Annotated in this window: 57 protein-coding genes and 2 pseudogenes; 29 read left to right on the forward strand and 30 right to left on the reverse strand. The window is 44.0% G+C overall.

Annotation, left to right across the window (positions count from 1 at the left end; translation table 11 throughout):
* Together F6K63_RS05615 and F6K63_RS05620 are read right to left on the reverse strand one after the other, a co-directional pair.
* A partial coding sequence (locus tag F6K63_RS05615; RefSeq protein ID WP_287311189.1) for a hypothetical protein occupies positions 1-729 on the reverse strand: 729 nt, incomplete at its 3' end.
* A 168-nt stretch (positions 730-897) separates the two neighbouring features.
* Positions 898-2349, reverse strand: a complete 1452-nt coding sequence (locus F6K63_RS05620; protein WP_287311191.1) for a sensor histidine kinase — start codon at positions 2347-2349, stop codon at positions 898-900.
* 180 nt (positions 2350-2529) lie between these two features.
* Between F6K63_RS05620 and F6K63_RS05625 the strand changes: the two genes are divergently transcribed.
* Positions 2530-3873, forward strand: a complete 1344-nt coding sequence (locus F6K63_RS05625; protein ID WP_287311193.1) for an iron uptake porin — start codon at positions 2530-2532, stop codon at positions 3871-3873.
* Here F6K63_RS05625 and F6K63_RS05630 read toward each other — a convergent pair.
* Positions 3870-4553, reverse strand: coding sequence for a response regulator transcription factor (locus F6K63_RS05630; RefSeq protein WP_287311195.1), 684 nt, complete (start codon positions 4551-4553; stop codon positions 3870-3872). The genes F6K63_RS05625 and F6K63_RS05630 overlap by 4 nt on opposite strands.
* 672 nt (positions 4554-5225) lie before the next feature.
* Here F6K63_RS05630 and F6K63_RS05635 point away from each other — a divergent pair.
* Together F6K63_RS05635 and F6K63_RS05640 are read left to right on the forward strand one after the other, a co-directional pair.
* Positions 5226-5813, forward strand: coding sequence for a Uma2 family endonuclease (locus tag F6K63_RS05635; RefSeq protein WP_287311197.1), 588 nt, complete (start codon positions 5226-5228; stop codon positions 5811-5813).
* A 115-nt stretch (positions 5814-5928) separates the two neighbouring features.
* The gene (locus tag F6K63_RS05640) at positions 5929-6720 is read left to right on the forward strand and encodes a DUF4058 family protein (RefSeq protein ID WP_287311199.1); all 792 of its coding nucleotides are present in this window, start codon (positions 5929-5931) and stop codon (positions 6718-6720) included.
* 28 nt (positions 6721-6748) lie between these two features.
* Here F6K63_RS05640 and F6K63_RS05645 read toward each other — a convergent pair whose 3' ends face one another.
* From F6K63_RS05645 to F6K63_RS05660, 4 genes are all read right to left on the reverse strand, one after another.
* Positions 6749-6901: a hypothetical protein gene (locus F6K63_RS05645; protein WP_165691842.1), complete on the reverse strand. Its 153-nt coding sequence runs from the start codon at positions 6899-6901 to the stop codon at positions 6749-6751.
* A gap of 68 nt (positions 6902-6969) precedes the next feature.
* On the reverse strand, positions 6970-7506 hold the full coding sequence (locus tag F6K63_RS05650; RefSeq protein ID WP_287253608.1) for a Uma2 family endonuclease: 537 nt from the start codon (positions 7504-7506) through the stop codon (positions 6970-6972).
* Positions 7507-7683: 177 nt separating this feature from the next.
* Positions 7684-7965 (reverse strand): type II toxin-antitoxin system RelE/ParE family toxin, encoded by a 282-nt coding sequence (locus tag F6K63_RS05655; RefSeq protein ID WP_008179751.1) that lies wholly within the window; start codon positions 7963-7965, stop codon positions 7684-7686.
* Positions 7962-8297: a hypothetical protein gene (locus F6K63_RS05660; protein ID WP_008179749.1), complete on the reverse strand. Its 336-nt coding sequence runs from the start codon at positions 8295-8297 to the stop codon at positions 7962-7964. Before F6K63_RS05660 ends, F6K63_RS05655 begins: the two co-directional genes overlap by 4 nt.
* A gap of 5 nt (positions 8298-8302) precedes the next feature.
* On the opposite strand from F6K63_RS05660, the gene F6K63_RS05665 reads away from it, so the two are divergent.
* Genes F6K63_RS05665 through F6K63_RS05675 form a run of 3 tightly spaced genes read left to right on the forward strand, consistent with a single transcriptional unit; the run spans position 8303 to position 9642 of the window.
* Entirely contained in the window at positions 8303-8461 is a 159-nt protein-coding gene (locus F6K63_RS05665) for a hypothetical protein (RefSeq protein ID WP_287311201.1), read from the forward strand.
* Positions 8442-9263 carry an Rpn family recombination-promoting nuclease/putative transposase gene (locus F6K63_RS05670; RefSeq protein WP_287311203.1) on the forward strand — a complete coding sequence of 274 codons (822 nt, stop codon included), beginning with the start codon at positions 8442-8444 and terminating at the stop codon, positions 9261-9263. Before F6K63_RS05665 ends, F6K63_RS05670 begins: the two co-directional genes overlap by 20 nt.
* Positions 9264-9303: 40 nt before the next feature.
* On the forward strand, positions 9304-9642 hold the full coding sequence (locus F6K63_RS05675) for a hypothetical protein (RefSeq protein WP_287311205.1): 339 nt from the start codon (positions 9304-9306) through the stop codon (positions 9640-9642).
* On the opposite strand, the gene F6K63_RS05680 is transcribed toward F6K63_RS05675, so the two are convergent.
* The 5 genes from F6K63_RS05680 to F6K63_RS05700 all read right to left on the reverse strand — a co-directional run bounded on the left by F6K63_RS05680 (position 9561) and on the right by F6K63_RS05700 (position 17236).
* Positions 9561-10628 (reverse strand): hypothetical protein, encoded by a 1068-nt coding sequence (locus tag F6K63_RS05680; RefSeq protein ID WP_008179744.1) that lies wholly within the window; start codon positions 10626-10628, stop codon positions 9561-9563. The genes F6K63_RS05675 and F6K63_RS05680 overlap by 82 nt on opposite strands.
* 1662 nt (positions 10629-12290) lie before the next feature.
* A complete protein-coding gene (locus F6K63_RS05685; RefSeq protein WP_008179742.1) occupies positions 12291-12524 on the reverse strand; it encodes a hypothetical protein in 234 nt (77 codons plus the stop codon).
* A 514-nt stretch (positions 12525-13038) separates the two neighbouring features.
* The gene (locus F6K63_RS05690) at positions 13039-15447 is read right to left on the reverse strand and encodes an ATP-binding cassette domain-containing protein (protein WP_287311286.1); all 2409 of its coding nucleotides are present in this window, start codon (positions 15445-15447) and stop codon (positions 13039-13041) included.
* A 612-nt stretch (positions 15448-16059) separates the two neighbouring features.
* Complete coding sequence (locus tag F6K63_RS05695) at positions 16060-16578, reverse strand: DUF8051 family protein (protein WP_008179736.1); 519 nt, start codon at positions 16576-16578, stop codon at positions 16060-16062.
* A 61-nt stretch (positions 16579-16639) separates the two neighbouring features.
* Complete coding sequence (locus F6K63_RS05700) at positions 16640-17236, reverse strand: hypothetical protein (protein ID WP_287295950.1); 597 nt, start codon at positions 17234-17236, stop codon at positions 16640-16642.
* A 237-nt stretch (positions 17237-17473) separates the two neighbouring features.
* Here F6K63_RS05700 and F6K63_RS05705 point away from each other — a divergent pair, with 237 nt between their 5' ends.
* A complete protein-coding gene (locus F6K63_RS05705) occupies positions 17474-18082 on the forward strand; it encodes a TetR/AcrR family transcriptional regulator (RefSeq protein ID WP_287311207.1) in 609 nt (202 codons plus the stop codon).
* 83 nt (positions 18083-18165) lie between these two features.
* On the forward strand, positions 18166-19185 hold the full coding sequence (locus tag F6K63_RS05710) for an ABC transporter ATP-binding protein (protein ID WP_287311209.1): 1020 nt from the start codon (positions 18166-18168) through the stop codon (positions 19183-19185).
* Positions 19186-19208: 23 nt separating this feature from the next.
* On the opposite strand, the gene F6K63_RS05715 is transcribed toward F6K63_RS05710, so the two are convergent.
* Entirely contained in the window at positions 19209-19715 is a 507-nt protein-coding gene (locus tag F6K63_RS05715; RefSeq protein WP_008179729.1) for a ferric uptake regulation protein, read from the reverse strand.
* Between the two features lie 313 nt (positions 19716-20028).
* Entirely contained in the window at positions 20029-20535 is a 507-nt protein-coding gene (gene lspA, locus F6K63_RS05720) for a signal peptidase II (protein WP_287311210.1), read from the reverse strand.
* Positions 20536-20547: 12 nt separating this feature from the next.
* Here lspA and F6K63_RS05725 point away from each other — a divergent pair, with 12 nt between their 5' ends.
* Positions 20548-20676 (forward strand): hypothetical protein, encoded by a 129-nt coding sequence (locus F6K63_RS05725; protein ID WP_287257428.1) that lies wholly within the window; start codon positions 20548-20550, stop codon positions 20674-20676.
* 31 nt (positions 20677-20707) lie between these two features.
* On the opposite strand, the gene F6K63_RS05730 is transcribed toward F6K63_RS05725, so the two are convergent.
* Both F6K63_RS05730 and bioB read right to left on the reverse strand, forming a co-directional pair.
* Positions 20708-21292: a biotin transporter BioY gene (locus tag F6K63_RS05730; RefSeq protein ID WP_008179727.1), complete on the reverse strand. Its 585-nt coding sequence runs from the start codon at positions 21290-21292 to the stop codon at positions 20708-20710.
* Positions 21293-21329: 37 nt separating this feature from the next.
* Positions 21330-22355 (reverse strand): annotated as a pseudogene (gene bioB / locus F6K63_RS05735) (biotin synthase BioB); the annotation flags it as partial.
* 317 nt (positions 22356-22672) lie between these two features.
* Here bioB and F6K63_RS05740 point away from each other — a divergent pair.
* The 6 genes from F6K63_RS05740 (at position 22673) to F6K63_RS05765 (ending at position 29476) form a co-directional block, all read left to right on the forward strand.
* On the forward strand, positions 22673-23668 hold the full coding sequence (locus tag F6K63_RS05740; protein ID WP_287311211.1) for a PstS family phosphate ABC transporter substrate-binding protein: 996 nt from the start codon (positions 22673-22675) through the stop codon (positions 23666-23668).
* 335 nt (positions 23669-24003) lie between these two features.
* Entirely contained in the window at positions 24004-24903 is a 900-nt protein-coding gene (gene pstC / locus F6K63_RS05745; protein ID WP_502708284.1) for a phosphate ABC transporter permease subunit PstC, read from the forward strand.
* On the forward strand, positions 24903-25811 hold the full coding sequence (gene pstA, locus F6K63_RS05750; RefSeq protein WP_287311215.1) for a phosphate ABC transporter permease PstA: 909 nt from the start codon (positions 24903-24905) through the stop codon (positions 25809-25811). Before pstC ends, pstA begins: the two co-directional genes overlap by 1 nt.
* A gap of 115 nt (positions 25812-25926) precedes the next feature.
* Positions 25927-26739 (forward strand): phosphate ABC transporter ATP-binding protein PstB, encoded by an 813-nt coding sequence (gene pstB, locus F6K63_RS05755; RefSeq protein ID WP_287311290.1) that lies wholly within the window; start codon positions 25927-25929, stop codon positions 26737-26739.
* Between the two features lie 193 nt (positions 26740-26932).
* Positions 26933-27337, forward strand: coding sequence for a photosystem II protein Psb27 (gene psb27 / locus F6K63_RS05760; protein WP_287311291.1), 405 nt, complete (start codon positions 26933-26935; stop codon positions 27335-27337).
* 657 nt (positions 27338-27994) lie between these two features.
* Positions 27995-29476, forward strand: a complete 1482-nt coding sequence (locus tag F6K63_RS05765) for a family 10 glycosylhydrolase (RefSeq protein WP_287311217.1) — start codon at positions 27995-27997, stop codon at positions 29474-29476.
* A 141-nt stretch (positions 29477-29617) separates the two neighbouring features.
* Here the strand turns inward: F6K63_RS05765 and rpe are convergent, their stop codons facing one another.
* Complete coding sequence (gene rpe, locus F6K63_RS05770) at positions 29618-30325, reverse strand: ribulose-phosphate 3-epimerase (RefSeq protein ID WP_287311219.1); 708 nt, start codon at positions 30323-30325, stop codon at positions 29618-29620.
* Positions 30326-30598: 273 nt separating this feature from the next.
* Here rpe and F6K63_RS05775 point away from each other — a divergent pair, with 273 nt between their 5' ends.
* Positions 30599-31063, forward strand: a complete 465-nt coding sequence (locus tag F6K63_RS05775; RefSeq protein WP_008179709.1) for a CAAD domain-containing protein — start codon at positions 30599-30601, stop codon at positions 31061-31063.
* Positions 31064-31090: 27 nt separating this feature from the next.
* Here F6K63_RS05775 and F6K63_RS05780 read toward each other — a convergent pair whose 3' ends face one another.
* Entirely contained in the window at positions 31091-31540 is a 450-nt protein-coding gene (locus tag F6K63_RS05780) for a hypothetical protein (protein ID WP_008179708.1), read from the reverse strand.
* Between the two features lie 253 nt (positions 31541-31793).
* Positions 31794-32984 carry a HetZ-related protein 2 gene (locus F6K63_RS05785; RefSeq protein ID WP_008179707.1) on the reverse strand — a complete coding sequence of 397 codons (1191 nt, stop codon included), beginning with the start codon at positions 32982-32984 and terminating at the stop codon, positions 31794-31796.
* Between the two features lie 832 nt (positions 32985-33816).
* On the opposite strand from F6K63_RS05785, the gene F6K63_RS05790 reads away from it, so the two are divergent.
* Positions 33817-34113: a DUF2470 domain-containing protein gene (locus F6K63_RS05790; protein WP_008179706.1), complete on the forward strand. Its 297-nt coding sequence runs from the start codon at positions 33817-33819 to the stop codon at positions 34111-34113.
* Between the two features lie 94 nt (positions 34114-34207).
* Here F6K63_RS05790 and F6K63_RS05795 read toward each other — a convergent pair whose 3' ends face one another.
* The 4 genes and pseudogenes from F6K63_RS05795 to F6K63_RS05810 form a co-directional block, all read right to left on the reverse strand.
* Positions 34208-34336, reverse strand: a complete 129-nt coding sequence (locus F6K63_RS05795) for a hypothetical protein (protein ID WP_287265105.1) — start codon at positions 34334-34336, stop codon at positions 34208-34210.
* Between the two features lie 133 nt (positions 34337-34469).
* On the reverse strand, positions 34470-34883 hold the full coding sequence (locus F6K63_RS05800) for an Hsp20/alpha crystallin family protein (protein WP_008179705.1): 414 nt from the start codon (positions 34881-34883) through the stop codon (positions 34470-34472).
* A gap of 1342 nt (positions 34884-36225) precedes the next feature.
* Positions 36226-36390 carry a hypothetical protein gene (locus tag F6K63_RS05805; RefSeq protein WP_154659676.1) on the reverse strand — a complete coding sequence of 55 codons (165 nt, stop codon included), beginning with the start codon at positions 36388-36390 and terminating at the stop codon, positions 36226-36228.
* A gap of 1144 nt (positions 36391-37534) precedes the next feature.
* Positions 37535-38023, reverse strand: a pseudogene (locus tag F6K63_RS05810) (ISAs1 family transposase); the annotation flags it as partial.
* A gap of 668 nt (positions 38024-38691) precedes the next feature.
* On the opposite strand from F6K63_RS05810, the gene F6K63_RS05815 reads away from it, so the two are divergent.
* The gene (locus tag F6K63_RS05815; protein WP_131827021.1) at positions 38692-38883 is read left to right on the forward strand and encodes a hypothetical protein; all 192 of its coding nucleotides are present in this window, start codon (positions 38692-38694) and stop codon (positions 38881-38883) included.
* Between the two features lie 12 nt (positions 38884-38895).
* Here F6K63_RS05815 and crtH read toward each other — a convergent pair whose 3' ends face one another.
* On the reverse strand, positions 38896-40446 hold the full coding sequence (gene crtH, locus F6K63_RS05820; RefSeq protein ID WP_287251936.1) for a carotenoid isomerase: 1551 nt from the start codon (positions 40444-40446) through the stop codon (positions 38896-38898).
* Between the two features lie 678 nt (positions 40447-41124).
* On the opposite strand from crtH, the gene upp reads away from it, so the two are divergent.
* From upp to F6K63_RS05835, 3 genes are all read left to right on the forward strand, one after another.
* On the forward strand, positions 41125-41775 hold the full coding sequence (upp, locus tag F6K63_RS05825; RefSeq protein WP_008179696.1) for a uracil phosphoribosyltransferase: 651 nt from the start codon (positions 41125-41127) through the stop codon (positions 41773-41775).
* A gap of 296 nt (positions 41776-42071) precedes the next feature.
* Positions 42072-42407, forward strand: coding sequence for a ssl2009 family thylakoid membrane protein (locus tag F6K63_RS05830; RefSeq protein ID WP_008179694.1), 336 nt, complete (start codon positions 42072-42074; stop codon positions 42405-42407).
* Positions 42408-42535: 128 nt separating this feature from the next.
* Positions 42536-42784, forward strand: coding sequence for a YggT family protein (locus F6K63_RS05835; RefSeq protein ID WP_008179693.1), 249 nt, complete (start codon positions 42536-42538; stop codon positions 42782-42784).
* A gap of 245 nt (positions 42785-43029) precedes the next feature.
* Here F6K63_RS05835 and F6K63_RS05840 read toward each other — a convergent pair whose 3' ends face one another.
* Both F6K63_RS05840 and F6K63_RS05845 read right to left on the reverse strand, forming a co-directional pair.
* Complete coding sequence (locus tag F6K63_RS05840; protein ID WP_287311221.1) at positions 43030-43470, reverse strand: hypothetical protein; 441 nt, start codon at positions 43468-43470, stop codon at positions 43030-43032.
* Between the two features lie 154 nt (positions 43471-43624).
* Positions 43625-44905: an urease accessory protein UreH domain-containing protein gene (locus F6K63_RS05845; protein ID WP_008179691.1), complete on the reverse strand. Its 1281-nt coding sequence runs from the start codon at positions 44903-44905 to the stop codon at positions 43625-43627.
* A gap of 139 nt (positions 44906-45044) precedes the next feature.
* On the opposite strand from F6K63_RS05845, the gene F6K63_RS05850 reads away from it, so the two are divergent.
* Positions 45045-45692, forward strand: a complete 648-nt coding sequence (locus tag F6K63_RS05850) for a hypothetical protein (protein WP_287251941.1) — start codon at positions 45045-45047, stop codon at positions 45690-45692.
* 18 nt (positions 45693-45710) lie between these two features.
* Here F6K63_RS05850 and F6K63_RS05855 read toward each other — a convergent pair whose 3' ends face one another.
* Entirely contained in the window at positions 45711-46163 is a 453-nt protein-coding gene (locus F6K63_RS05855) for a MerR family transcriptional regulator (protein ID WP_287251943.1), read from the reverse strand.
* A 252-nt stretch (positions 46164-46415) separates the two neighbouring features.
* Between F6K63_RS05855 and map the strand changes: the two genes are divergently transcribed.
* The 4 genes from map to gatC all read left to right on the forward strand — a co-directional run bounded on the left by map (position 46416) and on the right by gatC (position 50933).
* A complete protein-coding gene (map, locus tag F6K63_RS05860; RefSeq protein ID WP_287311223.1) occupies positions 46416-47252 on the forward strand; it encodes a type I methionyl aminopeptidase in 837 nt (278 codons plus the stop codon).
* Between the two features lie 576 nt (positions 47253-47828).
* Positions 47829-47978 carry a hypothetical protein gene (locus tag F6K63_RS05865; protein ID WP_158026457.1) on the forward strand — a complete coding sequence of 50 codons (150 nt, stop codon included), beginning with the start codon at positions 47829-47831 and terminating at the stop codon, positions 47976-47978.
* Positions 47979-49733: 1755 nt separating this feature from the next.
* Positions 49734-50255: a photosystem I assembly protein Ycf3 gene (locus tag F6K63_RS05870; RefSeq protein ID WP_287250777.1), complete on the forward strand. Its 522-nt coding sequence runs from the start codon at positions 49734-49736 to the stop codon at positions 50253-50255.
* 387 nt (positions 50256-50642) lie between these two features.
* Positions 50643-50933 carry an Asp-tRNA(Asn)/Glu-tRNA(Gln) amidotransferase subunit GatC gene (gatC, locus tag F6K63_RS05875; RefSeq protein ID WP_008179681.1) on the forward strand — a complete coding sequence of 97 codons (291 nt, stop codon included), beginning with the start codon at positions 50643-50645 and terminating at the stop codon, positions 50931-50933.
* A 127-nt stretch (positions 50934-51060) separates the two neighbouring features.
* Here gatC and F6K63_RS05880 read toward each other — a convergent pair whose 3' ends face one another.
* Positions 51061-51237 carry a hypothetical protein gene (locus F6K63_RS05880; protein WP_287250779.1) on the reverse strand — a complete coding sequence of 59 codons (177 nt, stop codon included), beginning with the start codon at positions 51235-51237 and terminating at the stop codon, positions 51061-51063.
* Positions 51238-51480: 243 nt separating this feature from the next.
* On the opposite strand from F6K63_RS05880, the gene mnmG reads away from it, so the two are divergent.
* From mnmG to F6K63_RS05895, 3 genes are all read left to right on the forward strand, one after another.
* A complete protein-coding gene (mnmG, locus tag F6K63_RS05885; protein ID WP_008179680.1) occupies positions 51481-53391 on the forward strand; it encodes a tRNA uridine-5-carboxymethylaminomethyl(34) synthesis enzyme MnmG in 1911 nt (636 codons plus the stop codon).
* A gap of 149 nt (positions 53392-53540) precedes the next feature.
* Positions 53541-54695, forward strand: coding sequence for a hypothetical protein (locus F6K63_RS05890; RefSeq protein WP_287311225.1), 1155 nt, complete (start codon positions 53541-53543; stop codon positions 54693-54695).
* A 582-nt stretch (positions 54696-55277) separates the two neighbouring features.
* Positions 55278-55865 carry a TIGR04376 family protein gene (locus tag F6K63_RS05895; RefSeq protein WP_008179675.1) on the forward strand — a complete coding sequence of 196 codons (588 nt, stop codon included), beginning with the start codon at positions 55278-55280 and terminating at the stop codon, positions 55863-55865.
* A gap of 188 nt (positions 55866-56053) precedes the next feature.
* On the opposite strand, the gene F6K63_RS05900 is transcribed toward F6K63_RS05895, so the two are convergent.
* The gene (locus F6K63_RS05900) at positions 56054-56410 is read right to left on the reverse strand and encodes a hypothetical protein (RefSeq protein WP_044492275.1); all 357 of its coding nucleotides are present in this window, start codon (positions 56408-56410) and stop codon (positions 56054-56056) included.
* Between the two features lie 95 nt (positions 56411-56505).
* Positions 56506-57516 (reverse strand): phosphoribulokinase, encoded by a 1011-nt coding sequence (locus F6K63_RS05905; RefSeq protein ID WP_008179669.1) that lies wholly within the window; start codon positions 57514-57516, stop codon positions 56506-56508.
* Positions 57517-57671 lie beyond the last annotated feature (155 nt).

The raw sequence follows: 57671 nt of genomic DNA on the forward strand, positions 1-57671 counted from the left end.
TTCGTCATCAAGCTCTTCGATTTCTTCGATCAGGTCTTCGATCTCGGTTTCCTCGGCTTCGTCCTCGATGTCTTCCAAGTCTTCTTCAAGGTCTTCCAGGTCTTCCTCAAGCTCTTCGATTTCTTCCTCAAGCTCTTCGATTTCTTCGATCAGGTCTTCTATCTCCCTGTCCTCTTCTAGGTCTTCTTCAAGGTCTTCGATTTCTTCCTCAAGCTCTTCGAGTTCTTCCTCAAGTTCTTCGAGGTCTTCGATCAAGTCTTCGATCTCGGTTTCCTCTTCTTCTTCGAGGTCTAGGGCATCCTTGAGCTCTTCTAGGTCTTCCTCAAGTTCTTCGAGTTCGTCATCAAGCTCTTCGATTTCTTCGATCAGGTCTTCGATCTCGGTTTCCTCGGCTTCGTCCTCGATGTCTTCCAAGTCTTCTTCAAGGTCTTCCAGGTCTTCCTCAAGCTCTTCGATTTCTTCCTCAAGCTCTTCGATTTCTTCGATCAGGTCTTCTATCTCCCTGTCCTCTTCTAGGTCTTCTTCGAGGTCTTCGATGTCTTCTTCGAGGTCTTCGATTTCTTCTTCAAGGTCTTCGATGTCTTCCTTTAAGTCTTCTATCTCACTATCCTCCTCGGTTTCTTCTGCCTTGTAAGCAAAAATGGTTTCTGGTGTTAGGGTAAAGTACGGATTATCGATCAGAGCATCTGGTTCAAATGTAGCCGAGCTGAAATCTGCAAGAATTTTCATTTTTCTATCCTTATGTTCTTGACGAGTTCAATGCATGCTGAGATCAAGCCGGAGGTAATCGCACCTTTGACAAGATAGGATCACGGTTTTTTTCCCTCCAACCTATTTCTATTGAGGGAATGTCAAGAACTTGGCAAGATTTTTTTAAGAATTGTATCGCACTAATCTTTAGCCTAGTTTGATAGCTTTAGTATATTTAACGGCTTTGGGGGAAATAGGTAAGCTAACGGTGAAACAACTGCCAACTCCTAGCTGACTCTCTACAGTGATTAGACCCCCGTGCCTGTGAGCAATAGCCTGGGCGATCGCTAACCCTAAGCCCGACTTCTGGGCTTTGTAAGAACGAGATTGATCTACCCGCCAAAACCGTTCAAATATCTTTTCGAGATGTTCTGGTGCAATGCCTACACCGGTATCTTGCACCTTAACGATTAGATGAGAGCGAGTACAACTGGTTTGGATTGCCACTACGCCTCCTGATGGCGTATGGTATAGGGCATTTTGAATCAAATTGGTAAATAACTGCCTCAATAGCATTTCATCCCCTAGCAAGCACAAGTCTCTGGTAAGTTGAGCTTTCAAATCGATTTGTTTCTCCCAGGCTTGAGTCTGATACAACCGCACCAAATCAGATAAAATCAAGGCTAGATTAAGATTTTGCCGATCTAAGTGCTTAGCTTTATCAGTACGAGCTAAAAGTAGTAAGCCCTCTGTGAGGCGAGTCATTTGTTTGGTGCCACTAGCGATCGCTTCAAACTTTTCTGTATCCGTAGGTCGCATTCCTTCTGGATACTTAAGTGCCACCGCTGCATTACTTTTAATTGCCATCAAGGGACTACGAAGTTCGTGGGAGGCATCAGCGGTAAACTGCTTGAGTCGTTGGAAACTCTCCTCAATCGGTTCCATCGCCTGACGGGTGAGCCAGATACCCCCTACACCACTGAGGGCCAGCGCAATCACAATACCGCTGCCTAGCCCCCAATCTAGCTTACGTTGTAGGTCATACAGGTCTTCGAGAGATTCACTTACCCGTACATAGCCAAGGAACTGACCAGTTTCAGGATCCTTAACAGGGGAAGTCCGAACCATAGCTGGATAGGAAGTAATCTTAACCTGGGCTTGCTCTGGTAAGAATGGCAAGTCTATAATCGGGTTTGCTTGCTGATCTAATAAGTTTCCTTGCTGATCTATTCGTAAGTTCCCTTGCTGATCGACTTGGTGATGTAAATAATTACACTCTTGATCATACCACTGTATTAATTGCTTCTGTCCTACTAAAACATCGTCTTCATCAACCTCAACTGGAACTTTCTCTAGGTTATCTGGCAATTGGCATTCTTCCTCATAGGACTGTATTGCCTGCTTCTGTTCCACTAAAACATTGTCTTGATCAACCTCAACTTCCCCATCTCCATCCTGATGCCCATCTTTCTCCTCATCCTCATCTTTTACCTCCAGCTCCAGAGCCGCTGCTCTTTCGAGAGTTACTAACCTATCTGTAATTTGCTCGTTTAAGCTGCGGGCAAAGGTAATGCGGACAGCAACTGCCAACACACTCAAATTTAAGGTTAGCACTGTCAGGTAGGATAATAGCAGCCGATGGCGAATCTTTTGAAACACGAGAGTAAAATCCTATACTATTAATTTTAGTTAACCCCTGATCAAATAGTCCCTATATTTTTGGTAATTGGTAATAGGTAATTGGTAACTGACCACTGACAATTCATCTGACAATTCATCTGACAATTCATCCGACCATACTTGAGATCATTCCTTAGTTCAGCAACGCCGGAAAGGGTAATGTTCAATCTCATAGCAACCGCTATTTTGACTCAAGGGCAAATAGCAAATCAACCAGCTCCCCAATTACAGTTAGCCCAACAGAAGGTATGGGATGTTTCCACTCCCCCCATGCCTGAGCTTATGGAACAGGTCACCCCTGTCCATCAGTTGAGAGTCCAGCCCACAGTTGAAGTTACTACTGAAGACAATCAACAACGATGCCCCATTCAACAGAGTGAACTATGCTCTCGCCTGAACCCTCTGGAATATCGTCTTTCTGATCTAGAGACTCAGCAGTTTTCCCCTACAGCGGTCTTGTCTGGTGAAGTACTCCTGGGTATAAGTAGTGCTTTTGGGAAAGATGTTGATGACTCTGTGGTGTTTCAGGGAAGTGTGGAACTAAAGTTCAATATCAGCTTCACTGGGGAAGACAATTTGGAAGTTGCCCTTGAGAAGGGAAACTCGGTTGATTTTTCCTTTACTGATGAGGTTACCTCAGAAGGTCGGCTAGGGTTTTTCGGAGATACCGAAGGCGGTCGCTTGGAGCTGAGCGAGTTGTCCTACGAATTTCCTGTTAGTGACCAGGCTAGCATCTTTATCTCTGTTAGTGGAGATGACCTCAGCGACTTCAATCCCTTTCTCGAAGATAGTAAAGATGGCGCGATTTCGGAGTTTGGAGCCGAAAATCCCATCCATAATTTGGTTGAGGATGCAGGGATTGAGGTAAGATACGACTTCAATGATGCCCTCAGTGTTGGTGTTGGGTATTACAGTGGAGAAGCAGAGAACCCTGACGCTGGAGCAGGTTTATTTAATGGTAACCTCAGTGGGTTTGTACAGCTGGAATTTGAACCGAGCGAACGTTTCCTACTGGGATTCACCTATGTTTACAACTATAACGATTCCGGTCTGGAAACTGATACAGGTAGCGTGAGGTCACAGGTGAATCTAGACCGCCCAGTTGTGGGAAATTCTTTCGGGATTGCAGCATCTTTTGTTCCCGATCCTAGGGTGGCGGTTGGGGGTTGGGTGGGATTAACAAAGGCAACGGTTATTGACTTGGGAGAGGCTAACATTTGGAATTACGCCCTCACCCTGGCCTTCGCTGATTTGGGTCAGGAGGGGAATCTCTTAGGGATTGTTATTGGTCAGGAACCCAGGTTAACGGGGACGAGTGGTTTTCTGATTGATGATCAACAAAGGGATCCAGATACCTCATGGCATATCGAGGTTTTCTATAAAAATCAGGTAAGCGAGCAAATTTCAATCACACCGGGTTTGATCTGGATTACAGCCCCAAACCATGATAATAGCAATCCTGACCTCTTCGTGTTTGCGGTTAGAACAGCATTCGAGTTTTAGGAGGATTTCTCGGCACGAAAGCAGTACCCTACACCATAAACTGTTTCAATTAATTTTTGTTTATTCCCTGCTAGTTTTAATTTGTGACGCAGGTTGGTAATGTGAGTCTTAATGGTACCTTCACCAGCCATACTATCGACCTCCCATAGCTTATCCAGCAACATGGCACGGCTAAAAACTTGACCCGGTTTCTGCAACAAGCATTCTAAGATCAGGTACTCCTTGGGAGTTAAATTGAGAGGGGTGCCAGCATAGGTAGCTGTATGGAGGGGAGGATTGAGTACCAGTTTACCCTGCTCTAGCAAAGGTTGCTGTATCTCTGGGGGACGGCGTGCCAATGCCCGGATTCGAGCTGCTAGTTCCTCTAGCTCAAAAGGCTTGACCAGATAATCATCAGCTCCAGCATCGAGACCAATCACCTTATCAGTGGTAGTGTCCCGTGCTGTTAGCATCAGTATCAAAGCGCTGTAGGAGCAAGCCCGTAATCGCTTGCATAAGCTGATACCATCTAACCGGGGCAGCATCAGATCCAGCAAAATCAGGTCATACTTAATAGCTTGGGTGTACTCCCATCCCTCTACCCCGTCAAAGGCTAAATCTACCAAATAATGCTGGCATCGCAGGTCTTCCGCTAGGGGCTTAGCAATCCGGTCATCGTCTTCTACTATGAGAATTTTCATGATTGTGCGGGTGCAGTCTATTCAAGCAGCTAGACAATAATTTTTCGGTAGTGGTGCACAAGTAGTGATTTTAGCACCCGAAACCTTGACCAGACCTTAGTAAGCATTCAGCGGTCAGCGGTCAGCGGTCAGCGGTCAGCGGTCAGCAGACGTATAGCAGTCGAAGTAAAGGTTAAGACATCTTTCTGTTCCCTGTTCCCTATTTTTGCCACGCTTCTGTAGCAGTTTTACGTCTTTATTAAAGCGGTTTTCAAAAACAGGTGATAGCATTAAATTCCAAGTTCATTGTAGAGAGATTATTTATTGGCACAAACGGTCAATTTTTTTTGTTATTCAATATTTATAATCGCTGGTTGCGTCTCTTCATTGAAGTCGTTAATTGTATAAGTGTCTTCTTCAATTCGTTTCTCTCTTTCAGCTTGCTGCAAAAAGTCAGCGAGGTGTTTGTGTAAATAAATTGCTAGCGCGTTTTGTTGTTATTTCGAAAGCTGTGCGATCTGCTCAAAGGTTTCTTGGATTAATTTAGTCATGGGTTGTTTTTACCAAACAGTATTGCTCGAATTGTAGCACTATGAAGAGTGGGTCAAGAGCGATCGCCCTAACTTCCTGCTTCCGACCGATTTTTTTGCTAAACTAGTATTATCAAAAAAATGGCTTCTTAGGAAAACTCCGATGACTGCCACTACTCCACTGCTTAGCCTCGAAGACTACTTAAGCTACAACGATGGCACTGATCGGCGTTATGAACTGGTGAATGGGGAACTGATTGCCATGTCTCAACCCAAAGGACAACATGGTGCAATTACTGAGTTTCTCAACGATCAATTTCGGGCTGAAATTCAGGTTCAGGGGTTAGCCTGGGTTTCTAAGCAAGGGTTTATTGCGATTGAGTCGCCCCGTGGGGGACGTTGGGATACAGCGCGGATTCCAGATGTGACGGTGGCAACACTGGAGCAATGGCAGGGAATGCTGGATCGAGAGGCGATCATTCGTCTCAACGAATCGCCACCTTTTTTGGTGGTTGAAGTGGTTAGCGAATCGACTCGGACGACGGATTATCGAAGCAAACGAGTGGAGTATAACTTGCTGGGGATTCGCGAATATTGGATTGTCGATCCGCTCAAAGAGCAGGTTGTGGTGTTGCACTTGGTGGATGATCTTTATGAGGAAACGGTTTTTGTCAGGGATGAGTTGATTGAATCAACTATTTTTCCGGGGTTACAGCTTTCGGCACAACAAGTGTTGAATGGTGCGCTTTAGAATAAGTAATAGACTTTTAGCCATCAGCCGTTAGCTTTCAGCTGTCAGCTAAGTTCTAAAACCTGAATGCTGAATGCTCTAAGTTGAACCCTCTAAGCACCGAGGAGGAAATTTTATGCCTTCCCCTTTTCCAGGGATGAACCCTTACCTAGAACATCCAGAAGTTTGGCCAGGAGTACATTTGTTACTTATTGGGGAGCTGGCTAAATTCCTTTCTCCTCAACTGCGTCCAAAATACAGAGTTGGTGTTGAAGTGCGCATGTATGAAACCATTGGGGAAGAATCTCTACTCGTTGGCATTCCAGATTTAACTGTCAAAGGTTCACAGGTTACAACGAAACAACCAATGACCAATGTTTCAGTTGCAGAACTCCCAACTCAACCCCAAACAGTACAAGTTCCTGTACCTGAAACCATTAAGCAAGGTTATTTAGAAGTGCGAGAAGTAGCTACCAAGGAAGTAGTAACAGTTATTGAAATACTCTCTCCCATTAATAAACGTTCTGGGGAAGGACGCAAGCAATATGAGACTAAACGAAATAAGGTTTTAGGCAGTTTCACTCATTTAGTAGAAATTGATTTACTGCGTAAGGGACAACCAATGCCAGTTTACAACAGCAATATTGAAACCCATTATCGAATTTTAGTCAGTCGAGGAGACCGTCGTCCTCAAGCTGATTTGTATGGATTTAATTTACCAGCTCCTATCCCCTCATTTCCATTACCTCTGAAGTCTGGAGATACAGAACCATTAGTAGATTTACAGCTATTGTTGAGTAATATCTACGACCAAGCCAGTTATGATTTACTCATAGATTATAATCAAGAGCCACTACCGCAATTGTCGGAAGAAGACCGAGTTTGGGTTAATACATGGTTAACGGAGCGAGAATTGCGATCGCACTAGGGTGGGGTAAGCATTCAGCGGTCAGCAGTCAGGCGTAGGGTGGGCAAATAATCTTTGAAACACCATTTGATCCGTTATCATGTCCATTTGCCCACCCGACAAGATCAGCGATCGCACTACAAGAGTGGTCAGCAGTCAGGCGTAGGGTGGGCAAATAATCTTTGAAACACCATTTGATCACTTATCATGTCCATTTGCCCACCCGACAAGATCAGCGATCGCACTACAAGAGCGAATAATCCCCCTCAGTTATCGCTGTCGGGTCATGGCAATTACTGCTTCCACTGTAAAGTCTGAGATAGTGTCAAGGGTGGGGAGTATATCAGTTCCGGCAAACACCAGTGGTAGTTCCTGGTTTTCCCAAACCCAGATTTGCTGTCGCTGAATATCGATTAGCCAAGCCAGCTTAGTCCCGTTGCTTAAGCAGTGCAGAATTTTGTTCTGTAGGTCTAATGTGCTTTGGTCAGGGGAGCGAATTTCAATTAACCAGTCTGGTGAACCTTGCAGGGGGCGATCTTGATCCCGGATGCGATCGCGTTTAACAACCACAATATCTGGTACAGGGGATAAGGGAGGAATGATGCACCGGAGTTCTTGAATCGCAACGCAAGCATGGGTTTGATTGTTGATGGCGTTTACAAGGTTACGCTGGAGGCGGGAATGAAACAATGTTGGCATCGGTTTTTGCTTCGGGTGTCCATGGATGAATTCCCAAGCAGGAGAAGCTTCTATGTTGGGTTGTTGGAGAAAAGCGTCTAAGGAGTTAGTAATGCTAGGTGATTGCATAATTAAGTTAGCTGAATAATGCTTAAATGATCCCTATCCAACAAATATTTCATGGCTCGTCTTGCGCTTCGAGGGGTAGGGTGGGCAAATAATCTTTGAAACACCATTTGATCACTTATCATGTCCATTTGCCCACCCGACAAGAGCGTAGGCACTACTCTACAAGCTCGCCGTCAGCTAATATACTTCATCATGAGAACCTAAATTAAGCAACAAAATAGCTTCTTCAGAATCTTCAGGATTTTCGATAAATTCAAATAAAATACGGTAGCTGTAGTCAATTGAACATGACCAGATATTGGATAAATCGCCTTTAAGTTTGTGGGTGTGTAAGCTAGGATGAAATGGATCTTCTGCTAACTGACGCACGGTTTTCTCAATTAGTGGTCTAAAATCTGGTCTTTTACGAAGTATTCGCTTTAAACCTCTTAGTGATTGGGGTGTCCAAGCAATTTTCATGGTTGATCGAGTTCTTCTAAGAATTGATCAACTGAGCCAAATTTTACTTTACCTTCCGCTAATTCTTGGCGAATTTCTTTGATTTCTTGCAATAGTATTTCTCTCCGTTGTAGATGGAATCTTTTGAGAAGAGTATCGAGTAATATCTCTTGCTCTTCTAAGGACAATTTTTCAACGGTTTCAATCGCTTGCTGAAAGGCTGAGGTTTTGAGCATACTTTCAAGATGATTTCCGGTTTTTTCTATTTTATCAAAATCAGCAGGGAGTAGGGTGGGCAAATAATGAATGTGGGGTAGGGTGGGCAAATAATTAAAGAAAGGCCATTTGATCACGAATCATGTCCCTTTGCCCACCCTACTACAAGAGCGATCGCACTACTACAAGAGCGATCGCACTTAAAGCAGCCCATTTCTTTCATGAATCAGATAGGATTGCTATATACTTAGAGTATACCACTTTTAGTGGAGAGCTAAGTAATGACATTTATCAGCCCTAAAACCGACTTTGCCTTCAAAAAAATCTTTGCCTCCCAGGAAAGTAAACCGATTCTGATTAGCTTTCTCAATGCTCTTGTCTACCACAATCAACCTCTGATCCAAGATTTGGAAATTATTGACCCTTATCAGTCTTCTCCTCTTCCAATCCTCAAAGACTCTTTCCTCGATGTGAAGGCCAAACTGAGTAATGGTTCTTTGGTGATTATTGAAATGCAGGTTTTGCAGGTAGAATCCTTTGCTAGACGAGTTTTATACAATGCTACTAAAGCTTACTCTCTACAGTTAGGTAAAGGAGAAGGCTATCGTTATCTCAAGCCAGTGATTGCTCTGACGATTACCGATTTTGTCATGTTTCCTGAGCATAATCAGATAATTTCTAATTTCAAGTTACGAGAAGAAACTACCAACATCAGCTACATCGAAAATCACTTAGAGTTAGTGTTTGTGGAACTACCGAAGTTTGAGAAGCAGTTGGAAGAGTTAGACCAACTCGATGAGTTGTGGATGTATTTTTTAAAAAATGCGCCTTCCTTAGAGACGGTGCCACCGCAAATGGCGCAACTACCAGAGTTTCAACAGGCATTTGGAATTGCTTCTGAGGCAAATTTAAGTAGGAAGGATTTGGAGGAATTAGGAAAAAGAGAGATGTTTATTCATGACCAACAAGGGCTAGTGATTTTTGCTGAGAAACAAGCTAAGCAAGAAATAGCACAGCAGCTTTTGCCTTTGTTAGATAATGAAACAATTAGTCAGACTACTGGCTTACCTGTAGAGGAAATTGAGAAGCTGCGAGAGGATTGAGGGTAAGCATTCAGGGGTAGGGTGGGCAAATAATGAAAGTTTGGCAATTTCATCAGTTATCCTGTCGATTTGCCCACCCCACAAGAGCGATCGCACTTTTACCCAACAAACAACAGAGGCGATCGCATGCCGTAGGGTAGGGTGGGCAAATAATGAAAGTTTGGCAATTTCATCAGTTATCCTGTCGATTTGCCCACCCTACAATATCAGAGCGATCGCACTACATATAGTATATTATGCGATCGCACTACAGAAAACCTGCTCGCACCAAAATTGTCAGAAGTTCGGTAACCGAGTCTACTTGCCAGTCAGGTTATTGTGGGTGATAGAGATGTTGTCCCAACGGGCACCATTGGCCGATGTGGAGAAGGCAACATAACCCCCAGAGCTACGCATATCATTGATACTGAAGGCGTTAACAACATTGGTGACTGTGTTTGTCAAAGTTACTGAAATTGTAGAGCCGTCATCGGTGAGAAGCAGGTGGACTGGGTCGTCCCAAAAACTATCTCCTCCCGGTGGATCTTTACGGAAAAACTCCATGAAGGGGCCACCGAATGAGACTCCAGTATGGCCATTTTGGAAGTTATGCAATCGCAGGTATATTCCGTTACTTGGTTCGTCAAAGGAACCAGAAGGAAGTCCGTCACCACGAACTTGAAGAAAAGCAATTTCGTTAGCCGGAGTGAAAGTAATGTCTGCCTCAATTGTGAGTGGATTGTCAATACTCGGTTTGAGATTAGATGCTACAGTACGAAGGGTTCCGCGATTAGTCACACTTGCCCAACCAGCATCAGTGGCATTCCCGGTTCCACCTCCGATCTCGAAATTTGCTGAATCAAAGGTCCCACCGGTGAAATCTTCAGTAATGGAGTCTGGTTCAGAACATTTTGACGTGTATACACGGCATTTTTGATTTACCGAATCCAAATTCCAAGCTCCGCAGTTCACAATTGCAGCACATCGATCACCACACTGTTCATAGGTTCCCGAAAATGGTTCAATCGTACGAATTCTAGAAATAGCTTTACAAGTTTCTGCGGTCCCAGGAGGTATAAATCCCCATCCACCGGAGGGGTCTGGTTCAGAACATTCTGACGTGTATACACGGCATTTTTGATTTACCGAATCCAAATTCCAAGCTCCGCAGTTCACAATTGCAGCACATCGATCACCACACTGTTGATACGTTCCCGAAAATGGTTCAATCGTACCAATTCTAGAAATAGCTTTACAAGTTTCTGCTGTCCCAGGAGGTATAAATCCCCATTCAAGTGTGTCAACCTGAGCATTCCCGACTGCGTAGAATGCAGTAAACAAAACTACAACAACGAGGGTAAAAATATATTTTGTTATTTTCAACATCAGCTTAATCCTGATGAACAATAAAAGTATGAAGGAGAAGCATTGCTTGCCTGGTGCATCTCAGTTTTGCAATTAGGCAAAAATTCGGCATAAAATTCCCACACTCCTCGCGCCCGGGCCCCACACTCCCCGCGCCCGGGCCCCACACTTGAGATCTTTTTTACAAATATGAGATGCACCCGGTGTGGCCAGGTAGGGAGTCACCTGTCTCCTCAGGGGTGGGGTTTTCACCCACATCCAAAAGATAGTTAGAAATTTTGAGGGTGTATCCGATACTTTTTAGCTACCAAAATCTACCAAAAGCAAATTCTGGCTCGCCAATGCAAGATGCTTTCACATCCAGGGGGTATCTCCCAAAGCTCTTACGGAATATCCCGCGAGCGCCATAAAAATGTCAACAAATTTGGTTCCACCGGGATAGACAGTGCAACTATTAAACCCTTGGTTTTCGGTTTTAATTTAAGTTACATAATAATCTCTGTCGGTGTTACCCTAATTTAATTCTAACAAATAATAAAAGTTTTTGGTATACTCTGCAACATTTTCTCTAGCGGTTTACTAACCCTCGCGATTCCCCCAGCTCATACCCCTCTAGTTTCTAGAGGCTCCTAGCTGGAACGAGCCGCACCTGCATCCAATCTTCTTCTAGAACCAATCACTCTGGAGTCTTTCTTTTTTTGAGCTATTGTCCTAGAGGTAGAGTTAGAATATTTCGGTTTATAGGTATGAGTCCGCATAGCTAGTTCTATTTACCTTGTACCCTTGAAGAAAACAATACCAGTCGATCACATGGGTGCATCTCACTTTTGTAAATGTTCGTAGGGTGCGTTAGGGACGGGGGAGCCCTTATTTTCTTGGTAGCCAGTGTTAGGACAATCCGTCCCGTAACGCACCACCCAAACGGCAAAAATGAGATGCACTCGATCCCACCGTCTTCTAGGAGCGCGACATGGCACCCCAAACTTTAACCAACTGGTATCATAGTAATTATAGTTATCTGTTACAAGAAATCGAGCCAGTTTGTAACTATTTATAAAAGTACATAGAAGGTTAAAAAAATCCACAAAGCGTTACATAATTTGGCTCCGATACATCTGCCTTGGCTGAACTTTGTCGCTAATTCCATCTCTCCCCATTTGAAAGGGATATCCTGCTAATGGGTGGGCAAATTGGGACGGCTGAGATGAGACAACTTAAGAGGCGTTGCTGCTCGGGTGCATCTCATTTTTACTGTTTGACCCGGTGGTGCGTTACGGGACGGACTTTCCCAACATTGACGACCGATAAAATGAGTGCAAGCCCGTCCCTAACGCACCCTACGAACTCACCCAATTAATAATTCCTCTAACTATAACAAAAAAAAATCGGTCAAGCTCTGGTTAACCCCAAGTCTTGACCGAATTCTTTTGTAAAGCTGAGCTCAACTCAACTCTAAATCACTGTCTTGATGCAGTCGCTCATGGGGGAAACCCCCAAGACCGCGCTGCCTCCCCAAGACCGCGCTGCATCGCTACTGATGAACTAATACATTCTTATCGAATTAGTCAGCAACTGCTCGAAAGCAACCACATTCTAACTCATCCTTCATCCTGATTTATATCCCTCCACAAAAAACGTTCACCATTCATAGTCGCCAGGGCTTTGCCCTGGCAATTTACTATCCTAGTCTACGTAAAAATATCGAATCAAAAAGGTCATAACCTCACCCGGTTTTCCAGTAGGCTCGGGAGTGCTCCACTCGTCTGGGTAAGCATACTTAAGGGAATAAATGGCATTAATTGTTTTGCGAACCTTTTCAGGAGAACCGATCAAAACGAGCTTGGCTTTCTTCCGTTTACGACCTTCGTTTTCAGGGGTGATATTGTCATCAGAGTTAGGTGGAAAGTTTTTAGTCATCAGTAATGACTCCTTGAAACTGCTTATATTATTAATATATTTATAAATTAATTTACAGTCAAGGGGTTTAGTAATTTTTTTTATTACGAAATATGGAGATTGTGGAGAGGTTAGAAAGAAAAGATATCCGATGATTTTTTGTGTTAATATCAGAGATTAATAGTAGGGTGGGCAGTGCATAAAACCAATTGAAAAGCTGACAATCCTAAAAGTAAGCACTGCCCACCGACAGATTAATAGTAGGGTGGGCAGTGCATAAAACCAATTGAAAAGCTGATAATCCTAAAAGTAAGCACTGCCCACCGACAGATTAATAGTAGGGTGGGCAGTGCATCCGACTAATTTAAAACCTGACTATCCTAAAAGTAAGCACTGCCCACCCTACATCTACTCTATATTTCTCTGCCCACCGACAGTAAATTAACTATAAAATTAATTCTCTGGTGGGCAGTGCCTCAGATAAATTGAAAACCTGACAATGATCAAAGTAAGCACTGCCCACCCTACATATTTCCTATAAAATATCCTTCCGCTTCTGTAATTTAAAGGCGATTATTAAATAAACCCCTGTGTGTAAGCACAGTAGTAGCCAATTAAGAATTAAATTTTGCCAGGTGGCATCATAAACGGGTGTTGCTTCAAAGGGAGGAGGAGGAAGCTTCAATCCGAACCTGGAAGACTGTTCTGGTACCATACTATTAACATTTACCAGGGCACCGTAAGCTCCCATTGACCAACGACTTACCATCAGCCAAGATAGTGTACTGGCTAATCCTTTTAGTTTAAAAATAACTCCAGAAAAAATAATCTGGGGTAGCAAAATTAATGGTATAGTATTATTTGCTTCACTTTCATTTTTAACCAATGTCGATACCATCAGACCTAAACTGGTAGCAGCGGTAATGGTTAAAAAAGTAGTGATTCCCAAGCCAATTTTCCAATCCAGTAGTTCAGAGGTAGGTGGCTTAAACCCATAGAGGACAATAGCAACAATCAAGATAGTTTGTAGAATAGCTAAGCCAGACCGAATCAGTACTTTGGAACCGAGATAGGGAAATAACCCTAAATTAACCAGTCGCTCTCTGGCATAAATACTGGACTCTTTCACAATTTCTTGCAGTGAACTAGATAGTCCTACCCAAAGGGCAGCACAGGTAAAAATAAACAGTACTTGTAGCGCTAGAGGTGCTTGGGAGATCTCTGGAGACTTCAGTTGAGCTAAGGGGTCTTTCCCTGACAACGTCAGAATAATCAAACTAATCCCAATCGGAGCAGTTAGTAAGGCTAGGGCAAGACTTCGCATATCCCGCACTACTAGTTGTAGATAGCGCTGACTGAGCAACAGCAGTTGCTTGAGTTGCTTGAAAACAGGAATACCAGCACTTTTGCTAGGGATTGAGGTCGATAGCAACCTTTGACCAGGACTGAGGTGTGCGGAAATGTAGGTCTTGTAACCAGCTGAGCTGAGAAACTGCTGATGCCAGTGTTCACTATTCTGCTCAAGTTCCTCTGGTGTTTCCCCTTGCTCTAGCTTCAGGTAAATATCAGGAAAGTATCTTAAGTCTGGAGATGGCATCTTAAAAAAGTCCATGGCTTCTGTGGGAGGACCAAAGTAACACAACCGTCCACCCCGACCCATAAAGGCAATGCGATCGCATACGTCAATATTCGCAGTAGCATGAGTCACTAGCACCACTGTTCGTCCCTGATTCGCTAATTCTCGCAATAGCTGCATCATTTCCTTATCCAGTCCTGGATCTAGACCAGAAGTAGGCTCATCCAGAAAGAACAGTTTTGGATCAGCCAATAATTCCACAGCAATACTGACTCGTTTCCGTTGTCCCCCACTGAGATTACCCACAACCGTGTTTCTCACAAAATCCAGTTTCACTTGTGACAAGGTTTGCTTCACCACCTGTTTGACATCAGTATCTGGTGGTAATCGTAATTCACAGGCATAGGTTAATACTTCTTTTACCGTTAAATCCCGATGCACAATATCATCTTGAGGAACATAGCCAATTTGTGAGCGGTACTGATTAAAATGCTGTCGCAAATCTTGGCCATTGATAAATACAGTACCTTTAGTAATTGGTGCAATTCCTAATAGAGTTTTCAGTAACGTAGATTTCCCAGTGCCACTACCTCCTACCAAAGCCACTAACTGACCTGGTTCAATCGGCATAGAAACGTGATTCAGGATAGTGCGTTTTTTGCCTAATTTATAATTAACCTCGCGCAGCAATTTATCAGCATCAATCCGAATTTGATTACCTTGGTCAACTAATTCTAAAGTATCCTGCCTCAACAGTAATATAAACGGACCAATCCGAATCGTATCCCCATCCTTAAGTAAAACTGGTTTATGGATTAATTTGTCATTAATAAAGGTACCATTTCTGCTATAATTATTAATCTGATAATTGCCTTCGGAAATCTTGATCAGGGTAGCGTGAAGGGAAGAAACTGTCGGTGCATCTAATGGCCAACAGTGGGAAAGTTCAGGATTAGGAGAACGACCCAATTGCAGTGGCCAATTTTGCACACTTGCCAAGGAAAGCTGCCGTTTATTTGGCGTCACCCTTGGTTGACTATGGGCAGGATTAAAGTAAGTGAGGCGAATGTAATCCCGAGGATTTTGTCCAATGGTCAACTCTAAGCCATGTTTCAGAAGATACCCATCAGTGATGCGAGTGTGGTTAACAAATAGTCCATTAGTACTTGGATTTGCCCCATCACCATCAAAAATCCGATAATCCTCTCCCTCTTGAAGCAGAAAAGCATGGCGTTGGGAGACAATAGTCCAGCCTGTTTCAGGAATATCGAAATCTGACCAAGTGCGATCGCGTCCTAATCGATAAAATCCTTTCTCAAGAGAAAAACGAAGTACTTGACCTTGATTGTTTAGCTCTAGATATATCATTGTCATATATAGCACTCTCAATCGGATGAGGTACCTCGCCCTTAGGGTTTTAGGGAGCTAAGGCCGTGGGCCACGCTTACTGGCTTTGCCAGACGCTGCGCGAACGCGCCCCGCGTGGCCTACGGCCAAACGCGAACGGAGCAGCGGTAAGAACCTTGAATGTACCTCATAGCTATGATAAACGCTATATAATTTTTATTTGAGATGTAAACATAGGATTGATATAAAAAGCAAACATATTCCTTCTAATTCTTAAGCATTCAGCGGTCAGCAGTCAGCGGTCAGCTTTCCTTAACTCAGATTAAACTAATGGTTATTTTTGTTATTCAAAAGCTGTTCGGTGTAGCTTGCCCTATGCCCATAAGCTGATAGCTGGTAAGCATTCAGCCGTCAGCCGTCAGTGGTCAGTGGTCAGCTGATTTTATTCAAAAACACCTCAAGTAGGGTGGCACAGGCTTCGACGCTGTGATCTAAGCCATAAGCTGATAGCTGATAGCTGATAGCTGATAGCTGATAGCTTACGATAGCTGTTACCGTAGCCTGGTACAGGCTTCGACGCTGTGCCACAAAGCTGATAGCTGACAGCTGAATACTTACGAATGTTAGGCACTGTTAGCTACCTATAGCAGATTTCGTAGCAAAGGTAATAATGCCAACACCAACAATAACCAAAAAGAAAGCGAAATATACAAACGTCTTTGAATAGGGTTTGCTTTCTATTACTTGCTCCTTGCCACTAGTGTTACTCGTCATAGCTCCGCGAACAGAAAGAAATAGTAAAGGAAGAGAAACAATCATTCCCAATACTTCAATTACAAATAGCGCCTGAGGCATGGGATCTGGCGAAACTGGAAAGAGTGTTCCTAAGTCTAGGGCGTATACGATAAAATAGGACATAGCACATAAGCTAGACACAATGAACGCCCACTTTAAATCTTTGAAGATAAAGTAAATAATTAAAAGGCTGACTATCTCTAGGGAAGTTAAGAAGGTATTAAATGCCCCCAATATCAAGGGGTCAATGTGTGAGAAACTCCTTGTTTCAATTGAACCACCAGGAATTAGAGACCCCAACAATCCAAAAGATAAAACCAAGAGTGCAGATACCAGATGTCTAATAGTTATTGTCATTGTAATTACCTCACAACTAGAATTATTCCTGTCAAACACCACAAATCAGTACCAGAAAATCTTATCGCGTTTCCCTAGGGCGATAAGGGGTTTCCTTAAGCAAATGACTGACTAATATTTTTAGAAAAAACAAAGGGAGAAACCATTCCAAACCAGGCATTGGGGAAAATAGATAGCGATCGCCCAACAGCCCTAAGCTGTAAAGCCCTAGGGCTACTGGACGTTGAAGATAGAGGGGAGACCGCAAAATCAACACTGATGCCCCCAACAGGTAGCTGGACACACCGATCAAGAACCCCCAATCTCCCCCACGAAATAGCAGCGCCACTAACAAGACATGGATCACATGAACAGACACAAATCCTAAATGCTGCTGCCAACCCTGTTCCGGTCGGTGATACCAACCCTTAGCGGTGGAAGTGGCATTGGTGAGGAGACCCCCCACTAAATCAAGGCCAAGAACAGCAATCAGTCCTAATTGCAACGGGCTCCACTGTATTGGGAGGGTCAGCGCGTAGGTTGGAGCTGCTACCAAAGCCACCAGCGACGGCACAAATTGTATCAGCAACTCAGCTTGGGTTGCCCCTGGTCCGGTGAAGCGATCAAGCCAACCTTTGAGACCAGAGCGAGGGGAGGGACAAGTCAGCTCAGAGTGCATTAGCTTAACCTCATAACAGTTGTTATGCTAAGAATATAACAACTGTTATGATAAGCTGTCAATAGGCATTGAGACTTTGTTTATGTCCCACTTTATATCTGGTGTTATCTGGTTATAGCAGTCGCCAGGGCAGTTAGGACATCGACATTAGTCTCACACCCTTTGTAAGCGCAATAGTTTTACTTCTGACTTCTGACTTCTGACTTCTGACTTCTGCTATAGTTCCCTTTAATGCTCATGTCCCAACAGGATCGCCGCCTTGAAGTTTCTGAAGCCGCCTGGCGAGTTATTGTCCGAGAGGGGTTAGATCGCACCAGTATGCGCGCGATCGCCCAAGAGCTGGGTTGCACCACCGGAGTTGTTACTCACCACTTTCGAGATAAGCAGGAGCTTATTCTGTTTGCCCTTAATCAAGTAACTCAGCGTCTGCAAAAAACCATGCAGGCTGCAACAGAGCACGCTAGGGGAGTCGATCGACTGGTAGAAATGCTATCTGCGTTTTTGCCACTAGACACTCAACGGCAAGATATTCTCAAGGTCTGGGTGGCCTTTTTGGGGTATGCCATTGGACGAGAATCCTTGATGGCTGAGCATCAACAGAGTGCTGCTCAGCTCCGTCAGGTGATTATTCAAGAGTTGAAAGCTCTACAGTCAGCCAAACTGATTCGACCTAACATAGAGCCAGAGTTAGAAGCCAACGCCCTGTTAGCCCTGGTCAATGGGGTTAGCCTCGACTCCCTGATTCAAGCCAAACGCCTTAGCCCTGACCAGCAGCAGATTGTAATTCGGCGCTACGTTAACGAGTTACTGTCTACCCATCCTATCCCTGGCTCCGGTAATCCTTAATCAAGACAAGTTGGTGTTGTCAAACATTAAAGCAATGGCATGTGAACGGCTAATATGATTGCGATTAAGCATTAAACAATCACATGACAGCAGCACAGCTAGACAACCCCAAGCCCAACCCACAAAACAAAAGTCTCTTACACATAGAAAACCTACAGATGCACTTCCCCATCACCCAAGGAATCATCTGGCAAAAGCAAATTGGCTCCATCAAAGCTGTTGATGGACTCAACTTCGATATCAACCGTGGCGAAACTTTAGGCTTAGTAGGAGAATCTGGCTGTGGCAAAAGTACCACCGGACGAGCGATCCTACAACTATACCGTCCGACAGCTGGTCATGTTTACTTTGAAAATATCGACCTAACCCAGCTAGAGGCTGAATCCCTGCGCCAGATGCGCCGCCGGATGCAAATGATTTTTCAAGACCCCTATGCTTCTCTCAATCCCAGGATGACCGTAGGAAGTATTGTCGGTGAACCCCTGCAAATCCATGGGTTAGCCATCGGTAAACAAAAACAAGAACGAGTCCAGTCCTTACTAGAGGTGGTAGGACTCAATCCCCAGTTTATCAATCGCTATCCCCACGAATTCTCTGGGGGTCAGCGTCAGCGGATTGTGATTGCTCGCGCCTTAGCTTTAAACCCTGACTTTATAGTATGTGATGAACCGATTGCTGCTTTAGATGTATCCATTCAAGCCCAAGTCGTTAACTTGATGCAGTCGTTGCAAGCAGAATTTGGTTTAACTTATCTATTTATTGCTCACGATTTAAGTATAGTGCGCCACATTTCTGACCGGGTGGCAGTAATGTACCTAGGCAAAATAGTAGAACTCGCAGATCGCGTCTGTTTATATGAGAACCCCTTGCATCCCTATACCCAAGCATTAATCTCAGCCGTACCAATTCCTGACCCTGAACTTGAGCGTCAACGGGAACGTATTATCCTAACAGGTGATGTACCCAGCCCCAGCAATCCCCCCAAAGGTTGTCGGTTTCACACTCGCTGTCCTATGGTAATGGATACTTGTCGGCAAGACCCAGAACCAGAGTTTAAAGATGCAGGTAGAGGACATTATGTTGCTTGTCATTTAGTTCATTGACAAAACGACAACCACTCACAAAACTAATGTTCGTGCATCGCAATGGATCGAGAGCAACGCCAATTACTCGGTAGAGCCGAAGGCCATCCCATGCGCAGGGCTTCTGGGCAAATGGTATGAATGGTCAGCTGGCAATCAATCAGCTGCAAGCCTTCTTTTTCCACCTGCTTCATCCCTTGTTTCAAGATTGAGTCATTCTTGAATTCAACGGTCTGGTTACACTGAATACACACCAGATGATGGTGATGATGGGGAAAAGGCTGATTGAGTTCATAATGTTTATGCCCTTCTGCCAACTCCAATTCCCGCAGGATGCCCATCCGTGACATTAACTTAACGCTACGGTAAATAGTAGATAAGCTGATTCCTTCTGCTCGTTGCTCGAGCAATTCGTGAAGTTCCTCAGCACTGAGATGGGTTCCTCTCGGTAAATTTTGGAAAACGTGGAGAATGGTCTCCCGTTGTGGTGTCATACGCCAACCTCGAGCATTGAGTTCGGCCTTGAGTGAAGCAGCTGTATAGTTAGCCATGGTAACCCTCTCAAAAACGAGCCATTATTGACAATATTAAATAATTATTTCTCTCACTTGCAAGAAAATTTTCTAATTGAGAATAAATAGTAAAGGATTATTGGTTACTTTTGAGAATAGGGCAGGCACGGATCGAGCTCGGATACAGGGATACGCCGAAAATACCAAATCCAGCACGATCCGGATTTGGCAAATAAGTTAGGAAAAGGGCGAATAATGGAAAGACGGGGCACAGAGGGAAGACAGGGAACAGGCTTATGGAAGCAGATTGGCCATAACCCTTGTGCCTTGTGGCTTGTAAGTTATGACTATGTTATTGCCCCCTCTCCCTAGATTTTGGTGATTGATGCTTAAAACTTGCAATAAGCAAGCACACAATACCTACGTTGATACACACATCGGCCACATTAAATACCGGGAAGTTAATCAACCGAAAATCGAGGAAATCCACAACGCAACCCGTTACTGTCTGGTTATCTACCAAACAACTGTTGAAAAAACGGTCTATGCCATTACCCAATGCTCCTCCCAGTATGAAGCCATAACCAAGCTGTTCCAACCTAATCAGCTTTGGTCCAAACCAAGCTAGGGCGATTAAACCAATACTCACAGCTAAGGACAGCCAGCGCAACCAGCTGCCGTCTTCACTAAAGAGACTGAAAGCGGCACCAGTATTAGTAAAATAGGTAAAGTGAAACACCCCTTGCCACAGGGGTAGAGTCTCTTTCAATTCAAAATTCTGCACCACCCAATATTTAGTCAGCTGATCCAGAATCAGACCAATAGCAGCAGCAAACCAACACAGGCGGTTTTTTTTCATTAGTCATTAGTCATGATAGCATTTATTGATTGGGTGAGGGACTTACTAGGAGTCGGGAGTCGGGAGTCGGGAGTCGGGAGTCGGGAGTGTCAAAGCCGTTTTACACATCTAGTGATTAGTCTTTTGTTAATTAAACCTTAGCAATTAACAAATTTATTTTGACCAATGACTATCAATAAAACATCAACTGCCGTAGAGCAAATGCCACAACGGTGACAGAACAAATTACCACTAGCTGACTCGGTAAAGGTGAAATGGTATATTTCATGATGGCTTCCATGAGAGGCTCAGCCCCAAGCACTGACCAATTGATGCCGTGGAAAATCATCAAATAGCCGACACCATAGGCATGGATGGTTAGTAAACCACATAGGCAGCTAAATGCCAATGTTTCGACTCGTGGTTGTACGCGAAAGGCTAAAAAACCACACACCCAGGCTCCGGCAATAAAGCCTAGTATGTATCCAAAGCTGGGTTCCTTGATATAGCCAATACCTCCACCTTGAGTAAAGACTGGCAGGTTCAACCCGATCACAACATAGGCAATTTGAGAAAGAGCACCAGCATTTCTGCCTCCTAAACAAGCAGCTAGTAGGACTGCTCCAATCTGATAGGTAACCCCTAAGGATATAGTTTGAACACCTTGAGTTGACCAATCCCAGGGTGGATTGGAGACAAAGAAGGCTTCTAGAAACGTGCCGCCGATTGTCAGCAGCAAACCAATTATGGCCCACAAAATCTCATTGGGAGCAGACACAGTTACATCGATAATCTATTTATTCTGGCTATTTATTCTAAGAGTTATATTCTCCGGGAATCGGAGCTTCACCACCGGTTAGACCCAAAGAGTCCAGCATAGCGTGGTCTTGCTCTGGTGGCTGTCCCAGAGTGGTGAGGTAGTGTCCAATCAGCATAGCATTGATTCCGGATTTTAGCCCTTGTGCCTGCAATTGGCCCATCACGGCTTCTCGCCCACCAGCATAGCGCAGGATTTGCTCAGGTAGGATCATCCGGAAAATTGCGATCGCTTTTAGTGCTTCATAGGTATCTAGCTTCCCAGATTCTCCCAAAGGGGTTCCAGACCGAGGATTGAGCAAGTTCAGGGGTACTGATTCCACCTTTAACTCCCCCAGGGCTAGAGCTAAATCCACTCGGTCTTCCCAGCTTTCTCCCATGCCCATAATCCCACCAGTGCAGGCTTGAATCCCCACTGATTTCAAGTTCTGGATCGTCTCGACGCGATCGCGCCAGCTGTGAGTAGTGACAATTTCTGGGAAAAACCGCTCTGAGGTTTCTAAGTTGTGGTTGTAGCGAGTTACCCCAGCTTCTTTCAGGGCTTGGGCTTGTTCCGAGGTCACTTCTCCCAAAGCACAGCAAGGCTTAATGCTGGTTTCGGCAATAATCTCCCGTACCGTTTCCAGAATTTGTTCAAACTCTTTCGATTTAGGACTACTGTACTTTGGTCCACGTCCCTGACTCACTAGGCAAAAACGTTTGGCTCCAGCCGCTTCAGCTGCCTTAGCTTGAGCCATAATCTCTTGCTTAGACTTAAGACCATAAATCGGGGAATCAACGCCAGGATGGTGAGCCGACTGGGCACAGAAGCCACAGTTTTCTGAGCAGCCGCCAGATTTGACATTGACGATACTACACAAATCCACGGTATTACCACAGCAGGCTTGGCGCACTTTGTCAGCTGCTTGGCACAGCAGCAATATATTATCTTGCCCTTCGAGTTTGGTCAGGGCTAAGGCTTGCTCTCTAGTAATGCGATCGCCTGCAATAATCCCCTCAGTTAGCTTTTGTAGCCACTGATTCAGGGATGCTGGGGATGTTAAGCATTGTTCTGGTGTACTTCCTGGTGTACTTGCTAGTGTACTTGCTGGTGTAGTTGATAAACCTACAGATAGACCTACAGCAGTTGACAAAGGTGCTTGAACCACAGTATCTCCCACATATATCAGCTTTAAAGGCACCCTTCACTATACCACCTTAGAGTAAGTTAGCTAGTGAAACCTACTACACCAACTATAAATTTAACCTTTTCTTAATTAAATTTTAACCTAATGCTTAACCTACTCTTTAGGATAGAGCGGTACACTCCGGCTGTGACGCCTAAAATAATTAAGCCAATTCCATGTTGTCTCAAAAGAATTCTTTATTGTCAATAGCATTGATCACCACCTTAGCCGTGGGCATTACATCCTGTGGTGGTGGTTCAGCCCCCACAGCTACAGTTGAGGTAGATGGTTCCAGTACAGTATTTCCCATCTCTGAGGCAATGGCGGAAGAGTTCCAGAAAGCCAATCCGGGAATCAAAGTTACCGTCGGTATCTCTGGTACTGGTGGTGGATTCAAGAAGTTTTGTGCTCGAGAAACGGATATTTCCAACGGCTCCCGTCCGATCAAAGAATCAGAAATAGAACTTTGCAAGAAGGGAGGAATTGAGTACATCGAATTACCCATCGCCTTTGATGGACTTTCTGTGGTAGTTAACAAAGAAAATAACTTTGCTAGCTGCCTAAAAACCGCTGAACTCAAAAAAATCTGGGAGCCAGCAGCTCAAGACAAAGTCAACAACTGGAAGCAAATTCGTCCTGGTTTCCCTGATACCAAACTAGGACTTTATGGTCCAGGAACTGACTCCGGAACCTATGACTACTTTATGGAAAACACGGTTGGTAAAGACGCTGGCTCTCGGGGCGACTATACCGCTAGTGAAGATGACAATTTGCTGGTGCAAGGGGTATCTACTGATAAGGGTGGACTAGCCTTCTTTGGTTACGCCTACTACGAAGAAAACAAAGATAAACTCAAACTGCTAGAGATTAATGGAGGAAGTGGTTGTGTTGCGCCTAACAAAGCAACTATTGCCGATGGGAGTTACAAACCTCTATCTCGCCCAGAGTTTATCTATGTCAATAAAGAGGCGGCGAATCGACCGGAAGTTAAAGCTTTTGTAGAGTATCATTTGGCAGCAGAAAATTCTAAATTAATCTCCGAAGTTGGCTATGTGCCCATGCCAGAAGACATTATGATGCTGGTGAGAAAGCGCTTTAGCGAAGGCACAGTCGGTACAGTCTTTGCTAATGCTCCTAAAGGATCCAAAGTTAAAGAGCTATTAGAGAAATAAAGAATAGTAAAGGATTTCTTAAAGTCTGAAGGATGAAAGATGAAGGATGAAGGCCGAAAAAATACAAGTTGCTAAGTCACCTTGCTTGTAAGTCACCTTGATAGATATCATAAGTACATCTATCAGTATAATTATTTCATTCCTCACACTTGATTCCTCACACTTGATTTCTCACACTTAATTTCTCACACTTCATCCTTCATCCTTTATCCTTTATCATTCGCACTTCATCCTACCCTTACAGAACGCTATCAAGCGAACACACTTGCTCCTTCACACTTAATACTTTACTGATGACTACCACTCCGTCATCTTTTGAGTCATCAGACTCTGAGATGTTTCGACCAAACCGGCAGTTAAACAAGCGGGTAGAAATGGTAGTAAAAATAGTTTTTGCTATCTTTGCCTTTGTTTCTGTCGCAACTACCATCGGCATTGTTCTAACCCTAATATTTGAAACAGTAGGATTTTTCCAAGAAGTATCACTCTGGAAATTCCTGACTGATACAGCATGGACTCCCTTGTTTGCTAATCCCCAGTTTGGCATTTTTGTGCTGATTAGTGCCACCTTCCTGACCTCTGTAATCGCGCTGATGGTGGCATTACCTCTGGGATTGCTGGCAGCTATCTACTTGAGTGAATATGCATCTAGTGGTATCCGTCGCTTGCTCAAACCTGCCCTAGAAATATTAGCAGGGGTTCCTACAGTGGTATTTGGTTACTTCGCCCTGATGGTAGTTAGCCCCTTCTTAGGAAAATTTATTCCCGAGTTACAAGGATTCAATGCCTTAAGCGCTGGCATTGTTTTAGGAATAGCCATTATTCCTATGATAGCTTCCCTCAGTGAAGATGCTATCTATGCTGTACCCAATAGTTTAAGACAAGGTGCTTATGCCTTGGGGGCAACTAAACGAGAAACCATCATCGGAGTAGTAATACCAGCAGCATTATCTGGAATTGTTGCTTCCTTCGTACTAGCGGTTTCCCGTGCTGTGGGTGAAACCATGATTGTTAGCATTGCTGCGGGTCAAAATCCCACCTTAGGACTGAATCCCCTAGTACCAGTGATGACCATGACAGCCTATATCGTTCAGGTCAGCATGGGAGATACACCAGCAGGTTCCCTAGCTTACAAAACTATTTTTTCCGTAGGTATGACCCTGTTCTTACTGACCTTAGCCCTAAATATCTTTAGCTTTTGGTTTGTCCGTCGCTTTCGGGAGAAATACGACTAATGGCACAAGACCTAAAACCTCTAGGAGACGATTCCCCAGGTTACTTCAACCTGGCGCTACCCAAGCGCTATAACTTTGATAAAATCCTCGCCATTGCTGCCTGGCTTGCCATCTTTTTTGGGCTAGCCATACTCGCAGTATTGCTGATTGAAGTTTTTAGGGATGGTCTCCCCCGGCTCGATTGGCAATTTATCAGCAGTCCTCCTTCCCGTAAACCAGACCAAGCTGGTATTTTTCCTCCCTTAATCGGTAGTGTCTGGCTGTTGGTGCTAACAGCAATTATCTCTTTTCCCTTGGGAGTAGGGGCGGCTATTTACTTAGAAGAATATGCCACTGACAACCTGTTGACCCAGATTATTGAAATCAACATCGCTAACCTAGCTGCTGTACCTTCAATTATTTACGGCTTATTGGGTTTACAAGTGTTTGTTCGGTGGTTGGCTCCCATTACTAATGGTAGGAGCATACTAACTGGTGCCCTAACCCTGTCGTTATTAATTCTGCCCATCATTATTGTTGCCACCCGTGAAAGTCTACGGGCAATTCCCAATAGTTTGCGTCAAGCGGGTTATGCCTTAGGAGCAACTCGCTGGCAAGTCATTCGAGAGCATATTTTTCCTCTCGCTTTACCTGGTATCCTGACAGGAACCATTTTGGCACTCTCAAGGGCAATTGGGGAAACTGCTCCTTTGATCACTATCGGAGCCTTGAGCTTCATTACCAGGCCGCCAATGAACCCACAAGATCCATTTACTGCACTGCCAATTCAAATTTACAACTGGATCTCCCGTCCCCAAGAAGCCTTCCACACTAACGCGGCGGCGGGAATTGTTATGTTGATGATAGTGCTGTTGGTCATGAATGCTGGAGCAATTTTCCTGCGCAACAAATTCCAAACCAATAGATAGAAACTCAGGATATAGACTAGTAAAACACCTATTAAAAAGCATGGAAAATTTTTCAGCTTTGATTTCAAAAGTTAACAATGACACAGAGGATTTAACCATGAATCCTAACCAAATTATGGAATCCACAAGTTCTTATGTAGAAGTAGAAGATCCGGTTTTACGGGCTGAAAAAGTTTCCGTCTACTATGGATCATTTTTAGCAGTCAAAGATGTCTATTTAGATATTCCCAAAAACCAAGTTACCGCCTTTATCGGACCGTCTGGTTGTGGAAAAAGCACCTTGTTGCGGTGTTTTAATCGCTTAAACGACCTGATTCCGGGAGCAATGGTAACAGGTAGAATTACCTTCCATGGCGAAAATCTTTATGATAAAAAGTTTGACAACAGCATTGAAGAAGTACGTCGCCGTATTGGGATGGTATTCCAAAAGCCAAACCCTTTTCCCAAATCCATTTATGAAAATATTGCCTTCGGAGCCCGGATTAATGGCTATCAAGGGGACATGGATGAATTAGTGGAGCGCAGTCTCCAACAAGCTGCCCTCTGGGATGAAGTCAAAGATAAACTAAGACAGAGTGGTCTGTCTCTATCGGGTGGTCAACAACAGCGTTTGTGTATTGCTCGTGCCTTAGCCATTAAGCCAGAAGTGTTGTTGATGGATGAACCTTGCTCCGCTCTTGACCCCATCTCCACCCTTAAAGTGGAAGAACTAATGCACGAGCTGAAAGAAAAATACACCATTGTTATCGTTACCCACAACATGCAACAAGCTACCCGAGTAGCAGATATGACCGCTTTCTATAACGCTAGGGCAACGGAAACAGGTGGCAAACAAGGCTATTTAGTAGAGTTCAATAGAACTGAAGTCATCTTCCAAAATCCTCAGCAGGAAGCCACTAGGGACTATGTGAGTGGGCGTTTCGGCTAAATCCCCCCAAAATTTTCCCCTAACATGCAACGAAACCTTGTGTTTTAAACCCAACTGATGGGAGATTTGATCTCAGACTAGACATGCCACGGCAACACGCCCGTGGGATTTTTTTTTCTGATAGGGATGATCCCCCCAGTACCAATTCAAGATAGGATCAAATCTGATTATAAAATTGGATTTGTTGTCAATGATGCGAATAAAGCGCTACTTATCAGGTTTTATTGCCCTGGTACTGGTTATGGTTATCGGTTTAACTGGTTGTGCCTCAAGTGGTACAGGCTTAACAGGAGATTACCGTCAGGATACAATAATTGCTCTACAAGAATTAAGACAAGCCCTTGAATTACCAGAAGATTCACCAGATAAGACGGCAATTCGTGAAAAAGCCACTCTACTGATGAATGACTATGCCTCGCGCTACCGCAGAGATAGATCTGTGTCTACCCTCAATTCCTTCACTACCATGCGAACTGCTGTCAATTCTTTGGCTGGTTATTACAGTTCCTATCCCAATCGCCCTTTACCGAAAAAGTTGAAGGATCGTCTGCAGCAGGAATTTTCCCAAGTCGAGCGTTCTCTCAAACGGGGCGCTTAAGCTGTCGATACCTCGCCTATTGTAGGCGAGGCATAACCTGGGTTAACAAAAAAACTGCGAGTAGAAACCTGTCCTATGTTCAGGTTTCTTGAGAACATCCCAAGCAAGGGAGGGTAGGGTTATCGATGATATCAAAGTTTTGGCCAATTTTTTTATCTGCTCTCGCCCTAACTCTCATCATAAGTAAGAATTTTCCGGAACAGTAGGTAAGAGAGCTGAAAACAGTTAAAGATAATGCCAGCCGAAGCGCGGTTAGGGGTTAGAGAGATTATTATAGGGTTTATGGCTACTACTAGGGTAATGGTTCACTAATAATCAACAATAATCAAAGTTGACAAATTTAATGATATATGCATCAAATAAAACGATATAGATTTACTTATAGATTTACCTCTACCCCCTGCCTTGGTGTTTCCCTTTCTATCCCTAAACTATATAATAACTAGCTAAAGCTAATTTTATAAAAAATCATAGTTAAAAACCCCTGTGCAATAACGATGGGGATGAAAACGAGTTAGTGAATTGCTCACCCTCTCGTAGTATCTGTTTATAATCCCTGATGCTGCACCTGGGGGAGATATCAAAGATATTGAAGCAATCGGGGATGAGTTAACTGGCTTTTGGCTAACTTTCTGTTCTTTTGTAGTGTTTCTAGGAATGTATAACAGTTTTGGTAAACGGAGGCAACACCGGCAAGGTCTACATCGTAGCTTGATTGCCACCTTTGCAGTAGGAAGTAGTCTTTTGAGTCAGTGTTGGTTTGTACCAACCGCTGAGGCAAAAACAAAAGCTTATTGCCACTTTACTCAGGAAGCGATCGCTCAAAAAGAAAGCTTAAGAGTTAATTCCTTAAAGAATAACTCAGACTCTAAAATCAGCTACCAAACCATTATCCAGGCACACGCCAGTTTCTTACAGCAGTGTCGTTCCCAAACCTGGCCGCAAAATCAAGCAATTTGGGTGCGCTTATATCCCTGTGATGCTCGTCCTGGAGCCCTTGAGGAAACCCTAGACCGTATTGTGAACCAAGGCTACAATCAAGTCTACGTTGAAGTATTTTACGATGGTCGCGTCCTGTTACCAAAGGCAGATAATCGTACTCCTTGGCCGTCAGTCATACAACAACCGGGGACTGAGAACGTAGATTTATTAGCCCAGGCGATTCAAAAAGGTCGTGAGCGGGGTTTGCAGGTGTATGCCTGGATGTTTACAATGAATTTTGGTTATACCTACGGTCATCGTGCCGAGCGGCAACAGATTCTTGCCCGCAATGGTCAAGGAGAAACGAGTTTGTCTGTAGTTAAGGATGGCTCTCAAGTATTTATCGACCCTTACAATCGACAAGCCCAGGTAGACTACTATGAGATGCTTAAGGGTGTATTAAAGCGACGCCCCGATGGGATTTTATTCGACTACATTCGCTATCCCCGTGGTTCAGGTTCCCAGTCTGTGGCCAGCAGTGTCAAGGATCTTTGGATTTACAGTGATGCAGCTAAGCAAGCCCTGTATCAACGGGCTGGTAACAATCAAGGTAAGGAGCTAATTCGGCGCTATCTGAGTAAGGGTTCCATTAGCGCTAAGGATATAAAAGCTGTCAAAAAGCTCTACCCTGATGAAAAAACCCCCCTCTGGCAAGGTCGCACTCCTTCAGCAAGAGAAAGTACTCGAACTATACAATGGCAGTTGTGGCAACTCAGTGTTGCTCACGCTGCCCAAGGGATATTAGACTTTCTCAAATTAGGCGAATTGGCAGCAGAGCGAGCTGGGGTACAAGCCGGTGCAGTGTTTTTCCCCGATGGCAACCAAGTTGTAGGTCGCATGGGTTATGATTCCAGACTACAGCCTTGGGAACATTTTCCCCGTTCCCTGGAATGGCATCCCATGTCTTATGGTGTTTGTGGTCACACCGGTTGTATTGCCAATTTAGTCAAACGGGTGTTTAAGTGGGCATCGTCGGAAACAGACGTAAAACCAGCACTCGCAGGAACTTGGGGAAGATCCATAAAAAATCGTCCTTCCCTAGAAAACCAGATGCAGGCATTGCGCCGAGTGACACCACAAATTAACTCAGTCAGCCATTTTGCCTTCTCTTGGCAAGATCCAGAATTTGACCGCGAGCGCAAGTTTTGCCGATTGTAGTAGTTGTCAATTAACTTAGGTACTTATGACCTTAGGGTTGCGCGGGAGTAGGGAGTAGGGAGCTCGGGTGTCGGAAGAGGGCTGCTCAGAATGAGCCCCCTCGACCTTTGGTTAAGATTGCCCTAATTGGGATGCTTCTGATTAAGCAGTTACTAATTCGGGTTCAGGACGCTTGCTGTTACGAATACCGCTAATTGCCTCTGCGTAATCTGGTGCCTTGAATACAGCGGAGCCAGCCACAATCGCATTCGCTCCAGCTTCTAGCACTTGCCAGGTATTGTTAACCTTGAGTCCACCATCAACTTCAATCCAAGGAGAAAGACCGCGCTCATCACACATCTGACGGAGTTTGCGGATTTTTGGCACAACTTCAGTAATAAAGCTTTGACCACCAAAGCCAGGATTGACGCTCATAATCAGGATCAAATCACAGACTTCTAGGACGTACTCAATTAAATCCAAGGATGAGGAGGGGTTAAGTACAACACCTGCTTGCTTACCCAATTCTCTAATCTGACACAGAGTGCGGTGCAGATGGGGTGAAGCATTGTGTTCAGCATGAACAGATATAATATCAGCCCCTGCCTCAGCAAAGTCTGCGACATACTTTTCTGGTTCCACAATCATCAAGTGGACATCCAGTGGCTTTTGGGTAATCGGGCGAATGGCTTTAACAACTAGAGGACCAATGGTGATGTTAGGGACAAATCTACCATCCATGACATCAACATGAATCCAATCAGCGCCTGCGGCATCCACAGCCTTAATTTCGTCTCCCAGTCGGCTAAAATCAGCTGACAGGATAGAAGGGGAAATAACAACTTGCTTTTGGGATAGGGTGTTGCTCATGATTGGAGGTGTTCTCCTGGAAGCTTATTTTTCAGTATTTTAACAAAATCTTTAGATTTTCCCTAACCAGTTGTTGTGCTGCTGAGCTATTTGGGGACCAGTGGGATGGTGACCAGTTGGCTATAAATCACCCCATACCTACGGATGCTTACCTCTAGCAGGTCATTATGAAACTTTTGATAACATGGGCAACAGTTAGTCAGTCTGTACTCTTATGCAGCTGCCTTACTCAAACGATAGAATATCCTGCTTTAATAGAATTTTGGAGGAAATATGACGTCAAATCCCCAAGCATCTGCATATACTCAAAGCAGCACCAATGAAACTACCCTTGAGGATGAAAAACAGCTGAAAGTAGACCTCAAAGTTGATCAACCTGGTGCTATAGCCAAACTCACTGCTCCTGAGCCAGAACTCACCCAACCGTGGCAGGAATGGTTGCAAACTCTTACAGACATTTTGTCACAATTGCCGGAATATATCGGCGGATTTGTTAGCAATTACCAAAAACCCTTGCTTACCATTGGTCTTTTGCTCGCTGGGTTCATGACTGTTAAGATCACTTTGGCGGTGCTGGATGCAATTAACGATATTCCCCTGATGGCACCGTTGTTTGAATTAGTGGGTATTGGCTATACTATCTGGTTTGTAGCTCGTTATCTACTCAAAGTCGAAACACGCCAAGAATTATCAGGGGAGATTCAATCCCTTAAAGGTCAGTTTATAGCTAAAAAGTGATAACTAGTGTGGTGGCATTAGCCCTTGTCAGGTGAGGAGTAAAAAAAATAGGGCATGGACAATCGTCTCAATTGGTTTCCATACCCTATTGCAGTAAATTAGTTTGACACTCCCCGGCCTAAAGGCGCGAGGATTCAAAGCGCGGAGGTACCCTTTTGGGGCATTGCTCGTAACAACTACCAACATGGGGTTGATAGTCCAATTGGCGGTGCCAATTGCCTCTACTCTCTCCGACAGAAATGTCATTGAGTCTACTTTTTTTTTAAGTACTTTGATTCGCTTTCCAAAAAGACTCAGGCGCACGCCTCCTAGGCGAATTAAATTACGGGGTCGCGCCTCTTGCGTGGCATTGGGCTGGAATTGGAGTCTTAGACCGAGTCCCCATTTCGAGTAACTACCATTTAACCAAGGCGTCCCACTGCTGGGAGTTTCACCCTTCCTTTTCGGGTCATTGCGTCTTCTGCTATTATAGCACAAAGCCGTCCGTTGAAGTTACCGTAAGGGAGTTGAGCCTTTATGGTTAGTCTGCTATGGGTAAAAGGGTTAAGTCTTTTGTAATAAGGCTCCACTCCCTAAGGTTTCGTCTCCTAGAAGGACGGGGTTTCAGACCCATTTTTTTTGATGACAGTAAATTAGTGTTTTTTGGCTGTAGCTCCTTGTAGCTATACTAATTAATACCTATCACTTATTTATAAATTAGCGCGATTTATTGGATAATAAAATTCAAACCTCAACTTGCCGAAGCACTGCGCAGGGCTTGAGCTGCTAGATAGAGTTTGTTCCATTCACCCATCACCTGGTTACTTCTCCAGTTAAGATCGTTAGCGATCGCTTCGAAGGTATGACCAGCTTTCAACTTATCCAGCAACTGCTGTTGCTCAGGGGTCAGTTTTTGCTGATATTCTTGCCATTGCCTTGGGGTTAGTCCAAAACTGTGCTCAGTATAGGATGTTTCCAGCCAACTTGCTACTAAGTCTGGTTTGCCTTTTACCCCATTGATGGAAAAGACACGAATGGCATGGTAACTAATTTTTTCCCGTAGACGATAGACCTTCTTGATCGGCCAATTTAGGCGACGAGCGATCGCCTCTTGAGATTGACCTTGCAAGTAAAGTCGCAGCCAAAGGGCCGCCTCAGACCCTAAGTTTTTCTCTAAGTAAGCCTCAAATTCCTTAGATACGGACATCCTTAGGCTTTGTTTCTCTTCCCAAGCCTGCTTATGTTGATAATTAGTAATGGCTTGGTTATCCAATAGACTCACTGGGGCATCGGTTTCCCCTTCCGGATTGATTGACTCTGACACTAAACGTACCATGTCTCCTTCCGGCACATGGGTCATCCCGCCACGTTGAGACCGACGCAGAAAGTTGACAAACCGATAGACAACTAAGGGCTGGTTGCGAATCGGGCGCAGACAATACTCTTCAAGAGTAGTTAATAATAAAGCATTGCGCAGCGGTTCTTCGAAGGTACATTGTCTAATCCAGGCAATTTGCTTTTGGATATAGCGATCGCTATTTAATAATTCCTGAATCACTTCTTGGAGAACATCCACCACAGCCCTTTGGCGATCGCGACTTAGGGACACCCAAGTGCGGATTTTATTGCGTAAGGTAACTAGACTGGCTAAGCGGGTGGTCAAATTGCGATAGGAACGTTCTGGTGGCACCCCCAAGTAACGCTGTTGCAAAATTCTGTAACGATACTCCATGGCTTGGACAGCGATTGCCAGTTTGCTCTGAGTGAGAGTGTCAAACCCCTCTTTATCTTCTCCAATTAACCACTGTACAATACTGGAGCTGATGGCTGGATTTTGGTTTGGACAGTCACTCAACAAGCGGGACTGCCATTCTCTTTCCAGTTTGTCCGCCAACTTTGCCATGACATTGCACTCCTTGGATCCCTGTTTTAAAGTTTGCATGACAACCCTCCCTGTTTCTACTCACTCGAAGTGGGTAGTGACTGCTTTCTATTTGACCACTAATTCCTAGGTATTGGAAGTGATCAAACTCCCATAAATACGCTTACAAAAGTCACACCAGTAGGATGATAGATAGCACGCCTGTCTGGAGATCTAGATCGTCTTTTAGATGTGTTCTAGATCACAAGCCCTAAATATACTTCTGGGACACCCAGCAAGTTTTACCTTCGTAAACTAGGGTAAGCACCACTATTTAGATATCACTGAGAATGATATGAATTATGCTGATAGCAGCCAATTGATATACCGTCACAGTATCTTCATAAGTATTTATCAAGCTTTTAGTGTAAAGGTGTTTAACTGAGTCGTCTACCCTGATAATCTAACCCTGACGATTTAGCTGAGTACACCCGATATCCCGGTAGCTCTTGACCTTAGGGATTACTATTTAACATACCTTCTTGAATCAGAGGAAATGCTCATACCTAATAATGAATATATCAGAAAACACCCATCAGATCAGCTAACTTGATGCTGAAACAGGCACCCTCGGAATTTTACACAGGTTGGAATTACCGCTGTGCCTATGAATTCTATCCTCCAAGCTAGTCAACTGCTAATAAGGAAATCAGGAGTTCCCCATAGACAGTATATCCACCCAGACCTGTCAAAGGTCTGTAATTCTGATATCCCCGTTCGCCGTTGGCGGTTACCTATTGCCTAAAACCTTAATTTTTCGTTTCAGCTGGGTAATTCCTGACTGTTTTGAGAAGGGAAACCTGATATCTTGATAAAGATACTTGTTTTGATCACTATACTTGTTCAGTTAATCATGTCTGACCCATTGTCTCCTGAGGTAAGCGATCGCATTTGTAAGCACATGAACGATGATCATGCTGATGCTGTGGCACTGTATGCTCAGACTTTCGGTAATTCCCCTGATACAGAAGAAGCAGAAATGGTTTCCATTGATGCTCAAGGCATGACGATCATCACAAAAGTTAAGGGGGAGTCTTCCACTGTGCGCATTACGTTTGATCATGTACTTAAAGATTCTGAAGATGCTCACTACACCTTAATTGACATGATCAAACAGGCAAGGCAGTCAATAAGCAACCTGAAGGGGTGACAAGCACCATTGTTAGGCTTGTTTTCACCCCCTCAGGTCACTGACTTTCACTCCCTGAAAAGGTTGAAGATTTACGCTTACCGATACTTTTTAGCTACCATAATCTACCAAAGGTAAACTCTAGCTCGCCAATGCAAGATGCGATCGCATCCAGGGGGTATCTCCCAAAGCCCTCAGGAATATCCCGCGAGCGCCATAAAAATGTCAAAAAAGTTCGTTCCACCGGGATTACAGCGCAACTATTAAACCCTTGGTTTTCGGGTTTAATTTAAGTTACATAATAATCCCTGTCGGTGTTACCCTAATTTAATTCTAACAAATAATAAGAGTTTTTGGTAGACTCTGCAACATTTTCTCTAGCTGTTTACTAACCCTTTAGGCAGGGTGAGTTTCAGCATGCCGTTGTGATATTCAGCTTCAACCTGATTTCTGTTAATCTTGGCTGGTATTGGAATAACCCGTTTGAATTTCCCATAGCGTAGTTCCGAGCGTACCATACCTATTCCTTTAGTCCTAGCTGCTGACTTGCGCTCGCCACTGATGCAAACAGAGTCTTCGGTCAGTTCAACATCAAGGTCTTTGGCTTCCATGCCTGGAATTTCTAGTGTCAGGTAAACCGCTTTAGGAGTTTCCTCGATCTCTGCATAGGGCATAAACGTCATCCCTGGAAATCCTCCCTCGCCGCTATTCATGAAATGGGTGAGTCGGCGGTTGAGTTCCCGATGCACACTTTCTAGATCTGGCAGATGTTCCGAACGAGTAATAGCCATCATGGTTATCTCCAACTATCCAGTTTTTTTAACCTTCACTTCTAATTTCCGCCCAGTTTATTGTTGCCCAACTAGCCACACTCTAGATAGAAGAAAGTTCCAGACTGGCAGGAATTGATTCACAGAAAATCTTGGGATGTTTGGAAGCCCCGTCTATGCACAACCGGGGTGCTGATTTTAGTATCTGATTTTACTGTTTGGGCTGCGGTGAGCAGATTTTACTCTTTTGAGATCTACTTTTTTGAGATCTATCTATTTTTGAGATCTATTTTTTGAGATCTAATTATGAGTATTTATTTCTAATATCTCTATTATAACTTAATCTTATGAAAACTGCTGGACGCTTTGGCAAAGTTGTTTAATATTTTTAATACTAATTTAATATTTTTAATAATCAGAGCCTTGATCAAACACTCTATCATGGCCTAATTAGCTATTGATGCATCAAGACAGGGCATAAGGAACTTCGGATCAGGTAACTTGGCATGGGTTGGGAATACGCCATAGGGAATACGCCATAGGGAATAGGTAAAAAAATCCTGTGTACCGCATTAATATGAGAACCGCTAAATGAAATACTCAAAGATTTCCCCAAATGCCTAAAATTGCGGATCCTGTCACTTGTCTGTGGCAGATAAAACTAGAGAAATGCGATGCTCCAAGCCGCTGCGCGATTGGCCGTAGGCCACGCTAAAAGCGATTGACCGTAGGTCAAGCGGGGCGCGTTCGCAACTAGGGTTGAGATTCCCGGGTAAACGCCTCAAAATTTGTATCAAAAATTACATCAAAAAAATAAACAATAGTATCAAAAATCTATAATCGATCGGTTGATTGTCAACAAGCCCGAAACATTGCTCAATTATTTGCCGTGTTATCCTTGGTGGATTTGAGAGATCTGGAAATTCTCGTTGCGTAAGCAAATGCTCCTGTGATTTTTGTTCAAAGTCAGCGGAAAATTCGTTGAAATAGAACAAAAAAACTGCTTTAGGATTCGATTTATTCGACTTAAAAAAAAATTGAGTTAATTAAATTTTTTATGTTACAATTTATACCAAATTATAGGCGTTTACCCTGGTTGAGATTCCCGACTTCTCCAACCAGCCAGGAATCTTCCCAAACTCGGTTCACCAAAGCTTTTGAAACTCTTCAGGCTGAGAATCCCGAAAATCCCGAAAATCATGACATTCATCGGAATCATCTGGGAAAATCGCTGACGGGGTGACGAAACAGGCTCAAATGCTTGCTATGTAAAGGTTGTACCATTTTATGGTTAAAAAAAGTAGGTCTGTAGACATCCTGGGGGGGGCGACATTAGAGCTAAAAAGTAGACTGTATAAGCGACCTAGCTCTCATACCTGTCTTGATGCAATAGCGAGTGGGGGGAACCACGGCAGTCGCTCATGGTTTTGGGTCTGTGTGCGGAACCTGCGTCCGCACCGCTGTTTGCCCCGTGGAGACCCCCAAGACCGTAATGGTGCGTTTTCCGTAGGCGAATTAAATTCGCCACGGGTCGCACCTCTGCATCGCTTTTTATAGGCAGCAATCGCCTCACAATTACTGTTCATGTTTGTTAGGATAAACCAACCTTCTTTTGTCACATATTTTCGATAACTCTTTTTCCATTTACAGGCGACACTAAATCCTTTAACTTTTTTGGTATTTGTAACTTTTACATTTTCAATAAATAAAGATATTACCGGTTTTTATCCACAATTCTTTAAGGAAAACAAACCAGACTTTTTTAGTTCAATCACGATTATTTTAGTATAAAACAAAATTTCAACCCTTGTGTATCTAGCCATTGAGCCAATTTAACCGAACAAAAATCTCGGTCTCCTAAAAACAGAATTTGATAGTTATAAAATAGCCCTATAATATTTAAAATTATTTGTTTTTGCTCTTGAAGTTACCGTAGAACAGTGGAGCCTTTATGGGTAATCGGTTATGCATAAAAGGGTTAACTCTTTTGTAATAAGGCGACCCTGTTCAAGGTTTCGTCTCTGAAATATTGCTTGATACCAACTTTGATAGAAGTTCAAAATAAACAGGTGCGACCCGTGGCGAATTTAATTCGCCAAGGTCAAGCGCACCTTAGGAATTGCTCGGTTTTTATAAATGATACTAATCATTAACAAATTATAGTTTTTCCGGACGAAACCTGATTACGTTGAGCCTTATTTACAAGATTTAACCCTTTTACTCATAGCCTGCCGACATTAAAGGCTCAACTGTCTTACGGTAACTTCAAACCAATTAGTTCTATCGATAGCTAAATAGATTTTTTGCTATGCACGTACATGTTTGATTTATCCATTCTCGAATAATTGGAAACCACAAATATTTGACCTCAAATACTTGCAAAGATAAAAATCTCTGTAGTTTTTTACGTCGTGAGTTAAATTGAATGGGTAAAGGGAGTGACTCTGCAATTTTTTTAATTTTGATATTTTTGGGGTCTTGTCTAATTCTTATTATAAGGTAAAAAAACAATAATTGAGATTTAGAAAGTAGATTTTTTAGATGTTTTTGATATAATTATGGTAGCATTTTCAATCTTATTGGTCGTATTGACAAGTTATGGCCTATCTTTTTTTACCATAATTCGCTCAATTTCAGATATATCAAGGGTTACAGGGAGCTTGTCGCCCCCCCAGGGCTTTTACTCCTTGATTACGGTCATAAGAACCTCTGAGACTTTTCCCATCTATAGGAACAATCTATCCAGCAATCGAACCGAGCATACTTTGAAGCCATTTAGCCAAACATTGTTCTAAAGCATCGGGATGAATTCTTTTCTCCTTCGGAGACGCTGCGCGAACAAAAACTCGTCGAAAAGTATCATCACTGGGGATACCATTGGGTAAGTCTAAGAATTATTCTAACCATTGTTGTTTGGCAATCCCATAATTTTCCATGTCCTCCCAGCCCTCTGCACCTCCAATGACGGCTAAAATAGCGATTACTAAAATATCTTTTAGGAGGTGTTTTTGAGTTCTTTGGACTCTAGGCTCTTCGATATATTCGACATAACTTAATAAGTTAGATTCGATAGCATTGATGGAGTTTAACTGTTGGCTTTTTACTTGTTTACATTCAAAGTTTATTTGGGTTTTTAATTGAGAACCAAAACCCTTAATCATTTGCTATTTATCCGTTTTTAAACTCAGATTAAAACTTGATTATAGTTTGACTTTAATTTTTGGTCTAGGAGGATACTTGAATAGTTTTGTAAAGTACATTTTATACAAAATTATATGAGCTTACCCTGAGGTAATAGGGTGCATCTCATATTTGTAAATCTATAACTAAAAGAAGTGTGGGGAGGGTGGTAAGTGTGGGGAGGGTGGCAGGGCTGTTTCATTCTAAATTGCAATATTTTATGCATTTACGAGGATACGTCTTTTCAGCCTTCGATAATTCCGGTTAGTGATGGCTGAAAGACTGTAAACTCGTTACCTAGATCCAGAATGAAATAACCCTGGGAGGGTGGGGAGATGGGGGAGATTTTTATTAAAGGTAATTGTCATAAAATGATATTAGCTTTCTATTGCCGAAGAGTGTTTTTGCACAAGTGAGATGCACCCAGGGAATAGGGAAACAGAAGGAGGTTTGGGAACTGTGGCGAGTGTGATCTGATTGGCGTTTGAATACTTATAGCCCTTTGCAGATAAGTTAATTATGAAAATGGGACAAAAAAGATAAATTCCACTTCTTAATTGGCAATAATAAATAACTTAGATTGGATGCCAATTGCTCTATTCCCTGTTCCGGTGAACCGCTGTTCCCTGTTCTATAAAAAACCATAAATATGTACTTAACAAAGTCGCAAACCGCTATATTTTATAGCGATTCTCATATTAATGACGTACACAGGATTTTTTCCCTATTGCCTATTGCTAGCTTGCCTATTGCTAGCTTGCCTGTTCCCTATTGCCTATTGCTAGCTTGCCTATTGCTAGCTTGCCTGTTCCCTATTGCCTATTCCCCCGCTGTTCCCTAAGAAGCATTCTACCTAGAATCCCAAATCCACAGCAATACGGTGAGCACAAGCAAATCCCGAAAACGCTACTGCATTTAAACCTTGCCCCGGAAAGGTGCTATCCCCAACACAATAAAGCCCTGGAATCGCAGTCCGATTAAACGGCATTCCCAACAATCCCATTAATTTGCGGCGGGGAATTGGCCCATAGGTTCCATCCATACGGTTCAAAAATCGTCGATGACTGCGTGGTGTTCCCACCTCCATGTAATCCAATCCAGCATCTAAGCCAGGAAAAATCCTCTCCAGTCGCTCAATTAAGCCTCCAGCTGCCTCTTCCTTCTTATGTTCGTACTGACGAGGGGATAACCCTTGCCAATCTTCCATCCAGCTCGGGGTAAAGGTGTGGAAAACATGATAGCCTTCTGGCGCTAAATTGGGATCAAGCAAGGTAGGAATCGAAACAAAAATAGTCCCCTCCGCATCCTCCATATTTTCCCAGTCTTCTAGGACAATATGGTGACACTCTGTACCAGGTGGTAAAACATCTGCCTTTACCCCTAAATGTAAACTCAAGAAACCCGGTGATTTCTGATAACGCTGTTGCCATTTCCGCTCAACTCTTGGCATTTGGTCAGCTGGCAGCAATTTCTCAAATGTATCCCAACGGGTAGCATTGGAAACAATTCGTTTTGCTCGATACTCTTTACCATTGACTAGCTGGACACCCACTGCCTTGCCCTTTTCCAGCAGAATTTTCCCCACTCGAGCTTTATAAAGAATCTGACCTCCAGCTTTCTCCAATCCCTCCACTAGTTTTTGGGCGATTTTTCCTACACCTCCTACCGGATAATTAATCCCACCGTAATGTCGGTCAGAAAACACCATACCAGCATTAATCATCGGTGTTTTGTCAGCAGGTACCACAGACCAGCAATAACATTCCATGTCTATAAATTTCAGCAACTCAAGGTCGCTAATATACTTACGAGCAATGTCTCCCACATTTTGGGGTAGGTACTTCACTAAACCCAAACAAGCCAAGGGATGCTGGAAAAATACTCTGGTCAAATAGCCAAGTTCTTCCAAGGACAGTAAGTCCATCGCATTCAGGCAATTAAAGACCTTCCAGCATTCATCGTAAAATTTGCGAATCCCTTGGCGTTGGTCAGGGAAGTGAGCAGTAAGTTCTTGCAAAAAATTCTCATACTCTCGATGGACTTTTAGCTCTAGACCACCAGGGAGATGATAGTGAATCTGTACTGGATCTGGAATTGTTTCCAGACTGACATTGACAGCCTCAAGGGCTCGGGTAAGTAGATTGGTTGTCCCCTTGGTGCCAAACCCAAAAATCATTGATGCTCCCACATCAAAGCGATACCCCTCTCGCTCGAAGTAACCCGAACTACCACCAGGAATGATATAGCTTTCTAGCACCAGCACACTCGCTCCCTTTGCTGCCAACTGAGTTGCGGTTACTAGCCCCCCAATACCAGAGCCAATCACAATAGTATCAAATACCGATTGATTGGAAATGGTATGGGATTGATTGCTTGATGGGCAAGGTTGGGATCCAGCAGTCATGGAATTAGCAATTTAAATAGATTAACTGATGGATCTGAGTTTAGCGTTTCTTGTTGAGATAGGAGTTCATTACCAATGCAAAAAAAAAAGTGGGCACCAGCCTGCTGCTGCGTACCGGTCCCACCCGCCTATCCTTAATGAGAGGAGAACACTTATTACTACTATAAGCTTGTTGATAAAAAATGTCAACATTTAGGGAGCCATTTTCCCGAAAAGGGGAGTGTCGGGAGTGTCGGGAGTGTTAGGTAACCATCCACCGGGGAGGCTAACAAGCAGCCTTGTTAGCCTTACTGGGTGTGGGCGAACCTGTAAGGAAAACTTTTTGGGAACTAAGGCAATCATTACACCAGGGTCCCCCGCCCCAGCCCACACCCGGTGACCCCCTCAGATGTATATCTGAGCTGACGGGGTTTTTTTGCTTGTAATTGACGACTTAACAGTATTATTGGCATAGTTACAAGGATCAGCAAACCCTTTGAGTGCTGTCTCTATTTTGACAACTTGTATAGGGTTTGCTTGAATCAAGCAAACACTCCTTAATACTGTGTTCATCAATGTAAAACTTGAAACTATCATCAACTAGATTAAGACTTGTGGTTATTCCGAAAAACCCTACTGCCCAATTCCTCTAACACTACCTAATTTGTTTATCACTAATTCTTATAGTTACTAGCTGTTATGACTCTCCAACTACGTGTCTATGTTCCACCCCATCCCCTAGTTAAGCACTGGCTAGGGGTTGCCCGTGATGCCTCGACACCACCTCCATTGTTCAAAAGCGCTATGACCGAGTTGGGACGCTGGTTGACCTATGAAGCAATGCGGGATTGGTTGCCGAATGAAGAACTAACAGTGCAAACTCCCCTAGCTCCGTGCAAGGTAACTATGGTGAATCCAGAAGTACCCATAGTAGTTGTGCCAATTTTGCGGGCTGGACTAGCGCTCTTAGATGGAGCCCAAACTTTGCTGCCCTTGGCATCGGTTTATCACCTTGGTCTGGTCAGAAATGAGGAAACCTTACAAGCCAATTTTTACCTGAACACCTTACCCAATCAGTTTGACCCAAATACACGAGTCCTAGTTCTCGACCCGATGCTGGCTACTGGTGGCACAATGATGTTGGCAATGTCAGAACTTAAAAAACGAGGCGCAACACCAGATTTAACACGGATTATTAGCGTGGTAGCAGCACCACCAGCCTTACAAAAGTTGGGGGCAGATTATCCTAGTTTGACCATCTACACTGGCATGATTGATGAGGAAGTCAATGGTAAGGGATATATAGTACCAGGCTTGGGTGATGCAGGCGATCGCGCTTTTGGAACTTGACCGAAACCGCGACAAGCCCCTATTACCCTGACAGACTTAGACAGCAAATCCAATTGATAGTAGAGGTGTTGCCTGGAACACCTCTACCTAGACTTCCTGATCATGGTTCCAAGGTTCACATTCCCGGTTCGCTCACCAGACCGGGCTTTCAAAGCTTTGTCTAAAACGCTTCCGATACGATATTATGAATTAAGGGCTGGTAGCAAACCCCTTGTCTAATCAGCAAGATCCTCTCAAACTTGATGGGTTAATCTGGATAAAAGCTGCATTTTTCAAATCAAGGGCAACAGAGCAACATGAGTCAGCAAGATGGTTTTGCAAGTGGATTCCTGACTGGAGCAGTAGTCGGGGGATTGATAGGTGGATTAATCGGCGCTTTGGTTACTGCTGGTAAAAGTAATCAAAAGGATGAGGAAGATCGGTCTATGTTAAATTCTGAGCGCTCAGACCCTAAGGCAATTAGGGCTAGAAAGCGCGAACTAAAGGCAGAAGCAAGCATTGAAGCGGCACGTCAGAGTTTGGAAGACAAAATTGCCCAGCTCAATTCAGCCATTGACGATGTACGTCAACAAGTCAGCACAGTGAAAGGTACAGCTGAGGCAAATACACATGAACGGGTGCTTGAGCCATGAAATAATTCTGTTTTAGGCATTTTAAAGCTGTACTGCATTGGTCTTCAGGCACAGGGTGATCTAAATCCGTTAAACTTAACATCAAGGCATAACACTCATACAAACTTACTAAGAAAGCTTATAAATCTATGGCTACAGAACTGCTCACCAGCACTCTCCAGAGCTTTATCCAAATCTATCTAGTTCTATTAATTGTCCGAATTCTGTTAACTTGGTTTCAAACAATGGATTGGGCGAATCAGGTCGCTTCTGTCTTAAGTCCAATTACTGACCCTTACCTGAATATTTTCCGTTCCTTCATTCCACCCCTTGGAGGTATAGATTTTTCCCCCATAGTGGCGATTTTTCTTCTACAAATTGTAGCTGGGCTGTTTTAGCATAGCCGTGATCAACAGCTGTAATCAGAATAGTAAGTTCTAATCCTTGTTCACAGTATCAAATTAGCGTGCTCTAAATTTAGCTTATCTAGAATAGGTAAAGGATAAATGGGAAAACGATGCATAGGTGCGACCCGTGGCGAATTAAATTACGGGTCAGGCGCACCTAAGCCGTCTTGGTGAGGTGACCTTACCAAGATGGCGCTGCATCAAGACAGGGGCGACAGCACTTAAGCCTGAACCAGTCAACGACCAATTCTGTTCCTAAAACCGGATGCCTTAAAACCCTTAAGGATCAGAGGCGTTTTTACATTAGCAGGAACCGTAACCTGGATTTCAAAATCACTGGTTCCTGGTTCCACTTCATCAATTAACCCCACGCGACCCCGATTTGGGAAGGTATTATTGCCATTGGCATCCAAGATACGACCAAAAACATCAGCATCAAACACCTTTCTGCCAGTGGGATTCTTGGCTTTACCCTTGATCAGATAGCAACTAGCCTGCCTAGCCGAACCCCCACCACTGATCACCCTGCCTTTCCCAATTTCTAAGGGACACTCCTGGGAAGACAAGTTGGAGAGTTTAATGCGGATCACAGCCAACGCAGGGGGAGCAAATGCCGAGCTGATCACCCAAATCAGACAAGCTACAGCAGTAGCAGTTAACCAATTTCGCAATCCCATAAAGCCCACCAAAAATTTACCGATTATAGCTACTTTACATGTAAATTGGATAGGGTTTAGCTTGAAGCAGAGAAAATATTGTTAACTATAGGTAATACTGAATAGCTAACACTGAAGTGGATGGGTCAAAAGCTCAGTGTAAAATCAGTAACCATTACCAAGATTTGGGGGGAAGGTAGAACTTTTCTAGGGATAACCCTGACCAAACAATACGCGATCGCACTAGCAAAACTCCTAAGGTAATTATTCCCAAACTGACAGCTCTGAGATGGTTGTTTCCAGTCAAAGCTAACTGTCCCAGGTAGCTCGAACCAATCATCACGGCATGAATTGCAGCTAGGACTAAAGCAGGGATACTCAATAAATGAATCCGTCGCCAAAGCTTGCCCAAACCCTTCTGTAAGTGGTCAAAACTCGTGAGAGCCGCTGGGGTAATCAACACGAGGGCTAAAATTCCTGCTAACAGACCCCACTTATGCTGCGGTAGCATAAACCCCATAGCATCTAACTTCCAGTTCAAGGCATGGTCTAGCCTAAAAAATGTATGAGCGATCGCCAACACAAATGCCCCCACTCCTAAAGCCCGACGATAGCGTAACAGCCCAGCCCACAAACGACTAATCGGACGAGCAATCAAAGCTAACATCAGTAACAGCAGCGCCCCATGACCGGTGTAATCCACCATAGCATCGGTACGGAGAAGGGTTAAAATACCAATCGTGAGGGTAACCCAGCCTCCTAGGCGAAACAGCTGGCTGCGCTTGCTAACACTGAGTCTAGATGCAGATACACCCACTCCTAGCATCATGGGCATCGTTCCCAGTCCAAAGGCCAGCATCGTTGCTGCTCCCCACCAAAGATTACCCATTTCCGCTGCTTTAATCTGAGCAGCATACAGGAATCCACAAGGCATCAAACCCCAGACTCCTCCTAAAAGGGCTGGTGTCCACCACTGAGATTCCCCAGACAATTTAGTCATCGCGACCGTCAGCCGTTGATGCCCAATCCCTTTAGATAGGGGGTGTAATAGGGGCAGACGGGGAATCCAATCGGGTTTAAGCTGCACACAGCCAAACCAAATAAGCATTAAACCAGTCAGAATTGCCATGGCTTGGCGCAATCCACTGCCAATCCCAGCCAACTGACCACTAGCAATCAAGACCGAACCCATACCCCCAAGTGCAGCTCCGACAAGAGCATAACTAATTGTTCGTCCTAGGTTAAGGAGACTATGAAAACCCAGCTGATGGAGCCACTTTGGAGACTTTTCCTGCTGCTGAGATAGGGAAAACGCCACTGTCAGAGGTCCACACATTGCCACACAGTGACCAAAACTGCCCAGAAACCCTAGGGTCATGACCAGCAGCAAATCTAAAACCATTCCGTGCTTATGTTCCTTAGCTATAAGACTATGGTAAATATTATCATCAGCCATTCATCCTTATTGTGAACTTATAGCAATTTATAATCAAAAGATTCATGTGTGATCTTCGATATCCTCTGTATCTCCGGCATTTTCTGGTTAGGAGCTAAGAGCATCTTTGAAGAAATCTTAGCATTAAGAGTTAACCCCCATGACCATTCAACTGCGATCCCACATTTCCTCTACTGAAAACTCAGCACTCAGAACTGAGCAGTATTTTCCGATAATTTCTCACAACATTAAAACCTCTGCCGATGTCGGTGCTACCTTCCACATTGAACCCAATCACAATCCTCGCGCTAGAGAACCTGCTCTAGCATGGTTTGCCCTTACTCGCCAAGGGGGACAACTCATTCCCCTAGAGCAATGTGACTGTCAATTAGTGGTTTATTCTAAATCCTCATCAGACCAAGGGAATTCCCCTATCCTTGAGCCACAGCTCAAAGCTATATCAGCTGAAAAATACCTTGGTATTCCTGGAGCTGATCTAGTCTTTCCTAAAGCGGGAGTCTATGAGTTAGTCTTAAGCGGTACTCCTAAATCAGGAGCTAGTTTTAAGCCATTTGAGATCAAGTACGACGTTACAGTCACTCCTGGGAAAAAAACTGCGACTGTGCCAAGTCCTACCACTGAACCTGAATTTAACCAGCACTCAGAATCCTTTTCAGAATCCTTCGAGGATACTGCACCATCAGAGCCTCAATTATTACAGTGGTGGTTGCCCATAGGGATTTTTGCCTTACTCATCCTAGGTATAGGAAGTGTGTTGTTATGGAAAAAGGCAACCGGAAAAAAGTAAATATAACCCTACCTTCTACTAGGCAGTGGCGGGAAAACTACCACCGATAAAGTGAATATCACTAAAGGTTTCGATCCACAGACGAGCACCACAATCAAGAGGGTGATCCGGTTGATACACAATCCGACACGGACCAAGAATTTCGACCTGGTTGCCGTATAGATTGTTGCCGCTTCGTTTCACTGAAATCACTGGCTGACGCTCTTCGGGACGTTTAGTTTTGTTGCTACCAATGCGATTGCGATTGACATTGATCTTAGCTAGAGCCGGAGGACGACTTTTACGCCACTTGCCCTTTGGGCCACGGCTGCCCTTGATGATTTGCGGTAAATGATTGAACAGAGGAATAATCCAGAATTTGCCGCTTTTATAGGCACCCCGGACGCGACCGTCTTGGAGGAGTTGTCTCAATCGTCTAGAAGATATTCCTAACAGAGATGCTGCTTCAGTAGTACAAACGCACTTGTTCATCAGTTAACTCTAAACTTGATTTGATTAACTATTCCGACATATGTAGTATAATGAAAATCGACCATTAATGTCAAGTTGTGCTTAACTGGAATAACTTTTTGTTGAAAGAGGGGATTTATCCTATTCTTAGTGAAGTGTTGGGATCCATCCTGCTAGGAATTTTTACTCAATAGAGCTAGGAACCGAAAATAGAAAGAAAATCGAAAGATATAATAATTCTTTAATAATTCTTAATTAACTAATAATTATCAAATGAACATTCTAAGTAACCTGCTTTCAGGAGTCACTAATCCCTCTAATCCCTCCCGTCCCAAGAAAAAACGCCGACGGATTGAAATCAAATCTGAGCGTGAAATTGAGATCATGCGGCAGGCGGCAACTATTGTGGCAACAGTACTCAAAGAAATTTCTGAAATGGTTGAGCCAGGAATGAGCACAGCGGATTTAGATACCTATGCCGAAAAGCGGATCCGTCAGATGGGAGCAACCCCAAGTTTCAAAGGCTACTACGGCTTTCCTGGGTCGATCTGCAGCTGCCTTAATCACGAAGTAGTTCATGGTATTCCTAGTGCCAAGAAAGTAATTTGCAGTGGTGATGTGTTGAAAGTTGATACAGGTGCCTACTATCAGGGATTTCACGGAGACTCATGCATTACTATTCCGATTGAAGAGGTTAAACCAGAAGCGAGTCAATTAATTCGGGTGGCAAATGAAACCCTCTACAAGGGCATCGAACAGGTTAAAGCAGGGAAGTACTTGTTAGACATTGCTGGTGCGATTGAAGACCATGCCCAAACTTATGGCTATAGTGTAGTGGAGGATTATACGGGTCACGGTGTGGGGCGAAATCTACACGAAGACCCCTCAGTATTCAACTTTCGCACCCGGGAATTGCCGAATGTCAAGCTGCGTGCTGGGATGACTCTGGCGATTGAGCCAATTTTGAATGCTGGTACTAAGTTCACACGTACCCTATCTGACCGTTGGACAGTTGTTACGGTCGATAATTCTCTATCCGCTCAGTTTGAACATACGGTTTTGGTAACAACTGATGGCTACGAAATCTTGACTGATCGTGCCAAGGTCTAACTATAGCGTTACTTATGAACTAGTGAAAGACTTGCTGGCACATGGAACTTATCAGTGGGTAGTCGGTATGCGTGAATAGAGGAGCATCTCCTACTCCAGGGGAAATGGTCTAGGTGTACCATTTTCTCCCAAGCCATAGCTATTGCTTACCAGATTAGGTATGATATATTGGGTTGGGACTATTTCTAAAAACTACCAAATTTCTGGCTGTTAACAGCCGGGATACTTGATCGCAAGTAAGCGCGAAGTTTTAAAACCCAGTCTCGTCAGAGCTGGGATTAAAAACGATTAACGCGCTAATTTATTTGGCACTCAGTCTTTTCTGAGCAATCATCATCACCCAATCAATGTAGCCTTATAATAAGGAAGTTTCCTCTAGGCGGTGAGAGCATCCACATCGCAACCCCACTCAGAAAAGTAAATGGGTGAAAAATATTGTTGGACGGTGCTTCTAGTAACTAGTTACATAGACCGCAATCTATCTACTGCTAAAAAACTCCCGATCAGATCTCAGGGGTGTTGATCAGGTTGCATCTAATTTCTTTCTTCTTAGTTACTTTACTAATCTCCGGAACTATGACCAATCAAATAGTCGAAAAAATTGCCGGAATGTCTCTGGTAACTATTAGCTTTGATAGGGATTCGACAGCTGTTTCAAAAGAAAACCCCCAAACCGTTGAGCCTAGGGGTAATTATCAGGGTGCATCTACCATTTATTTCTTCTGATTGATGGGATTGATATCCGGAAAGATGACTACTAAATGGCTAACAAAACCCACGGGATAAATTTGCTCTTAGCCAACAGCCAGTTGAGAAGCTGATGGCAACATCTACAGGTGCGACCCGTGGCGAATTTAATTCGCCAACGGCAAGCGCACCTAAAAAAGAAAACCCCCGAACCGTGAGCTTCAGGGGTAATTATTAGGGTGCATCTACCATTTATTTCTTCTGATTGATGGGATTGATATCCGGAAGGATTACTAGTAAATTGACTAGTCAATCAATCACAAAACCCACGGGATAAATATGCTCTTAGCCAACAGCCAGCTGAGGCGGTGATGGCAACATCTACAGGTGCGACCCGTGGCGAATTTAATTCGCCAACGGCAAGCGCACCTAAAAAAAAAAATCCCCCGAACCGTGAGCTTCAGGGGTAATTATCAGGGTGCATCTACCATTTCTTTCTTCTGATTGATGGGATTGATATCCGGAAGGATTACTAGTCAATTGACTAGTCAATCAATCACAAAACCCACGGGATAAATTTGCTCTTAGCCAACAGCCAGCTGAGGAGCTGATGACAACATCTACAGGTGCGACCCGTGGCGAATTTAATTCTTAATCCGGAAAGCGCACCTAAAAAAAAATCCCCCGAACCGTGAGCTTCAGGGGTAATTATCAGGGTGCATCTACCATTTCTTTCTTCTGATTGATGGGATTGATATCCGGAAGGATTACTAGTCAATTTACTAGTCAATCAATCACAAAACCCACGGGATAAATTTACTCTTAGCCAACAGCCAGCTGAGGAGCTGATGGCAACATCTACCAAAAAAAATCCCCCGAACCGTGAGCTTCAGGGGTAATTATTAGGGTGCATCTACCATTTATTTCTTCTGAGTGATGTTACTGAAATCCGGAAGCTAAGGTATGGCTAAAGATTCTATATGATTGCTAAACCTAGAGAGGACTTTACTTTTAGCTGACAGCCAAGTTATGGTCTATGGCAGCATCTACCAAAGAAAACCCCCGAACCGTGAGCTTCGGGGGTAATTATTAGGGTGCATCTACCATTTCTTTCTTCTGAGTTACTTCTCCACTATCCGGAAGGTTTAGCAGGGGATGATTGACGACTAGCGGCAAGACCGTTCCTCGAAAGTTGTATTAATTATCAATAGACCCCTAGAGAAAACCCCGGAAACTGGAGCTCCGGGGATAATTATCAGGGTTCATCTACCATGCTTTTATTCTAAGTGATTTTACTGATATTTTAACACATATTTTTATTGACATATATAAATAGATGTGTTAATGAAGTTCTATAACAGTAAGTCAGTTGACGCTCTAGGTATAGCAGAAGTCATTTGTCAGAAGTCATTTGTCAGAAGTCAAACTCTTGCGCTTCTTGATGCAGTCGCTCATGGGGGAAACCCCCAAGACCGCTTAGGTGCGCTTGACCTTGGCGAATTAAATTCGCCACGGGTCGCACCTCTGCATCGCTTACAAAGGGTGTGAGACTTTTGTCATGTCCTAACTGCCCTGGCGACTGCTATAACACAGGCATGACTTGAGCTATAGCACTACGCGCTATATCAGCTTATTGAGGGGTGTTCAAGGTAAATCATGTACTTGCGGCAGTTAGCCCAATCAATGCTTAAGTTTTCCTGGATTGTTGAGCTAACTGCTGAGAGGTTCATAGCTAAATGCTGACATGACGAGATAGGATGATCTACAAGGTGAAGACTATAGACCCACGTAACTATGCCACGCACTCAACGCAACGATAACTTTATCGATAAAACCTTTACGGTGATGGCAGACATCCTCTTAAAGGTTCTGCCTACCAATAAGCAAGCCAAGGAAGCTTTTGTCTATTACCGAGATGGTATGTCAGCTCAAGCGGATGGGGAATATGCTGAAGCTATGGATAATTACAAAAAAGCGTTGGAACTGGAGGAAGACCCCAACGACCGCAGCTTTATTATCTACAACATGGGGCTGATTCAAGCCAGTAATGGTGAGCATGAGCGTGCTTTAGAACTCTATCATCAGGCTCTTGATATCAACCCCCGTATGCCTCAGGCCCTTAATAATGTAGCCGTAATTTACCATTATCAAGGTGAACAGTCTAAGGAAGCTGGGGATAGTGAGGGGGCAGAAGCTTTGTATGACAAAGCGGCTGATTATTGGAAACGAGCTATTCGCCTTGCTCCTAATAACTACATTGAAGCCCAAAACTGGCTGAAAACTACAGGTCGTTCTACGATGGATGTTTACTTTTAGCGGCTAGCTTCTAGTTAATAAATTTGATAGTCTGTAAGCTATCAGCTATCAGCGTGTCGCGTATCAGCTATCAGCTAATGCTCTAAGCACAGGCTAAGTGGAAAGCTTTTGAATAAAACAGATGAGCATTCGTTTAATCTTTGTTATCTCTACTGCCAGGGATTCATAGTCTTTGGCTGATGGGCAAATCCCCAGACTTTGAATTATCATTAATCTCGAACTATTAAATTATCCCGTTTGCTCAATGCCCATGCTACGGGAACTAGCTTTATTTTAAACATGATAGCTGACAGCTGACCGCACCTCAAGTAGCACCATCTGTAGCGCATATGCTTACGATAGTCTTTATAGTTTTTGATTTCGGCTAAGCCTTTTTATAACCAAATTATGATAGACCGCGAACAAGTCCAAAAAGTTGCCAATCTTGCTCGTTTAGAACTGAAAGCAGAGGAAGAGGAGAAATTGGCAGCTCAGATGAGTAGTATTTTCGAATATTTTCAACAGCTGAGTGAATTAGATACTGAGGATGTGCCGCCCACTACACGGGCGATTGATATTAGCAATGTGACTCGACTGGATACTCTCAAACCCTATACTGACAGGGATTGTATGTTCAGGGAAGCTCCTGAGCAGGATGGTGATTTCTTCAGAGTGCCAAAAATTATCACTGAAGGGTAAGCTATCAGCGTGTCGCGTATCAGCTATCAGCTATTAGCTATCAGCGTGTCGCGTATCAGCTATCAGCTATTAGCTATCAGTTATCAGCGAACAGCGATTAGCGCTACGCGCACGCTACGCGAACAGCTTATGTGCTATGGGCACGATGATTGAGGAGGAAACCGTTAATACTACAATAGGTAAGTATTCGTTTAATCTGAGTTAAGTCACAGCGTCGTTCGCACAGCGTGGCCAAACGCGCACGCGTGGCCGTTCGCGTAGCGTGGCCAAAAGGCCAAAAGGCCAAGGCCAAAGCCTGTGCCACAAAGCTTTTCGCTACGCTGGGTTGATTTTAAGCTGACCGCTGACCGCTGACCGCTGAATGCTTACACTGAAGGATAACTGGGGTTGAAAGGGTTAACTAATAGTTTGTTGTTGATGGTTGATGGTTGACGGTTGAGGGTTAACTATCAAAATAAACCATAAATTTTTCAATTAAACTATAAAAAACACACCATTTTATGGTAGTGAATTCCTCACCTTTGATTTCTGATCCTTCCTTAGACCCATGCATTCCCAAGTAGATTTCCAAGATGCCTTTGATGTGATTGTAGTTGGCGCGGGACACGCTGGTTGTGAAGCCGCCCTAGCTTCAGCACGGTTGGGCTGTCGTACTATCCTACTTACCCTCAACCTAGACAAAATTGCTTGGCAACCCTGTAACCCAGCAGTGGGAGCACCGGCCAAGTCTCAACTCACCCATGAGGTAGATGCTTTGGGTGGAGAAATTGGCAAAATGGCTGACCGTACCTACCTGCAAAAGCGGGTACTGAACTGTTCACGGGGACCAGCGGTTTGGGCTTTGCGAGCGCAGACGGATAAGCGAGAATATGCGGCTGTGATGAAGGAGATTGTAGAAAATCAAGAAAACTTGACTCTCCGGGAAGCCATGGTCACGGATTTGGTGCTAGGGGCTAATGATCAGGTGATAGGTGTTCAGACTTACTTCGGTGTGGCTTTCCAAGCATCGGCAGTAATCTTGACAACTGGGACTTTCCTGGGTGGACGGATCTGGGTGGGAAACAAGTCCATGTCAGCAGGACGGGCTGGGGAATTTGCGGCAATTGGGTTGACTGAAACCCTTAACCGCTTAGGCTTTGAAACGGGACGACTCAAGACGGGAACCCCCGCACGGGTAGATAAGCGCTCCGTAGATTACAGCAACTTGGAACCTCAACCAGGGGATGAGGAGGTGCGCTGGTTTAGCTTTGACCCAGATGTGTGGGTCGAACGAGAGCAGATGTATTGCTATCTGACCCGTACGACTTCTGAGACTCACCGGTTGATTCGGGACAATCTTCATCTATCCCCAATCTATGGAGGCTGGGTGGAGGCTAAAGGACCCCGTTCCTGCCCTAGTATTGAAGATAAAATTGTGCGCTTTGCTGATAAGGAAAGCCACCAGATTTTTATTGAACCAGAAGGACGAGATATTCCAGAACTCTATATCCAGGGATTTTCTACTGGATTACCAGAGAATTTGCAGTTGCAGCTATTGCAAACTCTTCCGGGATTAGAAAATTGCGCTATGCTCCGTCCTGCTTATGCGGTTGAGTATGATTATTTACCAGCGACTCAGTGTTATCCAACACTGATGACTAAAAAAATTGAGGGATTGTTCTGCGCTGGACAAATTAATGGTACCACTGGCTACGAAGAAGCAGCAGCTCAGGGGATTGTAGCGGGAATTAATGCAGTGCGCTATGTAGGCCATCAGGAAATGGTGGTGTTTCCTAGGGAAGAAAGCTATATCGGCACGTTAATTGACGATTTGTGTACCAAAGACCTGCGGGAACCTTACCGAATGCTGACTAGCCGTTCGGAGTATCGGTTACTATTGCGGTCCGATAACGCTGACCGCCGTATGACTCCTTTAGGACGGAAACTGGGTTTGATTGATGACCGTAGGTGGCAGCTGTATCAACAAAAACAGGGAAACATCACCACAGAAAAAGCCCGACTCCAGTCGGTACGGATTAAGGAACATGATCCAATCGGAATTGCGATCGCATCCGATACCCAGCAAAAGATCAAAAACTCGATTACCTTAGCTGAGTTACTACGTCGTCCTGGTTTCCACTATGTCAATCTAGACCAATATGGACTCGGTGACCCTAACCTGAATCAGTCGGAACGGGAAGGAGCAGAAATTGATCTAAAATATGATGGTTATCTTAAGCGTCAGCAAAAGCAAATTGACCAAGTTTCTCGGCAAGCTAATCGGCAGTTACCACCAGATTTGGATTATGCTGCTATTGAAACTCTATCCAAGGAGTCTCGTGAAAAGCTTAGCCAGGTCAAACCTATGACTATTGGTCAGGCATCCAGAGTTGGCGGGGTTAATCCAGCAGATATCAATGCCTTGCTGGTATATCTAGAGGTGCGGGAACGAAAGTTCACTGCTGTTGTGGCTCCCTAATTTCAGGTTCGTTATTGCTCCCTGGTTGATCACCAGACGGGATATCCAACCATGGGAGGATTTTTCCCATAGAAAAGTCTAGTTTTGGGTCTCGGAAGATAATCTTCTGAAAGATATAGTCATAGTCATAGTAACGAGAGATACCATCGATGTCTCAGGATGTGATTACCAAAGAAAAATCAACAGAGCGGTTGAACCCTCCCCTTCCCATTCAGCCATGGTCGGTAGATGCTGAAGCCGATAGGTTAATGGATGATTTATTTGGGGATCTGTACCAAATGATTGAGAACGGCTGCGAGTTGCCGACAGAACCCCCTGAGCCAGACTATGTCTCCTTGGAACCGATAGCAATCCCGAAAATTCCCATACCAGGGGCAATCATTCCGTTTCTGGAATCCCCACTCCCCTCAACACAGGAGTTAGCCGAAACCACCTCAAGTGAGTTGGAAACGACAACGGCAGATACTAACTCTAGTACTGTCGCCGATCACTCTGGTCAGTTTTTAGACAAGCTCCTATGGGCTTTAGCCTTACTGTCCCTATCAGCAATCACAATGATGTGGCTGACTAGCCAGGGAAAGCTAACTTGGTCATGGTTGAACAACTTAGTGGCTTTGGGATCAGTTCAACAAGGCAAAGTCTCAGAACCTGATGCCCAGTTTATTAACTATATGTTGCGATCGCTAGAAGTGATTGACCGCAAAGCAAAAGCTATCAAAAAGCCTGTGATCGCCCAATCATTACCAAACCCCACGCCTCCCAATCGTCCGGTAGCTCATAATTCAGCACCAACTGCACCACCAACTGCTGTCAAAGAACGTGTCTTAGAACGAGTTTATTACATCCCGATTGAAAAGGTTCCAACCCCTGATCCTGCCATAGCATCCTCAGCGCCATCAGCGCCAGTTAAACCATCCCCTCCTACCACCCCTAAAATTACACCTAAACCATCACCAATCCCGAAACCACCGTCAAATGCTGTTCTAGAACCACCACCACCAACTATTCTAGAATTACCGCCACCACCAATCCCAGACCCCCTGCCCACCGCTACTCTTGACCGACTCCCTCCGCCCCCACCTCCCCCACCCTCATCACCTGCCATCAAACATACCTTGGTGGGATTACTGGAGCTAGGAGAACAATCTGCTGCTTTGTTTAAAATTGATGGTGTTACCCAACGGGTTAAGCTGGGGGAAGCAATTGCTAATAGCGGTTGGACTCTAGTCTCTGTAGATAATCAGGAAGCAGTGATTCGACGCAATGGTGAAGTTCGTTCAATTTACGTTGGACAACATTTTTAGTTATGTAAGATCATGACTGTAATAAATCACCATATCGAATTTAAAAAACAAATTCTAACGCTCTAAGGAAATTAACAACAGGATGGCTCGGTTGCCAATTGCCAATGGTATTTTATAGTCGATTATATTATGTATGCGTACGCGTAGCGTGGCCAAAGGCCAATCGCGTACCCGATTTGTGCGATCGCGATCGCACAAATCCCAATGCCCAATTTTAAATTAACTATTCATAACTAACTATAGTTATAGCAGTCGCCAGGGCAGTTAGGAGATGACAAAATTCTCACACCCTTTGTAAGCGCAAGAGTTTGACTTCTGACATCTGACATCTGACATCTGACATCTGACATCTGACATCTGACATCTGACATCTGACATCTGACATCTGACATCTGACATCTGACATCTGACATCTGACATCTGACATCTGACATCTGACATCTGACTTCTGACTTCTGACTTCTGACTTCTGACTTCTGACTTCTGCTATACCATTCCTGTAGCTATTTCAGATAAGCTGAGATATGTTGATATAACAGAGTTAAAAATATATGATCTAATAGGATATAGGATAGTGGTGCAGTGGGACTATTTGAAGACCTGAATCGATTTCTAGAAAGTCGTCTAGAAGAATTTCTCCGCAACAATCCTCATCTAGAGTTACAGGCACTAGAGGAGCAGTTGCGCGAGCAAGAAAAAGACACACTGCGGCTAATTATTGACTTACAGCAACAGGAAAAGCGGTTGCAAGACCAAATTCTCGCCGTTGCCAAAGACATTCAACGTTGGCATGAGCGTATTGACAAGGCGAAGTCCCACAACAGATTTGATTGGGCTAAAGCAGCTCAAGAGCGAGAAGCAGCTCTGTTACGTCAAGGCAATCAGCTTTGGGGCCAGATGGAAGGGGTTAAACAGCGAATTACGAAAGCCAAGGAACTCCAAGAACAGATTAAAAACCATCGCGCTGAAGTGCAGGCTAAAGCTAGAGATACAGCAGCAGCTCGCGCAAGTTCTCAGCCTAAGCAGAACTCCCAGACATTTGCCTGGAATCAGACTACCAACAGTAACCAATACAATATCCCTTCTGGTGTAGACCCTTTAGAGCAACAGTTTAAAAGCTGGGAAATGGATGAAGAGTTGGAGCAAATGAAGCGGAATATGAACGGTTGATCTAAGCTATCAGCTATCAGCGTGTCGCGTATCAGCTATCAGCTATCAGCGTGTCGCGTATCAGCTTTTGAATCAAAGAGGTAAGCATTCGTTTCATCTGAGTTATTTCACAGGCTAGAAGCCTGATCCACAAAGCTGATCGCTTAGGGTGAGACAAAGCCCAACGGCTGAAAGATGACATGAATTCTTCATCCATCTTTTTTTTCAAAAGGACGATTAATAATAAAAGAAATTGATTTTTGTGGGAGAGGCAAGGTAGGAAATAAGGACTGCTTTGTAGCGTTTAATTTAGCAGTATTGGCAATGTCTTGGTCTTGGCTGCCTTGGCTTGGATTGGCATCAGATGAATCAGATGGGAAGGAAGGCTGGCGAAAAATCCAGCCTGGATGCTTGCCATAGTTAGAAGCGATCGCTAATAAGGCTCCTGCTAAGATAAACACCGGTAGTGGTAGAGTTACGTGTCTAACCCACTGGTAGATTTCCACCATAACAAAAAACACCAAAACACTGGCTATCCAAATTCTTATAACTCTATCCGATACCATGCCAATCTTATGCTCTGATTCGGTTTGTTCCGTCTGAGGAAGCTGATGGAATTGGAGTCACGCAAACATTTATCCATCAGCTCCTGTAGACCATACTACACCTTGGCTGCTACTTTGGCTTCACCAGATACTAAGCTTTCATAAGTTGACCGCATCTTCAGACCAACGAGAACCTGGAACAACCCAGAACCGTTGTTAGAGCCAGGATAATCGGTGTGCTTGAGCAATAACTCGGTCATCTCTCCATAGTACTTGGTTGAGGTCTTGCTGAGGTGACTTTCGATGTAAATCATCTCCTCTAGGTTATCGAACTGACCATCTACCTCTAGTACAGAGACTTCGTTACCCATGTAGCTGTCTGGCCCATAGTACATTTTCAGACCAGGATAAGCACAGGTTAGCTTGCGACCACAAGGTCTCCAGTCGATGGTTGACCCTTCATCAAACAGATAAACTGGGTCGAAGTTTTCCACCCCTTCCTTCTGAAGTAGGCGCACCCGCAGTAGATTGCTTTCCTTAGCTGCCTCTCCCTGAAGCAGCTGTGTGGGAAAGATTTGAATGACCACATCAGCGTATTGCTTCTGGACTTCAATGTAAGCTTCAAAGTCTGGACGTCTAGCTTCAATCGACGCTAGGATATCCTCATAACGGTGGCCCCGTTCTGCCATGTCCCGCTGGATTTTCCATTGGATTTTGACTTCATCGCTAATGTCTAGGTAAACGCCGAAGTCAACCAGCTCACGCACCCGCTCATCATAAAGAGGGTGCAGACCTTCAATGACTATGACTTTATTTGGCTCAACCCGTTCTGGTGGATCAATTTCACCGGTCTCATGGTTGTAAATAGGTTTGTCTATGCCCCGACCTTCTTTTAGCGCTTTGATTTGCTCATACATCAAGTCAAAGTTATTTGCTTTAGGATTAAGGGCAGTAACCCTTTTTTCTTTGCGCTGTTTGCGATCCAGACTGTGATAGTCATCCAGACAAATCACCGTCATGAACTCCTGGCCAAATAGGTCGGTCAAACGCTTCAGAAACGTTGATTTCCCGCATCCTGAGTCTCCAGCAACTCCTATAACTACCACCCTCTCCAGATCTGTGGTCATATCTTCCCTCTAACGTAAAACATATTCTCAAATCAGTTTTCAGTAAGCCAAAGCCCAAGCCTGGGAGCAATCTGACACACGCTTATAGTGGTGCTTGATAACATGCCACCATAAATCCACTCGCTTAAGTACTAACCACTAGGGAAGACCAAAGC

It is taken from the genome of Moorena sp. SIO1G6, from assembly GCF_010672795.1.
Taxonomy (GTDB): Bacteria; Cyanobacteriota; Cyanobacteriia; order Cyanobacteriales; family Coleofasciculaceae; genus Moorena; species Moorena producens.

Coding starts and splice junctions, on each gene's coding strand:
- F6K63_RS05625 (WP_287311193.1), top strand. CDS start 2,530: ATGTTCAATCTCATAGCAACCGCTATTTTGACTCAAGGGCAAATAGCA.
- F6K63_RS05630 (WP_287311195.1), bottom strand. CDS start 4,553: ATGAAAATTCTCATAGTAGAAGACGATGACCGGATTGCTAAGCCCCTA.
- F6K63_RS05635 (WP_287311197.1), top strand. CDS start 5,226: ATGACTGCCACTACTCCACTGCTTAGCCTCGAAGACTACTTAAGCTAC.
- F6K63_RS05640 (WP_287311199.1), top strand. CDS start 5,929: ATGCCTTCCCCTTTTCCAGGGATGAACCCTTACCTAGAACATCCAGAA.
- F6K63_RS05650 (WP_287253608.1), bottom strand. CDS start 7,506: ATGCAATCACCTAGCATTACTAACTCCTTAGACGCTTTTCTCCAACAA.
- F6K63_RS05655 (WP_008179751.1), bottom strand. CDS start 7,965: ATGAAAATTGCTTGGACACCCCAATCACTAAGAGGTTTAAAGCGAATA.
- F6K63_RS05665 (WP_287311201.1), top strand. CDS start 8,303: ATGTCCCTTTGCCCACCCTACTACAAGAGCGATCGCACTACTACAAGA.
- F6K63_RS05670 (WP_287311203.1), top strand. CDS start 8,442: ATGACATTTATCAGCCCTAAAACCGACTTTGCCTTCAAAAAAATCTTT.
- F6K63_RS05680 (WP_008179744.1), bottom strand. CDS start 10,628: ATGTTGAAAATAACAAAATATATTTTTACCCTCGTTGTTGTAGTTTTG.
- F6K63_RS05685 (WP_008179742.1), bottom strand. CDS start 12,524: ATGACTAAAAACTTTCCACCTAACTCTGATGACAATATCACCCCTGAA.
- F6K63_RS05690 (WP_287311286.1), bottom strand. CDS start 15,447: ATGATATATCTAGAGCTAAACAATCAAGGTCAAGTACTTCGTTTTTCT.
- F6K63_RS05695 (WP_008179736.1), bottom strand. CDS start 16,578: ATGACAATAACTATTAGACATCTGGTATCTGCACTCTTGGTTTTATCT.
- F6K63_RS05700 (WP_287295950.1), bottom strand. CDS start 17,236: ATGCACTCTGAGCTGACTTGTCCCTCCCCTCGCTCTGGTCTCAAAGGT.
- F6K63_RS05705 (WP_287311207.1), top strand. CDS start 17,474: ATGTCCCAACAGGATCGCCGCCTTGAAGTTTCTGAAGCCGCCTGGCGA.
- F6K63_RS05710 (WP_287311209.1), top strand. CDS start 18,166: ATGACAGCAGCACAGCTAGACAACCCCAAGCCCAACCCACAAAACAAA.
- F6K63_RS05715 (WP_008179729.1), bottom strand. CDS start 19,715: ATGGCTAACTATACAGCTGCTTCACTCAAGGCCGAACTCAATGCTCGA.
- lspA (WP_287311210.1), bottom strand. CDS start 20,535: ATGAAAAAAAACCGCCTGTGTTGGTTTGCTGCTGCTATTGGTCTGATT.
- F6K63_RS05725 (WP_287257428.1), top strand. CDS start 20,548: ATGATAGCATTTATTGATTGGGTGAGGGACTTACTAGGAGTCGGGAGT.
- F6K63_RS05740 (WP_287311211.1), top strand. CDS start 22,673: ATGTTGTCTCAAAAGAATTCTTTATTGTCAATAGCATTGATCACCACC.
- pstC (WP_502708284.1), top strand. CDS start 24,004: ATGTTTCGACCAAACCGGCAGTTAAACAAGCGGGTAGAAATGGTAGTA.
- pstA (WP_287311215.1), top strand. CDS start 24,903: ATGGCACAAGACCTAAAACCTCTAGGAGACGATTCCCCAGGTTACTTC.
- pstB (WP_287311290.1), top strand. CDS start 25,927: ATGGAATCCACAAGTTCTTATGTAGAAGTAGAAGATCCGGTTTTACGG.
- psb27 (WP_287311291.1), top strand. CDS start 26,933: ATGCGAATAAAGCGCTACTTATCAGGTTTTATTGCCCTGGTACTGGTT.
- F6K63_RS05765 (WP_287311217.1), top strand. CDS start 27,995: ATGTATAACAGTTTTGGTAAACGGAGGCAACACCGGCAAGGTCTACAT.
- rpe (WP_287311219.1), bottom strand. CDS start 30,325: ATGAGCAACACCCTATCCCAAAAGCAAGTTGTTATTTCCCCTTCTATC.
- F6K63_RS05775 (WP_008179709.1), top strand. CDS start 30,599: ATGACGTCAAATCCCCAAGCATCTGCATATACTCAAAGCAGCACCAAT.
- F6K63_RS05785 (WP_008179707.1), bottom strand. CDS start 32,984: ATGCAAACTTTAAAACAGGGATCCAAGGAGTGCAATGTCATGGCAAAG.
- F6K63_RS05790 (WP_008179706.1), top strand. CDS start 33,817: ATGTCTGACCCATTGTCTCCTGAGGTAAGCGATCGCATTTGTAAGCAC.
- F6K63_RS05800 (WP_008179705.1), bottom strand. CDS start 34,883: ATGGCTATTACTCGTTCGGAACATCTGCCAGATCTAGAAAGTGTGCAT.
- F6K63_RS05815 (WP_131827021.1), top strand. CDS start 38,692: ATGTACTTAACAAAGTCGCAAACCGCTATATTTTATAGCGATTCTCAT.
- crtH (WP_287251936.1), bottom strand. CDS start 40,446: ATGACTGCTGGATCCCAACCTTGCCCATCAAGCAATCAATCCCATACC.
- upp (WP_008179696.1), top strand. CDS start 41,125: ATGACTCTCCAACTACGTGTCTATGTTCCACCCCATCCCCTAGTTAAG.
- F6K63_RS05830 (WP_008179694.1), top strand. CDS start 42,072: ATGAGTCAGCAAGATGGTTTTGCAAGTGGATTCCTGACTGGAGCAGTA.
- F6K63_RS05835 (WP_008179693.1), top strand. CDS start 42,536: ATGGCTACAGAACTGCTCACCAGCACTCTCCAGAGCTTTATCCAAATC.
- F6K63_RS05840 (WP_287311221.1), bottom strand. CDS start 43,470: ATGGGATTGCGAAATTGGTTAACTGCTACTGCTGTAGCTTGTCTGATT.
- F6K63_RS05845 (WP_008179691.1), bottom strand. CDS start 44,905: ATGGCTGATGATAATATTTACCATAGTCTTATAGCTAAGGAACATAAG.
- F6K63_RS05850 (WP_287251941.1), top strand. CDS start 45,045: ATGACCATTCAACTGCGATCCCACATTTCCTCTACTGAAAACTCAGCA.
- F6K63_RS05855 (WP_287251943.1), bottom strand. CDS start 46,163: ATGAACAAGTGCGTTTGTACTACTGAAGCAGCATCTCTGTTAGGAATA.
- map (WP_287311223.1), top strand. CDS start 46,416: ATGAACATTCTAAGTAACCTGCTTTCAGGAGTCACTAATCCCTCTAAT.
- F6K63_RS05865 (WP_158026457.1), top strand. CDS start 47,829: ATGACCAATCAAATAGTCGAAAAAATTGCCGGAATGTCTCTGGTAACT.
- F6K63_RS05870 (WP_287250777.1), top strand. CDS start 49,734: ATGCCACGCACTCAACGCAACGATAACTTTATCGATAAAACCTTTACG.
- gatC (WP_008179681.1), top strand. CDS start 50,643: ATGATAGACCGCGAACAAGTCCAAAAAGTTGCCAATCTTGCTCGTTTA.
- mnmG (WP_008179680.1), top strand. CDS start 51,481: ATGCATTCCCAAGTAGATTTCCAAGATGCCTTTGATGTGATTGTAGTT.
- F6K63_RS05890 (WP_287311225.1), top strand. CDS start 53,541: ATGTCTCAGGATGTGATTACCAAAGAAAAATCAACAGAGCGGTTGAAC.
- F6K63_RS05900 (WP_044492275.1), bottom strand. CDS start 56,410: ATGGTATCGGATAGAGTTATAAGAATTTGGATAGCCAGTGTTTTGGTG.
- F6K63_RS05905 (WP_008179669.1), bottom strand. CDS start 57,516: ATGACCACAGATCTGGAGAGGGTGGTAGTTATAGGAGTTGCTGGAGAC.